General features: G+C 60.7%; 49 protein-coding genes and 5 tRNA genes (1 of these 54 cut by a window edge). 23 read left to right on the top strand and 31 right to left on the bottom strand.

Going from position 1 to position 57671, the window contains the following annotated elements:
* Positions 1–384 precede the first annotated feature (384 nt).
* A complete protein-coding gene (locus BSZ35_RS03815; RefSeq protein WP_105011207.1) occupies positions 385–1047 on the top strand; it encodes an energy transducer TonB in 663 nt (220 codons plus the stop codon).
* Here BSZ35_RS03815 and BSZ35_RS03820 read toward each other — a convergent pair.
* The 3 genes from BSZ35_RS03820 to BSZ35_RS03830 all read right to left on the bottom strand — a co-directional run bounded on the left by BSZ35_RS03820 (position 1044) and on the right by BSZ35_RS03830 (position 4945).
* On the bottom strand, positions 1044–1295 hold the full coding sequence (locus tag BSZ35_RS03820) for a hypothetical protein (RefSeq protein ID WP_105011208.1): 252 nt from the start codon (positions 1293–1295) through the stop codon (positions 1044–1046). The genes BSZ35_RS03815 and BSZ35_RS03820 overlap by 4 nt on opposite strands.
* Before the next feature lie 228 nt (positions 1296–1523).
* Entirely contained in the window at positions 1524–2051 is a 528-nt protein-coding gene (folK, locus tag BSZ35_RS03825) for a 2-amino-4-hydroxy-6-hydroxymethyldihydropteridine diphosphokinase (RefSeq protein WP_105011209.1), read from the bottom strand.
* 77 nt (positions 2052–2128) lie between these two features.
* The gene (locus tag BSZ35_RS03830; protein ID WP_105011210.1) at positions 2129–4945 is read right to left on the bottom strand and encodes a trypsin-like peptidase domain-containing protein; all 2817 of its coding nucleotides are present in this window, start codon (positions 4943–4945) and stop codon (positions 2129–2131) included.
* Positions 4946–5278: 333 nt separating this feature from the next.
* Between BSZ35_RS03830 and BSZ35_RS03835 the strand changes: the two genes are divergently transcribed.
* Together BSZ35_RS03835 and BSZ35_RS03840 are read left to right on the top strand one after the other, a co-directional pair.
* The gene (locus BSZ35_RS03835; protein WP_105011211.1) at positions 5279–6280 is read left to right on the top strand and encodes an aldo/keto reductase; all 1002 of its coding nucleotides are present in this window, start codon (positions 5279–5281) and stop codon (positions 6278–6280) included.
* 16 nt (positions 6281–6296) lie between these two features.
* Complete coding sequence (locus BSZ35_RS03840; RefSeq protein WP_105011212.1) at positions 6297–6815, top strand: hypothetical protein; 519 nt, start codon at positions 6297–6299, stop codon at positions 6813–6815.
* A 157-nt stretch (positions 6816–6972) separates the two neighbouring features.
* On the opposite strand, the gene BSZ35_RS03845 is transcribed toward BSZ35_RS03840, so the two are convergent.
* Complete coding sequence (locus BSZ35_RS03845) at positions 6973–7413, bottom strand: fasciclin domain-containing protein (protein WP_105011213.1); 441 nt, start codon at positions 7411–7413, stop codon at positions 6973–6975.
* A 364-nt stretch (positions 7414–7777) separates the two neighbouring features.
* On the opposite strand from BSZ35_RS03845, the gene msrA reads away from it, so the two are divergent.
* The gene (gene msrA, locus BSZ35_RS03850; RefSeq protein ID WP_105011214.1) at positions 7778–8464 is read left to right on the top strand and encodes a peptide-methionine (S)-S-oxide reductase MsrA; all 687 of its coding nucleotides are present in this window, start codon (positions 7778–7780) and stop codon (positions 8462–8464) included.
* Between the two features lie 6 nt (positions 8465–8470).
* On the opposite strand, the gene BSZ35_RS03855 is transcribed toward msrA, so the two are convergent.
* The 6 genes from BSZ35_RS03855 to BSZ35_RS03880 all read right to left on the bottom strand — a co-directional run bounded on the left by BSZ35_RS03855 (position 8471) and on the right by BSZ35_RS03880 (position 11428).
* A complete protein-coding gene (locus tag BSZ35_RS03855; protein WP_105011215.1) occupies positions 8471–9265 on the bottom strand; it encodes an SDR family NAD(P)-dependent oxidoreductase in 795 nt (264 codons plus the stop codon).
* Positions 9266–9472: 207 nt separating this feature from the next.
* Positions 9473–10663: an elongation factor Tu gene (tuf, locus tag BSZ35_RS03860; protein ID WP_105010686.1), complete on the bottom strand. Its 1191-nt coding sequence runs from the start codon at positions 10661–10663 to the stop codon at positions 9473–9475.
* 120 nt (positions 10664–10783) lie between these two features.
* Positions 10784–10855, bottom strand: a tRNA-Thr gene (locus BSZ35_RS03865).
* Between the two features lie 82 nt (positions 10856–10937).
* Positions 10938–11009, bottom strand: a tRNA-Gly gene (locus BSZ35_RS03870).
* An 89-nt stretch (positions 11010–11098) separates the two neighbouring features.
* A tRNA-Tyr gene (locus BSZ35_RS03875) sits at positions 11099–11180 on the bottom strand.
* A gap of 175 nt (positions 11181–11355) precedes the next feature.
* A tRNA-Thr gene (locus tag BSZ35_RS03880) sits at positions 11356–11428 on the bottom strand.
* Between the two features lie 186 nt (positions 11429–11614).
* On the opposite strand from BSZ35_RS03880, the gene BSZ35_RS03885 reads away from it, so the two are divergent.
* Positions 11615–11893 carry a hypothetical protein gene (locus BSZ35_RS03885; RefSeq protein WP_146109993.1) on the top strand — a complete coding sequence of 93 codons (279 nt, stop codon included), beginning with the start codon at positions 11615–11617 and terminating at the stop codon, positions 11891–11893.
* Positions 11894–11993: 100 nt separating this feature from the next.
* On the opposite strand, the gene BSZ35_RS03890 is transcribed toward BSZ35_RS03885, so the two are convergent.
* Positions 11994–12066 (bottom strand) — tRNA-Ala (locus BSZ35_RS03890).
* Between the two features lie 236 nt (positions 12067–12302).
* Between BSZ35_RS03890 and BSZ35_RS20110 the strand changes: the two genes are divergently transcribed.
* The 3 genes from BSZ35_RS20110 to BSZ35_RS03905 all read left to right on the top strand — a co-directional run bounded on the left by BSZ35_RS20110 (position 12303) and on the right by BSZ35_RS03905 (position 15514).
* Positions 12303–12467 (top strand): DUF2256 domain-containing protein, encoded by a 165-nt coding sequence (locus BSZ35_RS20110; RefSeq protein WP_105011217.1) that lies wholly within the window; start codon positions 12303–12305, stop codon positions 12465–12467.
* Positions 12468–12548: 81 nt separating this feature from the next.
* Positions 12549–14006 carry a DASH family cryptochrome gene (locus BSZ35_RS03900; protein WP_105011218.1) on the top strand — a complete coding sequence of 486 codons (1458 nt, stop codon included), beginning with the start codon at positions 12549–12551 and terminating at the stop codon, positions 14004–14006.
* A gap of 146 nt (positions 14007–14152) precedes the next feature.
* The gene (locus BSZ35_RS03905) at positions 14153–15514 is read left to right on the top strand and encodes a gluconate transporter (protein ID WP_105011219.1); all 1362 of its coding nucleotides are present in this window, start codon (positions 14153–14155) and stop codon (positions 15512–15514) included.
* Positions 15515–15541: 27 nt separating this feature from the next.
* Here the strand turns inward: BSZ35_RS03905 and BSZ35_RS03910 are convergent, their stop codons facing one another.
* Positions 15542–16705, bottom strand: a complete 1164-nt coding sequence (locus BSZ35_RS03910) for an MFS transporter (protein WP_181149167.1) — start codon at positions 16703–16705, stop codon at positions 15542–15544.
* 276 nt (positions 16706–16981) lie between these two features.
* Between BSZ35_RS03910 and BSZ35_RS19455 the strand changes: the two genes are divergently transcribed.
* A complete protein-coding gene (locus BSZ35_RS19455) occupies positions 16982–17239 on the top strand; it encodes a hypothetical protein (RefSeq protein ID WP_181149168.1) in 258 nt (85 codons plus the stop codon).
* Between the two features lie 36 nt (positions 17240–17275).
* Here BSZ35_RS19455 and BSZ35_RS03915 read toward each other — a convergent pair whose 3' ends face one another.
* The 3 genes from BSZ35_RS03915 to BSZ35_RS03925 form a co-directional block, all read right to left on the bottom strand.
* On the bottom strand, positions 17276–17905 hold the full coding sequence (locus BSZ35_RS03915) for a class I SAM-dependent methyltransferase (RefSeq protein WP_105011221.1): 630 nt from the start codon (positions 17903–17905) through the stop codon (positions 17276–17278).
* Positions 17906–18020: 115 nt separating this feature from the next.
* Positions 18021–19106 (bottom strand): alkaline phosphatase D family protein, encoded by a 1086-nt coding sequence (locus BSZ35_RS03920; protein WP_105011222.1) that lies wholly within the window; start codon positions 19104–19106, stop codon positions 18021–18023.
* A 37-nt stretch (positions 19107–19143) separates the two neighbouring features.
* A complete protein-coding gene (locus BSZ35_RS03925) occupies positions 19144–20643 on the bottom strand; it encodes a calcineurin-like phosphoesterase family protein (RefSeq protein ID WP_105011223.1) in 1500 nt (499 codons plus the stop codon).
* A gap of 788 nt (positions 20644–21431) precedes the next feature.
* Between BSZ35_RS03925 and recG the strand changes: the two genes are divergently transcribed.
* The 4 genes from recG to era all read left to right on the top strand — a co-directional run bounded on the left by recG (position 21432) and on the right by era (position 26160).
* Positions 21432–23534 carry an ATP-dependent DNA helicase RecG gene (gene recG / locus BSZ35_RS03930; RefSeq protein ID WP_105011224.1) on the top strand — a complete coding sequence of 701 codons (2103 nt, stop codon included), beginning with the start codon at positions 21432–21434 and terminating at the stop codon, positions 23532–23534.
* Positions 23535–23687: 153 nt separating this feature from the next.
* Complete coding sequence (locus BSZ35_RS03935) at positions 23688–24209, top strand: hypothetical protein (RefSeq protein WP_105011225.1); 522 nt, start codon at positions 23688–23690, stop codon at positions 24207–24209.
* Positions 24210–24378: 169 nt separating this feature from the next.
* Positions 24379–25104: a pyridoxine 5'-phosphate synthase gene (locus BSZ35_RS03940; protein ID WP_105011226.1), complete on the top strand. Its 726-nt coding sequence runs from the start codon at positions 24379–24381 to the stop codon at positions 25102–25104.
* Positions 25105–25245: 141 nt separating this feature from the next.
* Positions 25246–26160, top strand: a complete 915-nt coding sequence (era, locus tag BSZ35_RS03945) for a GTPase Era (protein ID WP_105011227.1) — start codon at positions 25246–25248, stop codon at positions 26158–26160.
* A gap of 239 nt (positions 26161–26399) precedes the next feature.
* Here the strand turns inward: era and BSZ35_RS03950 are convergent, their stop codons facing one another.
* Complete coding sequence (locus BSZ35_RS03950) at positions 26400–27578, bottom strand: 4-phosphoerythronate dehydrogenase (protein WP_105011228.1); 1179 nt, start codon at positions 27576–27578, stop codon at positions 26400–26402.
* Positions 27579–27891: 313 nt separating this feature from the next.
* On the opposite strand from BSZ35_RS03950, the gene BSZ35_RS03955 reads away from it, so the two are divergent.
* The gene (locus BSZ35_RS03955) at positions 27892–28557 is read left to right on the top strand and encodes a cell wall hydrolase (RefSeq protein WP_105011229.1); all 666 of its coding nucleotides are present in this window, start codon (positions 27892–27894) and stop codon (positions 28555–28557) included.
* A 343-nt stretch (positions 28558–28900) separates the two neighbouring features.
* On the opposite strand, the gene BSZ35_RS03960 is transcribed toward BSZ35_RS03955, so the two are convergent.
* Complete coding sequence (locus tag BSZ35_RS03960; RefSeq protein WP_105011230.1) at positions 28901–29551, bottom strand: outer membrane beta-barrel protein; 651 nt, start codon at positions 29549–29551, stop codon at positions 28901–28903.
* Positions 29552–29898: 347 nt separating this feature from the next.
* On the opposite strand from BSZ35_RS03960, the gene bshA reads away from it, so the two are divergent.
* Positions 29899–31056 carry an N-acetyl-alpha-D-glucosaminyl L-malate synthase BshA gene (bshA, locus tag BSZ35_RS03965; protein WP_105011231.1) on the top strand — a complete coding sequence of 386 codons (1158 nt, stop codon included), beginning with the start codon at positions 29899–29901 and terminating at the stop codon, positions 31054–31056.
* Between the two features lie 227 nt (positions 31057–31283).
* On the opposite strand, the gene BSZ35_RS03970 is transcribed toward bshA, so the two are convergent.
* Positions 31284–31979, bottom strand: coding sequence for an MBL fold metallo-hydrolase (locus tag BSZ35_RS03970; protein ID WP_105011232.1), 696 nt, complete (start codon positions 31977–31979; stop codon positions 31284–31286).
* A gap of 233 nt (positions 31980–32212) precedes the next feature.
* On the opposite strand from BSZ35_RS03970, the gene BSZ35_RS03975 reads away from it, so the two are divergent.
* From BSZ35_RS03975 to BSZ35_RS03990, 4 genes are all read left to right on the top strand, one after another.
* Positions 32213–33652, top strand: coding sequence for an LptF/LptG family permease (locus tag BSZ35_RS03975; RefSeq protein WP_105011233.1), 1440 nt, complete (start codon positions 32213–32215; stop codon positions 33650–33652).
* 52 nt (positions 33653–33704) lie between these two features.
* Complete coding sequence (gene rsmI / locus BSZ35_RS03980; protein ID WP_105011234.1) at positions 33705–34373, top strand: 16S rRNA (cytidine(1402)-2'-O)-methyltransferase; 669 nt, start codon at positions 33705–33707, stop codon at positions 34371–34373.
* A gap of 69 nt (positions 34374–34442) precedes the next feature.
* Positions 34443–35066, top strand: a complete 624-nt coding sequence (locus tag BSZ35_RS03985) for a thioredoxin family protein (RefSeq protein WP_258096062.1) — start codon at positions 34443–34445, stop codon at positions 35064–35066.
* Positions 35067–35270: 204 nt separating this feature from the next.
* The gene (locus tag BSZ35_RS03990; RefSeq protein WP_105011235.1) at positions 35271–38243 is read left to right on the top strand and encodes a DUF2723 domain-containing protein; all 2973 of its coding nucleotides are present in this window, start codon (positions 35271–35273) and stop codon (positions 38241–38243) included.
* Between the two features lie 242 nt (positions 38244–38485).
* Here BSZ35_RS03990 and BSZ35_RS03995 read toward each other — a convergent pair whose 3' ends face one another.
* The 4 genes from BSZ35_RS03995 to BSZ35_RS04005 form a co-directional block, all read right to left on the bottom strand.
* Positions 38486–38920 carry a hypothetical protein gene (locus BSZ35_RS03995; protein WP_105011236.1) on the bottom strand — a complete coding sequence of 145 codons (435 nt, stop codon included), beginning with the start codon at positions 38918–38920 and terminating at the stop codon, positions 38486–38488.
* Positions 38921–39003: 83 nt separating this feature from the next.
* Complete coding sequence (locus BSZ35_RS04000) at positions 39004–39363, bottom strand: chorismate mutase (protein ID WP_105011237.1); 360 nt, start codon at positions 39361–39363, stop codon at positions 39004–39006.
* A gap of 147 nt (positions 39364–39510) precedes the next feature.
* On the bottom strand, positions 39511–39651 hold the full coding sequence (locus BSZ35_RS19460; RefSeq protein WP_181149169.1) for a hypothetical protein: 141 nt from the start codon (positions 39649–39651) through the stop codon (positions 39511–39513).
* Positions 39652–39758: 107 nt separating this feature from the next.
* Positions 39759–40121, bottom strand: coding sequence for a cupin domain-containing protein (locus BSZ35_RS04005; protein WP_105011238.1), 363 nt, complete (start codon positions 40119–40121; stop codon positions 39759–39761).
* Positions 40122–40433: 312 nt separating this feature from the next.
* On the opposite strand from BSZ35_RS04005, the gene BSZ35_RS04010 reads away from it, so the two are divergent.
* Both BSZ35_RS04010 and BSZ35_RS04015 read left to right on the top strand, forming a co-directional pair.
* Entirely contained in the window at positions 40434–41648 is a 1215-nt protein-coding gene (locus BSZ35_RS04010) for a CNNM domain-containing protein (protein WP_105011239.1), read from the top strand.
* A gap of 39 nt (positions 41649–41687) precedes the next feature.
* Positions 41688–43178 (top strand): Mur ligase family protein, encoded by a 1491-nt coding sequence (locus BSZ35_RS04015; protein WP_105011240.1) that lies wholly within the window; start codon positions 41688–41690, stop codon positions 43176–43178.
* 87 nt (positions 43179–43265) lie between these two features.
* Here BSZ35_RS04015 and BSZ35_RS04020 read toward each other — a convergent pair whose 3' ends face one another.
* Positions 43266–45962: an Npt1/Npt2 family nucleotide transporter gene (locus BSZ35_RS04020; RefSeq protein ID WP_105011241.1), complete on the bottom strand. Its 2697-nt coding sequence runs from the start codon at positions 45960–45962 to the stop codon at positions 43266–43268.
* Between the two features lie 602 nt (positions 45963–46564).
* Here BSZ35_RS04020 and BSZ35_RS04025 point away from each other — a divergent pair.
* Positions 46565–47278, top strand: a complete 714-nt coding sequence (locus tag BSZ35_RS04025) for a phosphatase PAP2 family protein (protein ID WP_181149170.1) — start codon at positions 46565–46567, stop codon at positions 47276–47278.
* 3 nt (positions 47279–47281) lie between these two features.
* Here BSZ35_RS04025 and BSZ35_RS04030 read toward each other — a convergent pair whose 3' ends face one another.
* The 6 genes from BSZ35_RS04030 to BSZ35_RS04055 all read right to left on the bottom strand — a co-directional run bounded on the left by BSZ35_RS04030 (position 47282) and on the right by BSZ35_RS04055 (position 54490).
* Complete coding sequence (locus tag BSZ35_RS04030) at positions 47282–48082, bottom strand: glucose 1-dehydrogenase (RefSeq protein WP_181149171.1); 801 nt, start codon at positions 48080–48082, stop codon at positions 47282–47284.
* Positions 48083–48246: 164 nt separating this feature from the next.
* Positions 48247–49104 (bottom strand): mechanosensitive ion channel family protein, encoded by an 858-nt coding sequence (locus BSZ35_RS04035; protein ID WP_105013713.1) that lies wholly within the window; start codon positions 49102–49104, stop codon positions 48247–48249.
* Positions 49105–49230: 126 nt separating this feature from the next.
* Positions 49231–51057 carry a hypothetical protein gene (locus BSZ35_RS04040; RefSeq protein WP_105011244.1) on the bottom strand — a complete coding sequence of 609 codons (1827 nt, stop codon included), beginning with the start codon at positions 51055–51057 and terminating at the stop codon, positions 49231–49233.
* Between the two features lie 69 nt (positions 51058–51126).
* Positions 51127–51882 (bottom strand): protein phosphatase 2C domain-containing protein, encoded by a 756-nt coding sequence (locus BSZ35_RS04045; RefSeq protein ID WP_105011245.1) that lies wholly within the window; start codon positions 51880–51882, stop codon positions 51127–51129.
* 156 nt (positions 51883–52038) lie between these two features.
* The gene (locus BSZ35_RS04050; RefSeq protein ID WP_105011246.1) at positions 52039–53019 is read right to left on the bottom strand and encodes an aldo/keto reductase; all 981 of its coding nucleotides are present in this window, start codon (positions 53017–53019) and stop codon (positions 52039–52041) included.
* Positions 53020–53239: 220 nt separating this feature from the next.
* Entirely contained in the window at positions 53240–54490 is a 1251-nt protein-coding gene (locus tag BSZ35_RS04055; RefSeq protein ID WP_258096063.1) for an IS256 family transposase, read from the bottom strand.
* Positions 54491–54779: 289 nt separating this feature from the next.
* On the opposite strand from BSZ35_RS04055, the gene BSZ35_RS04060 reads away from it, so the two are divergent.
* Positions 54780–55817: an IS110 family transposase gene (locus BSZ35_RS04060; RefSeq protein ID WP_105013714.1), complete on the top strand. Its 1038-nt coding sequence runs from the start codon at positions 54780–54782 to the stop codon at positions 55815–55817.
* 234 nt (positions 55818–56051) lie between these two features.
* Here BSZ35_RS04060 and BSZ35_RS04065 read toward each other — a convergent pair whose 3' ends face one another.
* Positions 56052–56870, bottom strand: coding sequence for an SUMF1/EgtB/PvdO family nonheme iron enzyme (locus tag BSZ35_RS04065; RefSeq protein WP_105011247.1), 819 nt, complete (start codon positions 56868–56870; stop codon positions 56052–56054).
* A gap of 180 nt (positions 56871–57050) precedes the next feature.
* Positions 57051–57671: the 3' portion of a hypothetical protein gene (locus BSZ35_RS04070; protein ID WP_105011248.1), read on the bottom strand. The gene runs 1167 nt beyond the window's last position; the window shows 621 of its 1788 coding nt (coding positions 1168–1788); its start codon lies off the right edge, out of view — the gene reads right to left on this strand; the stop codon is at positions 57051–57053.

A 57671-nucleotide genomic window follows, 5' to 3' on the forward strand; every position in this document is an offset into this window, starting at 1 on the left:
TCAGGGCGCACTCCAAAAGCACTTCTTCCCTTCGGTCAGGGCGCCGATGGCGTCCAATGATGACGCGACGAAGAGGAAAGAAAAGGCCCGGCGCCACCGGGTGGGGACCCCGCAATTCAACCCACAATTTTATGAGATGTCCAGAAGCGACGGTCGTGTTTATTTTCCCGTTGGTGGAGCTATTCCATGCTGATGCAACCGTCCCCGTTTTAAAACGCTCTCTTCGAAGCCAAGCGGCTGGAGCCCGCCTCGAGACTCTTTTTTCATTCCGAAACTCTCTCCTCGAAATGCACCCCCACCCTCGCGATCTGGTATAAGCCCGGGAACGAACACCACCTGCGATGAAGAGTCGCGGTCCGAACCCGTTCGTCGTGCCCCGACGTCATGTCTCTCTCTTCCCTCACATACTATCAGCGCGTGATGGGGGCGATGGTAATCGTCCTGGGCGTGCTCGTGACGCTGGTTCGCTGGTGGCCGGCCGGAACAGGATCGGATGCCTCTGCTCCTTTCCGGGACCGCCCTACCTCCCCGGTCCAGCTGCACGAGATTCAACCCACCAGCCAGACCCAGGAAAAAACGCCCCCTCCGCCGGCCCCACTTCCTCCCATCGTAGTCCCGAATGAGGTACTGATAACAGAAGACATCACGTTTGGAGATGGAGAAATCGACGTCCGAATGCCCGAAGACGATGACAAACTCCAGCAGGGCACGGCAAAAACGACGGCGGCTCAGCAACCCGACATGGGCGCTCGCCTTCTCAAAAACGTCCAGCCCAACTATCCGTCGTCTGCCCGCAAGGACGAGGTGCGGGCCCGGATTACAGTCGAAGTCCAGGTGAGTGAGACCGGAACGGTTCGCAGCGCGTCCGTTACGGGACGCTGGCGTGTCTACGAGGATGGATCGGTGCGCCCCGTTGCGGAGCTGGGGTACGGCCTGGAGGAAGCCGCCCTCACCGCCGCCCAACGCTCGCTCTTTCGTCCAGCACAGGCCCAGGGCCGTCCCGTCGCGACCCGAACGACACTCACGTTCACCTTCGGCCCTCGCTAGCCGCGCCGTGAGCCGTCGTCCTCTCCGACCTCATGCCAAGTCGCTTCGTCGACGTCCTCCCCCCAAAATGTGGGATGATCTGTGACGCCTTCCATGTGCTGGCGCGGGGACGGCCCCTTCCAGTTATGCACAGGAGTGGAGGAGGATGAGGAGTTGCGCTGCCCCCCTCCTCCTCGCAGAATATAGACGAGATTGCCCGCCGTCTGGAGGATAAAATAGAGAATGACTGCGCTGACCAGATACTCCATACGTAACTGCGTCCCAGCGGGATCGGTGCAGAAAGCGTCTCACTCGAAAAGGGGCGACGACGGTCCAACTGCAAGAAGGAGACCGGACGGTTCAGTACGCGGGCCGTCGCCTCTACGTTCACGAGAAGCTGTTCGGTTTCGTCCTTCCCCCCGGAAGAACGCATGGATTCTTCCTCCGGTCTCCCCTCCGCGTCCATTGCCCCCACCATGGACGCTCAGTTCAGGCGTCTAGTCAACCTCCGTCGAAAGTGGATTTCCCACCGAGCGGATGGGGGTGGAATCGGGACAGTCCTGCAGGAGGGCCTCGACCGTTTCCTCGAACGGGAACGGCACGACAAATGCAGGAGCGAGGTCGGCCCAGGGACGAAGCACAAAGCGACGCTCGGAGAGTCGGGGATGGGGGAGCGTCAAGCGCTCGGTCTGACGAACCACATCGTTCACCGCCAGCAGATCCACATCGAGTGATCGGGGAGCCCACTGTTCCTGTTCTGCCCTCCTCCGTCCCGCTTCTCGCTCAAGGGCGTGAGCAATCTGGAGGAGGTGTTCGCCCCCCCCATCCACTTCGATCTGCACAACGGCATTTAAAAAGTCGGGCTGCGACTCTGATGGAGACATCGTGTGCGCCTCCGTCTCGTATACCGGAGATACGGCAACGACCCGGACATCGTCGTGCCCCTGAAGTCCCTTTACTGCCCCCCGAAGATGTGCGAGCCGGTCGCCCAAATTCGATCCCAGCCCCAAATACGCTGTTTGCATTGTGAGACGAGTCTTACCTGCCAAAGTGTCGACCTCCGTACGGCCGGAATGGCCAGTGCCCCGTTCTCGCCGATGCTTTATCGAACAACCGTGACCTTCCGGGTGTGCACCTTCCCCCTGGCGGTCTGAAGACGCAGCACGTAGAGCCCGTTGGAAAGCCCCTCCAGTGTCACCATACGTTTGTGCCGCCCCCTTGGCACTTCTCCGTGCTCGATCCTTCGCACCCGCCGTCCCAACACATCGAAGAGTCCGAGCGCGATGTCCTGAGAGGTGGGCAATGCGTAGCGAATCGTCATCCGCCGTCGCGCCGGATTCGGTGCCGGACCGTGGAACTGCACGCTGGGGACCCCACGCTCGACGGTAATTGATTTCGAGTTGTGAACAGTGCCATCGACATCCATCTGCTGGAGCCGATACGTCACAGCGTCGACCTCATACGGTAGATCCGCGTCGGTAAATCGGTATGTTTGTGCCTGTGCAGTGGTGCCGCTCCCGTCGACCACTCCTACGGTCCGCCATCGCGCCTCCTCAGAAGCACCAGGTCCCCGAGCTGGTTCTGTCATTCCTCTCGTACGCTGAATGCGAAACCGCGCGTTGTTTCTCTCAGAAGCCGTTGCCCACCTCAGACGTACTGCACTACCATCGAAGCGTCCTGTAAACCCGTGCAGTGCAACGGGAAGCGGGGACGGCTCCGCCGCCAATACGGCATTTTCAAAGCAACATGTTCGGCTGCCATTCACAGCAGCGAGAGCCCCCTCCGAAAAGGAAATGTCCGCTTCGCTTCGAAAAACAGGACGATACTCTCCGGTCGCACTCGACGCCAGCTCCAGCGTGACAAACAAGTACGTACTATCGGTGGGTACCGACAGGTTCAGGTCCTGAAAAACCGCAGGGGCGGCAGTCGAGGTCGTCGCCAGACGGGTGTCCGTCTTCGCATCGAACGTCCGGTCGGTAGAGCGCCAGAGTCTAGCGGCCGTTACCCCCTCAAATCCGGACGCCTCGTTGGCCACGGAAAGGGTCGTAAGAGCAGCTCCTGACCGGTCGGCCACGAGCACAAAACGTCCCACCGCATTGTAATCGGTCCCTGGCTCCGGAACGGGGGCGCTGTACGAGTGCCCGTCAACGAGGTGCACCCCGGGCCCCTCGATGCGAGCACGAGTCTCGGCCGAGAACGAACTTTCGGCGTTCGACGCGTCCACAGCCGACACCCGGTAGTGATAGGTCGTGTCGGGCAAGAGGGTCGTGTCCACCACCGCCGTCGTGCCGGCTCCAACCGTGATCACAGGGGCTGCCAATGCCTGGGCCACAGGCATAGAGTCGATCGGGGCCGGACGTCGGTACACCCGGTATTTGGTCACGCGCTCAGAGGGGACCCCCGCCCAGCCGAGGCGAATGCTGTCCCCATCCGTAGTCGCCGTAACGGTGCTCGGCGGAGGAAGTCGTTCCCGGCTATCTTGTGAGCGGCCCTCGAGTCTCGTTCGTCCCGCATTGATTGGATCCAGCCAGTCGGCGAGAGTGGCCGGTTGCGAGAACCCACTCGGAGTGTAGTCGCCAGTACTGAAGCCGGGCGCGATGCGCCCGTACCAGTCGGGTTCGTCGTTGTCTTCAGCACTTCCGGCCAGACATCCTGCGAGACCGCCCGAAAGCACACCGACGACGCGCCGGTCAGAGTCGTAGAGAGGAGACCCGGACGAACCGCCCTCCGTTGTGCCTCGATCCCACTGCCCTACGCGCAAGTGCGTAGTGCCACTCCCCTCGCCCCCTCCATAGGCGGTCTGATCCGTCGGCTCCCGATCGAAGCTAATGCGCTTGCCGTGACCAGAGGGATGATGAACAGTCGCGGCCGCCACGGTACCCGTTCCCGCCCGACTCCATCCATTGAAATACAGGTCGTAGCTCGTCGGGATGTCGTCGTCTACCTCCACGAGCGCAAGATCCGGCTTCCCACTGATAGTCCCATCCTGATGAGTACCGCCGTAGCGAAAGCGGAGAAGGGCCCCAGTGGAGATCTGCGCGTCTCTATCGTCGGCCGTTACCGTTCCATTGTCGTTGGTGCCCGGCGTGCGACAGGTGGAATTCTGATAGTTCCAGTAGAACACCATTGTTTGCGCCACCGAAGGTGACGAGACACAATGCTCCGCGGTCAAAAAGAAGGGACGTCCATTCTGCGCCGTCGTGTTCATGAGCGAGCCCGTGCAGACGTACGCACTCCCATTCTGCTCAAAACTGTACAGAGCCACCGAGCGCTCCTGCTGTCGCCACGGGTCGGCAGCGTCGCAGGCCACATCAAGATTGCAACTTCCCGACTTGGCCCGAATGCGGGATCGGTTTCCCGGAAAGACGGCCCGGTCGGCGTGCACCAGATCGCTCAGCACAAGATGAACATCCTGGCGACGATCAGGGGGAGCGAGAAGCTCAACGATCACCTCCTCTCCCTGAACGAGCGGGGTCCAGTGCGCCCCACCGGTCGCATCACGTCCGGTGTACGGTCCCCGGATCGTCTGCCCATCGCCGTCGTGGACGAACAAGCGACTTCCTGCCGGCAGATCAAACGGGGAGAAGCCGAGACTGAGAGAACGCGCCCCTGTGGACTGTACCCGTACGCGCCAAAGCCAGTGCCCCGAGGGCAAACGCTCCCATCTCCCGTGCTCCTGAGGGGTGAGCCGGGTCTCGATCACTGTTCCGTAGCGAAACGGACCAATCCCACTGTGTCCCTCCCCAACCGGACGCTCCGCGGTGTCGACAGCTGTGATCTGTTGTACCGGAAGGGCATCCGCCGCGACGGCGGCATGCTCGGACGGAAGTGTGGGCCGTGGCTGCGCCTGAACTCCTCCTAGAACGCTCCCGCCCAAAAATGCGAGGAAAATGCAGCGTAAAACGGCAGCCGTTGACATGGACAATGGGAAGACGTTCACGAGACGGACATGAGCACCGCCGGTTCAGGCGTCAAGCGTAGCCCATAGTGGGTCCTCCTGTTCCAGAGTTGCAATTCTCCTGCCATGATGGCACGGCAATCGCATCTACGCCTGGTACCAGACGACCCTGAAGAACGATCTTCCACATGCCATCCTCACCTATTCACGGGAGTGCTCGGTTCAATACGCACCAGGCGCGCCCCTCGTCCGGCCCGAAATTGCCCCACGGTCGCCCCCACCACGTTGACCCTCGCCCGCTCGTCTCGTATCATCACAACATCACTGTGATAGTCCGCACAACGAGAGGTGTTTATGCCTGACCTCCAATACCGTTACTTGGGCAATACCGGCGTCAAGATCTCCCCCCTTTGCCTGGGTACGATGTCGTTCGGGGAAGACGCCGACCCCGATACCGCTGCTGCCATGTTTTCTCGCTGCCGGGACGCAGGAATCAACGCGTTCGACTGTGCCAACGTCTACGCAGACGGCCGCTCCGAAGAGATCCTCGGGGACCTTATCACAGAGTGCCGGGAGGAGGTTGTACTCACGTCGAAGGCCTACTTCCCCACCGGCGACGGACCCAATGATCGGGGCAGTAGTCGCTATCATCTCGTACAGGCCGTCGAGAACAGTCTGCGCCGGCTCGGCACCGACCGGCTTGACGTACTCTTCCTGCACCGCTTCGACCCAAAAACGGCCCTCCACGAAACCCTTCGCGCCCTCGACGACCTTGTGCGACAGGGAAAAGTACTCTACCTTGGCGCCTCCAACTTTGCCGCCTGGCAGGTTATGAAGGCCCTCGGCCGTCAGCGTCGGGAGGGCTGGACGCCGTTCCACGTCCTGCAGCCCATGTATAACTTGGCCAAACGGCAGGCCGAAGTGGAGCTTCTGCCCATGGCCCAAAGCGAAAATCTTGGCGTACTGTCCTACAGTCCCCTTGGGGGCGGCCTACTCACCGGGAAGTACGGCCTGGAGACCCGTCCGGACGAAGGTCGGCTCGTCGAGAATCCGATGTATCAAACCCGCTACGGCGCCGAGGTTCACTACCAAGTGGCTGAGCGCTTTACCGATTTTGCCAATACGCACGGGTACGATCCGGTCCCCCTCGCCGTGGCCTGGGTCCAACATCATCCGGCCGTCACGGCTCCCATCATCGGAGGGCGGAATCTGGACCAATTGGAAGACTCCCTTGCGGCACTGGAGATTGACATGACGTCGGATCTACGTGCGGCCATCAGCGATCTTTCGCCCACGCCCCCACCCGCGACCGACCGCGTCGAGGAGCGATCGCAGCACACGTATGGCACTCGATAACAATCCCCCTTTGTACATGAACGCGTTCACTCGCACAGATGACCACTGGACCGCAACCGAATCCGTTGCCGACAACGGAACCGGGGTTCAGGTGCAGGCAGCAGATCCGACCGTTGCACCCGAGGTGCAATTTTGGGCAGACGGAACTGCGTTTTTTCACCTCACGGGCACAGAGCCCCGCCCGGACACGGACACCACTCATACGGTGGCGATCGTCGACCCCGATACCGCAACCGGACATGTTCTCTTTGCCGTGCACGCCGATGGCACCGACCTCGTCTTCGAAGATTGTCGCTCTACCTCGGAAATGGCGGTCAACGAGGAGACGCTCGATCATGCCCGATCGGCCCTGACCGAAATCATGATTCCGGTCTACATCGACGATGTGGTTAGTGACGTCAGTGAGGAAATCCCGGCGTGGGCCGCCCTCCACACGGTTCAGTACGACGACGCCCGCTCCTCCTGGACGTATTTCCGGACCTCTCTCTTTGACGACGGCACGCTCGGAATCGAGGACGAATACGGAGAGATCTGATCCCGAACCTTTTCGTTCTGAGTACTCCGAAGCAACATGCACAGTCCCCCTTCCCAAGTCGTATCTCCTTGCCGGCCCCCTCGTGGGATTAATCAAAAAAAGCGCCGGGCATCTCCTACGCCCGGCGCTTTGTTTTTTCAAATATGGTGGACCGGCGTTAGTCCTCTTCGCTTGGCATCAACACACTGTCGATAGCGTGAACGACCCCGTTATTCGCCTCTAGGTTCGTCCGGCGGATGGACGCGTCCCCAACCGACACGACATTTCCTTTCTTTCGGATGGGCACCGTCTCTCCACTCATCATTGTCAGCGACGACATTCCGGCCACATCGGCCGCCATCTTTCGGCCCTGGACCACGTGATGTTTCAGAATGTTCTGGAGTTGCGACTTGTTGGTTGCCTTGAAAAGAGATTTCACTGTGCCTTTCGGCAGCTTCTCAAATGCGGCATTGGTGGGGGCAAAGACCGTAAACGGTCCGTTTCCTTTCAGCGTACCTATAAGATCCGCTGATTTGATCGCCTCGACGAGGGTCGTGAAACTGCTATCCTCTGTTGCCAAGTCTACGATACTGTTGGGTTTCTGCTTGACCTTAGCCATGACTGGTTCTTATGAGAATGGGAAAGGGTACGTGTGGTGAGATGGTACGCGGTCTCCACGGCGCCGCCCACCACTTCTCCCATCCACCCATCGTACGCCAATGGCGAAAGGTCACTACCACCCACGTCCCCCACCGTGCGCCCTCTTCTCCCTCGCACTGAGGTCCACCACGGACGCCGGCAGGCGTGCGCCGCCCCAAGCGACGGCTCGGTCGGGATATCGAGCCGGGGCAAAGGCGTGTCCGTAACAATGGTGAGACGACCTACACGTATGACATTGGCACGGCACTGATGCCCGTGCCCGTCGTTTGGACCTAGTCCTCCTCGCTCATCCTCATTTGCAACCTGCCTGTCCTCTGCTCGCCATGCAACCGACCTCCGTCCTCCGGGTCCCTCTCGCCGCACTCGCCGCTCTCTTTGTCGGCAGTCTCCTTTTTGCCTGCACGCCGTCGTCCGACGCTGAGAGCGCAGCCGTGCCGTCCGACTCGCTGCTTCCAGCCGCCGTGGCCGATACCGCCACATTTGCCGGCGGCTGCTTCTGGTGCATGGAGCCGCCCTACGATAAGATCGACGGGGTCGTATCCACAATTTCGGGCTTTGCCGGCGGCGAAATAGCCAATCCCTCGTATCGCCAGGTGGCCGGGGGAGAAACCAAACATACCGAAACGGTACAGGTGGTCTACGACTCGACGAAGGTGGACTACGAGCGTCTGCTGCGGATCTACTGGCACAACGTAGACCCCTTCGATGGCAGCGGTCAGTTTTGTGACCGCGGCTCGCAGTATCGCCCGGCCATCTTCGTACACGACGCCCGCCAACGACGACTTGCCGAGCAGTCCTTGGAGACGGTGTCGGCTCGTTTTGACCAGTCGATCGCGGTTCGAATTCACGACCTGAACGCCTTCTACGCAGCCGAGCAGTACCACCAGAACTTCTACCAGAAGAACTCGGCGCGCTACAAAAGCTATCGTCGCGGCTGTGGCCGCGACGCCCGTCTTCGAGAGATTTGGGGCAGCGCGGCTGGGTCTGATGCCGCCCTCACGTCGAAGTAGCCCTCTCTAAAATCCCGACACGTAGCGCATGAGAAGCCGTACGACGGGGGCGGGGAGCACATCCGAGAGGCGGTAGATCCAGCGAAATTGCTTGCCGACGGGCCAGTGGATGCGGTCCCCACTGAGAGCTTCTACCACGACGTCGGCCACGTCCTCAGGAGAAAGATTGGGGGCAAGCCGGCGCTGTGGTCGTACGGGCACCGAGCCGTCCTCGTCTGGTGACGCGGGCGGCGCATCCACGTAGGGCGGCACCACGTCGCACACGTGAATGTTGTGATGCGCCCACTCCAGGTTTAGCGCCTGGGTTAAAGAGCGAACTCCGGCCTTTGCGGCGGAATAACTCGCCAGGTCCGGCGTCCCGTACATGCTTGAGGCTGAGGCAATGCTCACAACACGAGCCTCCTCCGCCTCTCGCAAGAGCGGAAAGGCCGCGTGCGTTACGGCCAGCATGGCCCACAGATTGCCGTCGATGAGGGTGCGATGCGCTTCAAGATCCAGCTGTTCGAAGCGCCCCGCCTGCATAACTCCGGCAGCATTTACCAGCACGTGGAGACGTCCCCCCATGTCCTCACCGATGTCCGCAACGGTCTGCTGCACCTCCTCTTCGTCAGTAAGGTCGAGGGCACGAGCAATCACAGCCGAGGCCCCTTCCAGTTGCTCTGTGAGGCCGTGGAGGCCGGCGGCGTCGCCATCAAGAAGCCCAATGGACCACCCCTGCCGGGCAAAGCGATGGGCGACACTTCGCCCAATATCGGAGGTCGCACCGGTAACGAGAAGGGTCGAGGCGTCGGACGAAGCCATAGCCGGCGATCAGATTGGTGAAAGGGGATAGAGCACGCGAAGGAATGCAAACAACGGACCGCACGAGATCTTTCCCAAAACAAAAAAGGTCCCTCTCACAGTTCGGAGAGGGACCCGGACAAAACCGTCCTCCTAATATCGTCAAAGTGCGCGGACGAGCGCCGAATCGATTCATTCGACACTCGCCCTTCGCAACTCGTCTCGCGTCTAGTCCAGAATCTTGCTCACCACTCCCGCACCCACGGTCTGTCCTCCCTCCCGAATCGCAAACCGAAGGCCCTCCTCCAACGCCACCGGCTGTATCAACTTCGCCTTGAACGTCGCGTTGTCCCCCGGCATCACCATCTCTACCCCCTCCTCCAGCTCAATCGATCCGGTCACATCGGTCGTCCGGAAGTAAAACTGCGGCTGGTATCCGTCGAAAAACGGCGTGTGGCGACCGCCCTCCTCCTTCGAAAGCACGTATACCTCACACTCAAACTCCTTGTGCGGCGTCACCGTCCCCGGCTCCGCCAACACCATTCCCCGGCTGACCTCCTCCTTCTCAATCCCCCGGAGCAGAATGCCGGCGTTGTCTCCCGCCTCCCCCTCCTCCAGAGTCTTGTTGAACATCTCAATGCCGGTCACCACCGACTCCATCTTCTCCTCCTGCATCCCGACAATGTCTACCTCGTCTTGCAGCTGCACCTTCCCCCGCTCAATCCGACCGGTCACAACCGTCCCCCGACCCGTGATCGAAAAGATGTCCTCCACCGGCATCAAGAACGGCTTCTCCACGTCCCGCTCCGGCGTCGGAATGTACTCGTCGACCGCCTCCATGAGCTCCATGATCTTGTCCTCGTGCTCCTCCTCGCTCTCGAGGGCCTTAAGGGCCGACCCCCGCACCATCGGCACCTCGTCTCCCGGAAACTCATACTCGGTCAAAAGCTCCCGAACCTCCATCTCCACAAGCTCCAGCAGCTCCGCGTCGTCGACCAGGTCGGTCTTGTTCATGAACACCACCAGGTACGGAACCCCCACCTGCCGCGCAAGCAAAATGTGCTCTCGAGTCTGCGGCATCGGGCCGTCGGTGGCCGCAACCACCAAAATCGCCCCGTCCATCTGCGCCGCCCCCGTCACCATGTTCTTCACGTAGTCCGCGTGCCCCGGACAGTCGACGTGCGCATAGTGCCGGTTCTCCGTCTCGTACTCCACGTGGGACGTCGCAATCGTAATCCCGCGCTCTCGCTCCTCCGGCGCGTTGTCAATCGACTCGAACGTCTTGGCCGCCGCCCCTCCCACACGCTCGGCCAATACCTTCGTGATCGCGGCCGTGAGCGTCGTCTTCCCGTGGTCAACGTGCCCGATCGTTCCGACATTTACGTGCGGCTTCCCTCGGTCAAAGGCTTCTTTCGCCATGGCGTATCAAGAATAGATCTGTTCGTGGAGCAAATGTAGCGAAACGGAGCGGGCGCTGGCCACGACAGAAAAGCCGTCTCCAGAACGCGATGCCCGGCGTCCGAAACGCGTGGAAAAAGGAGCCGCCTCCCGGATTCGAACCGGGGACCCCTTCCTTACCATGGAAGTGCTCTACCCCTGAGCTAAGGCGGCAAGGTGCAATGTCGAATTGCGAATATCGAGTTGCGTCCCTCTCGGTCTCGCCTTTCCAACTCGATATTCGCAACTGTACCTGAGCGGGAGACGGGATTCGAACCCGCGACTTTCACCTTGGAAGGGTGATGCTCTACCCCTGAGCTACTCCCGCATAACAAGTTTGAAATGTGGAATGAGAAGTGGGGAATTGACTCGGGCCAAATCCGCGTTCCCAATTCCGAATTCCACACTCAGTGATCGTGGGCCGGGAAGGATTTGAACCTTCGAAGGCAGAGCCGCCAGATTTACAGTCTGGTGCGTTTGACCACTTCGCTACCGACCCGAATGTCAAGAAAAGCTCCCAAGACAACGCCGGCCGTCCCCCGACTTGTCTTGCGGTTGCTCTTCAAAACTTACAGTGCGGAAAAGTTGCCCGGATAGGGGTCGAATTTCAAATGAAGAGCCCTTATCCTCAAGCTGTTACGGACAACTCCTGTCCGAGCATCCTCTCCAACCGGAGCTGACGAGCGGACTTGAACCGCCAACCTGCGCATTACAAGTGCGCTGCTCTACCAATTGAGCTACGTCAGCGTACAATGGGCTGAGGCGTCCCCTCAGCGGGCAGGAATTCACGCTCCTGCCTCCAAATTGTTCGGGGATCTGCCCGTTCCCCTTCGCGTCTCATCGTCTCTTCCCAATTCTACCGAAGCCCCGATGCTGCAGGCAGCCCCTCAGCTCGGCTGGCAATCGGTCGGAGCTCATAACGTCCCCCCCTCTATGAAACGCTGCCCCAACTGCGATGCTCATCGTGAAGACGACGACGATTACTGCCCCGTCTGCGGGGAAACGTTTCCCGCTCCCCATATCTCGGAGCCGTCCGGCCCGCCGTGGTATACCCGCACCGGATATATGATCGTCTACGTATTTCTCCTCTGGCCCGTCGCGCTTTACGGCCTGTACCGGCGCGACGCGTGGGACCAAAACGCCGACCAGTGGATGCTTGCCGGATGCCTCATAATGGCAGGCCTCTGGAGCGCCCTTCTCCGTATGCTGTAGGACGCTTCGTCGTCCCCTCAAGGGGTACAATCACAACAGAAAACCCCGCTCAGTCACCCTCTCAGGTGTTAAAGCGGGGAAACCACCTTGTCAGGCGGAGTGGAGCTACGGGGATTCGAACCCCGGACCTCTGGAGTGCGATTCCAGCGCTCTACCAGCTGAGCTATAGCCCCAGTGGAGGTATGTGCAGGCCGTGAGCCTGCGTGTGCTCTGTTAAGTCACCGGCTGCAACGGTCCGGTTCGAGACGCTGTTCCAGTTGAAAAAGGCCCTCGGTCCTGTCTCCCCGTGAGAACCCTGCAAAGATACGGGCGTGACGAGGATGTAAGAACTTCTTCCCCATTGGCACACGGATGGCTGGCTGCGGCGTACAGCAGAGTGTCGTCCTCTCTAATTGAGCCTAGCCGTTCAATGTCTCACCAGAACCGTCCAACCAAGACGTGCCCGGTCTGCAATCGCGAGTTCGAGTGGCGAAAGAAATGGGCCGGCGACTGGGAGAACGTGAAGTACTGCAGCGAACGGTGCCGCCGCCACAAAGATCGCGATCACGTCCCCTGGGCAAAGAAGGACGGATGACTGAGCACCGACCGGCCCGGAAGTCCTCGCTTCCCCCCCCTTTCTTGCCCTTCACTTCACAGCCACAGATCGTCCGTCCCCGTGTCCTCTACTGCAATTGTCTGGTTTCGCAACGATCTCCGCATTCGCGATCACGAGCCGCTCCGCTCCGCCGCCACGCACTATGACCGCGTGGTTCCCATCTACTGCTTCGACCCCCGTCACTTCGGCAAAACGATGTTTGACCTGCCGAAGACGGGTCCCATCCGTGCCCGCTTCTTGCGGGAGTGCGTAGAGGATCTGCGTGGGTCGCTTCAGGCACTCGGGACGAATCTCCTGGTGCGGCAGGGCCGACCGGAAGACGTGCTCCCGTCACTCGTCTCTAGCACCGACGCCTCGGCGGTGTTCCACTTTCAGGAAGTCGGCCCTGAAGAAAACGCAGTGGAGCAGGCCGTAGCAGACGCCCTGTCCGACACCAACGCCCAGCCCGGCTACTTCTGGGGAAAGACGCTCTACCACGTCAACGACCTTCCGTTTGATGGCGCGGCCGACATCCCGAACGTCTACACGAACTTCCGAAAGGGCGTGGAAAAGAAAAGTCGGATCCGCTCCACGATCGCTCCCCCCGAGGCCCTCTCGCCCCTCCCCGACGACCTAGACCCAGGGATCCTTCCCTCCCTCGAAGATCTCGGCGTCGAGGGAGACGGATCCGTCGATGAGCGGAGTGTGCTTCCGTTTCAGGGCGGGGAGACGCGCGGTCTCGACCGGATCGATGAGTACATCTGGCGCGAGGATTGCCTCCGCAAGTACAAGGCGACCCGCAACGGCCTCCTGGGGGCCAACTATTCGTCAAAGTTCAGCCCCTGGCTCGCCCACGGCTGCATTACGCCCCGGCAAATCTACGAGGAGGTGCAACGCTACGAGCAGGAACGCACCTCCAACAAGTCGACGTACTGGATGACGTTCGAACTCATCTGGCGCGACTTTCACACCTTTGCCGCAGGCAAGGCCGGCTCTCAGCTCTTCGCTGCCGGGGGACCGGCGGGCAAATCCCCCAGCTGGCGCGACGATGACGACGCTTTCGAGCGGTGGGCCCAGGGAACCACTGGCATTCCATTCGTGGATGCCAACATGCACGAGCTCAACGAGACCGGCTTTATGTCCAATCGGGGCCGTCAAAACGTGGCCAGCATGCTCTCGATGAGCCTGAAACAGGACTGGCGGAAAGGTGCTGCCTATTTTGAGTCGCGCCTAGTGGATTATGACGTGTGCAGCAACTGGGGAAATTGGGCCTACAACAGTGGGGTCGGGCATGACCCGCGCGACCGGTATTTCAATATCGTGAAGCAGGCCAATCGCTACGACGGCGACGGAGACTACGTGCGTTATTGGCTCCCGGAGCTGCGTGGGGTTCCGGACGAGTACATTCACGAGCCCCACCGGATGAGTCAAGAGGAGCAGGAGGCAGCCGACTGCATCATCGGCGCCGATTATCCTTCCCCGATCGTGGATCTCGACCAAACGTACCAGCGCATTCAGCGCGAACGTCAGTCGGGGTGATTTTGGATGCTCAATTTTGGATGTTGGAGAGCCTGCACTCCGCCCCTGTAGGAAACGGTGAGTTGGAATGAGCCTGCCATCCGCCTGCACCCTCGGAGTGCAGACTGCTCTCCTCTCTCCTATCGGCCCTCCCGGGGACCCTCGCCATGGGTAGCTCTCCTCTCGTTCCGTTCCTTTTCGGCCTCGTCGCGGTAGTCGTCTTCCTCGTCGTTCTGCGGCTTCCCGCCTTCCTGGGCCTGACCCTCGCAACGATCGTTGTGGGTCTGTCTACCCCAGAAGTCTCTTTTGCCAACGTTCCTCCAGAAATGGCCACCGCGTTCGGGGACGTGATGGAAGCCATCGGCATCCCGATTCTTATGGCCGCCATCATCGGAAAAAGTCTGATGGACAGTGGCGCGGCGGAACGCATCGTCCGGACGTTCCTGGCTCAGACCGGCGATGAACGATCGGAGGTGGCCTTACTGGGCAGCAGTTACGTGCTCTCGATTCCGGTCTTCGTCGACAACGTCTTCTACCTTCTGGCCCCCCTGGGCCGGTCGATGTACGCCCGAACTGGCACCAAATACCCCCTGTACGTCGCGGTGCTGTCCGCAGGAGCCCTCGCGACGCACATGCTGGTGCCGCCGACGCCGGGCCCCTTGGCAATGGCCGACACCCTGAACGTAGACCTGGGGATTGCTATGCTCGTGGGCGCGCTTGTGGCCTTGCCCGTCTCTATGACGGCCGGCCTTGTGTATGGTCGCTGGATCGACCAACGCCTCACCATCCCCCTCCGGGAAGCAATGGGGTCGACCGCGGAAGTGCTCGAAGCCAACGCGTCGACCTCCCTCAACAAGCTCCCCGGATTGGGCGAGGCGCTTCTCCCTATCGCGCTCCCCGTCGCGTTGATCGGGACCAATACGGTAATGGATGCGGTCTCGTCAAACGGCAGCGCACTGGCGTCTGCAACCGACTTCCTTGGGTCGCCGACCATCGCCCTGACACTTGCCGCCCTCGTCGCAGCGGCTACGTTCTATCGAACAAGCGACCTGAATGCGTCGGCCTTCGGAGAGGCCCTGACAGATGCCCTCAAGAGTGGCGGAAATATCATTGCGATCACGGCAGCGGGCGGCGCCTTCGGAGCACTGCTCCGTACAGCCGGCGTCGGAGAATACATCGCAAACGCCCTCACGGCGGCGGGCATTCCCCTTCTCATCACTGGGTGGCTCATCGGCGGCGTCATTCGCATTGCGCAAGGCTCCGGCACCGTCGCGGTGCTGACGGGCGCGTCCATGATGGCCCCGCTCACGCCCGGCCTCGACGCCCACCCGGTGTACATGATGATGGCAGTGGGAACAGGTGCCCTTCTCTTCTCCTGGTACAACGACAGCGGGTTCTGGATCGTGAATGAGGTGGCCGGCCTCACACAGGAAGAAACCCTTAAGACGTGGTCGGCCGTCAACACGGTCATGGCCGTCACCGGCCTGCTGGTCGTACTGCTGCTTTCGACGCTCCTCCCACTGGCGTAGCGCCGGGCGACGACAGTCCGGTACGCCCTATGACGACACGGAGGGCCGCTGGAGAATCGGGCCGGCCGCAAGGGACACCATCCCCGCAAGAATCGCCACGACGCCCATGGCGGCGGAGAGGCCCAGCGTGTCCGCCACCAAGCCAAGCAGGGGAGGGCCAGAGGCAATCCCTACGTAGCCGGCGCTGGCCACAGCCGCTAGGCTCGCCCCCGGTGCCAGTCCCGGCGTCCGGGCGGCCGTACGGTACAGCACCGGAACGAGAACAGCAAACCCAAGCCCCTGCACGAAAAACCCGGCAATGCCGGACACCGGATGTGCGATTAGCACCCCCATGCCAAGTCCCATCGCCCCAAGTGCAGCGCCCGCCTGCATGACTCGACGCGTCTCAAATCGCTCCAAAATCCGGTCTCCGTACAGCCGGCCTACGGCCATCGCTCCCGAAAATGCGGCGTAGCCGAGCCCGGCCACCCCGGCACTGGCCCCCAGTCCCTTGCGCAAATACACTGCACTCCAGTTCGACACGGCCCCTTCCGCAAAAAGGACACAGAAGAGCAGAGCCGCAATCCCGGCAAGTGCCGGTGGCGGAACGGCAAATATGCGACCCGCCTCTCGCGTCGTAGGCCCGCCGAGGAATGCCGCCCGGTGGAAAAGAACGACCGCAGCGCCCACGCCTACGAGCACGACGAAGTGCCACGCAAACGAGAGAGATATGCTTGCCGCCGCACTCCCAACCCCCGCCCCAATCATGCCGCCAATGCTGTAAAATCCATGGCACGTAGACATAATGGGGACGTTGCGCCCTTCCTCTACGGCATTGGCCCGAGCGTTCATGGAGACATTGAGCGTACCGTTCAGCGCCCCAACCCCCAGCAGAATCCCGGCCAAGTGGAGGGGGCGGTCCGTGAAGGGCAACAGAAGAAACGGAAGTCCCTGCGCGAGTCCAGTACCGAATGTGACCGGCCCTGCCCCCCACCGCGGCACAATCCAGGCGGACACGGGCGTCACCAGAAGCGTCCCCAACGGCATAGCCAGAAGTACGAGCCCGAGAGTGGCCTCTGACAATTCGAGGGTCGTCTGCACCTCCGGAATTCGAGCAAACCAGCTTCCCACGAACACATTCACCAGCCCAAAGGTGAGAGCGACGGCCCGGCTCGGGCCGTGTGTCCAAACGGTGCGAAGCGCTGTGATCATGCCGGCTCTCGGAAGCTCTCGGTGCGAAGTCAGAGAGTCAATGGACCGCTGAGCGAACGGATACCGGCATTTTCTCCGATGTCGAACGCTCTCTCGTCGACGCACTCCCCCCCCCGAACGGATCGGTGCCCCAGTGTGCCCCCGAGGCGCATCCGCACCGCACACTGATCTTCGCCCCTCCTCCCCCTTGTCTCTCTCCATATCTCCAGGCAGAACCGAGACTCCGGTGGTTCTTTCCAGGGAGACCTCTCCTCCTCCTATACAGTGCCACCGCTCGTGACTGCTCCCCTTCCGCTCATCACCATTACAGAGGACGGCGAAGCCATAGGGACCCTTCAGCAGTTTGCCGCTGCCCTCCACCTTTCGCCGTCCCATCTCCGAAGGGTCTTGGAAACCGATGGTCGCCATTGTGTGATCTTCTCCGAAGGCTGGGGGCCGGATCGCCTCCTCATCCTTGACGTGTGCGGAATTCTCGCCCTACCGCTTCCCGACGGCGCCCCCGACGCTGCAGTGGATGAAACCGGATCGGCGTGAAAAAGCGATCCCCGATTCCGTCTCGCCAATGGGAACCTACTCTCCTACACGTCCGCCCGCGACAAAAAAGTCGTCCTGCCGCCAGGCACAATCGACGTCGGTAAAGCCTGCGCGCTCCATCGCCTTGAGCTGAGCAAAGAGCGGCAGCGTTCCGACGTGGTCCCCGATAATGCAGTGCCCCCCCGGACGCAAAGGTTCTTTGATGCTGCGGAAGAGCAGTTCGTACCGCGACTCGGCCTCGGCCGCGTCCACATCGTGCCCCACGATGGCGTGCAGCGCAAGAGAGGCAACCACGAGATCGTACGGCCCACCGGGAAGCGGCTCCCCGTCCGTCGGAACCGAAACGCGAAGGGGCTCCACCTCTCGGGTCATGCGTTGGATCTTTTCGTGGGCAATGGACAACAGATCCGGATCTTCGTCGAGCAGCACCAACTGGATTTGAGGGTAGGCATCGAGGACCGTCGCGGCGGCGTTGCCGGTTCCACAGGCCAGATCGCCCACGACCGTTCCGGGCGGAAGCGGGGGAAGAGCCATCGCCAGCTCTTCCAACATCGGAATGGCCTGGGGCATGCGCCGCTCCAGGTGAATATCGTACCAGCGCCCATCGTCCCAGTTGCCGCCCTCACGACTCAGATTGGACATCCAGCTCGGCAGGTCATCGTTCATCCGTCGTAGAAAAGGTTGCGTGACAGAAAACGTCGGCACTCCGTACCAAAACGGTGGTCGGGGCCCTGGTTCCCGGCGGTCGTCTGCAAATGCTGTGCGCAGGGCCGTTTGGTCTCTACCGCTCCCCGCTCGCAGATAGGGCCGACAGTTGGAGGGTGTGGTCGAAATGAGACGTATTCTCTTCCCCTCGAATTTGGAGTTGGAGCGTGACGGGATCCGCCTCCCAGTCAATCGTAATGAGGCCAAAATTTAGCACATTGACCTTCTCGCCGATGCGGTGGCGGTTGAGTTCCGGCCCGGCCGGGGCAACGTGGGTAAGCCCACTGGACGTTAGGTCGTAGAGAGGATACCCGAGCGCCTCGTCGTGACGGGAAAGCTCGGCGTGATGCCGATCACCGCTCAAAAGCACGACGCCGGGCGCGTCGGTCTGCCGGATCGTCTCGAAGAGACGCTGGCGCGCCTTGGGAAAATTCGCCCATTTCTCCCAGGGATGCTGAGAGGAAACGGCCTGAATGCTGGAAGCAATAAAATGAATCTGCGCCTCACTTGCCCGCAACTCTCGCTCCAGCCACGCCCACTGCTCCTCCCCCAGAATGTCGCCCTGCTTGTTCGGGTAGTACGACTGCTCGGAATTGGGATCGGGCGTGATGGGCGACCGGTGATACCGGGTATCGAGAAGAATAATTTTGACCTGCTGCCCCGGGGGGCCAAACGTGTGAGCACTGTACACGCCCTCTCGTTGCCGGCGCGGATCGGTATCCGGCACCCCCATAAAGTCAAGGAAGAGGGCCTGGCTGCTGTCCCGTTTCGGATAGGAGCGGCCGACGTCGTTCGCCCCGTAGTCGTGGTCATCCCAGGTCCCAAGAATGCGTGCCTCCTGGCGAAGGGCCTGGTAGCCCGGCACACGCTGCTGCCGAGCATACATCGAATCCATTGCCGCCATGCGTTCGGTATCGGCGTAGATGTTGTCGCCAAGCCAAACCCAGAGATCAGGGTTCGAAGCCCGGATGGGCGTCCAAAGGGGCTGGTCGGCGGACTGATCGTTGCAGGAGCCGAAGGCGATGCGGGTAAGGATCGAATCGGAATGGGACGCCGTCGCTCCCCTTTCGACGGGCCGGTCCGAACTCGCACAGCCGACGCTGAGGCCCGCAAGAATCAGTACGAGGGACGAAAAACGAAGGAGCACAGAAGAAGAATACATCGGAGAAAGCAACGTCGACCCGTCTTCCTGAAGGGGGCTATAGTGCTGCAGTGTAGGTACGACCGAAGCGGTCCGTAGCCTCCACGCGGACGCGGTTCGCGTCGGGATTGAATGGTGCAGAGAAAAGATGATCTGTGGGCACCGGTTCCACCCAGGGATGCTTCTCCGGCTGCTTCTCTCCAGCATACAGGGCGGTTGCCTTTGGATCGACGCCTCGCTGCTGCTCCATGCTCCCGGTTTGTACCCCGTCCTCGTACCAGGTCACCGTCCACTCATCGTCGGCGCCCCACACGTTGGCGAGAAGGCGATCCTCCCCTTCCTCCTGCACGCGAGTGAGCCGCATTTGGTGGTCGGCATCGTGACCGATACTCTTGTACCGCCACCGGACGGACTCGCCATTCACTTCGTAGACAGCATAGCCACGGGGCGTCCCGTCGTAGCAGATGGGCCCGGTCCACCACGCCCCACAGGTCGTCCCTACCACGTGCTCGTGCGGCCCCGCCTCGTACCGGTGCTCATTCTCATGCACGTGCCCGGTAATGATGTGGGCCTCAAACGGATCAAGCAGTTCGTACAACGCGTCGCGGTTCACGATCATGCCGCGGACCGAGGGGCTCGACTCTCCGTTCCGGGCGTAGGCCGTGCTCAGTGGAGGGATGTGTGCGAGAACCACGACCGGACGCCCGTCCTCGACCATAGCAAGGTCCTGCTCCAACCACCGCAACTGGGTCGCGTCAATGTGACCAAGGTAGTCGTCGGTGTCATTCCCGAAGCCGTCACTTCCCGGCCAGTACACATCGTCGAGGACGACATAGTGGACGGCCCCGCGGTCGAACGAGTAGTACTCCGGGCCGAAGTGCTGTCGGAAGGTGGCCGTAGAACCGGGATCCCCTGGCGCGTCGAAGTTGAGATCGTGGTTGCCCACCACCTGCACGAAGGGCATCCCCATCTGCCGAACCGCCTCCTCGTAGCCGGAAAAGAGCGAGAGGTCGTCGAACACGAGATCGCCGCCCCCCACCCCGAAGGCTGGGCGGTCCTTCATCGCCTTCACGGTCTGCCGTACATCCGGCACCGTCTCGGCCTGAAAGGTTTCCATCTCCGCTGCGGTCTGCGTCTGCGGATCGGCGAGAAAGGTGAATGCGTGCCGCTCGTCGCTCTGGGGGAGCGATTGGAGCTCAAATTCCACCTCTGCCGTCCCGCTTCCGGCCTTAATCGGGCGATAGAACCGAGCCGTTCCCGTCTCGTGCGTCGGCAGCTGGTAGCCGGCGGGCACCGACACGTAGACAAAGGGCTGCCGGGCTGATGCCTCCAACCGGAAACGGCCGTCATCGTCCGTCCGCGTAACGGTGACGCCATCGGTCACGGACACGCCGGACAAGCCGCCGTCTGAATCCGTGACTCGGCCCGTGACCTGAACGGAACGAGAAGTATGGGCCGAGGGAGACGTCCCCGTCGCAGCCCAGGGTACACTGAGAGCGGTGGCGGTGGCGCCGGCAAAGCCGAGGTGCTTGAGAAAATCGCGGCGGGTGGGTGCCATGGCGGGTCGAACACTTGATTGTAAATATTCTTCGAGCGAAGGCGGCCTCCCCTGATTGTCGCGACATTCGTTACAGCATGGGCGAAGGAGGAGTGGGTGCACGCCCCCAACGTCTCGTCCACAGAGTGGGTGCCTTCGTAATGAAGCAATGACCGCAGGGGTGAGGATGAGAATCAGGCCGTGATACTGACCCCAGCCGGTACTGTCGGTATGCTGCAGAAGATGCTGTCTCCGAATAAAATGAGTTTCTACTAAACATTCCACCCTAAAGGCTGAACGTTCGAAGGGCACGCAACAGACCTCCTTTCTACCCGAGCAGACCCTACGAGCTGGGAACGGTGTAAAGAAAGATGCGAATGCGCGGCGGAGAACATCATCACCTCAGGATTATGATCCCTACCCGTCAGTTTTCCTCGTCCTGAAGATACGGAATGTCGCGCGCTACCATCCACCGAATCGCAATGTCCTCGTACGCCTGATCGCGATCCGCATAGCAGTCCTCAGTGGGGCCAGCCGATCACAGGGGTCCCCACAGTAGCGAAATGCCTCCTTCCCGCCAATGGCCCGGAGCAGTCGCTCTCTTTGGTCAACGACCTCGCCGAAAGAGACAGAGAGGGGCATGGGAAAGCGGGCCTCATCCCTCCTCCGGACGAGCACTCTGTGGAATCCACGCGAGACTCGCAAGCACAGGACCGCGGAACGCTGTTCTCCCGTTGATGTGAGATGAGAGACGGGAACAGGCACACATCCTCTACACATGCACCCCCACTTCCAACCATAACACGGGCATGAGTGACGACTTTCTCGAACAGGACGTCCGCTATGTGAAAGGGGTTGGCGAAAAGCGGGCCAACGTGTGGGCCGACGCTCATGGCGTGCGCACCGTCCGCGACCTCCTCCACTTCTACCCCCGCCGGTACCTCGACCGCTCGACCATCACCCCGGTGGAGCGACTCCAGGAAAGCCCGGACCCAGTCACGGTGGTGGGCACCGTGCAGTCGACGAACATTGTACCGGGAAAGAGCCAGAAACGGTTTGAACTCATCTTGCAGGGCGAGCGGGGCGGGCGCATGAAGTGCACCTGGTTCCAGGGCATCTGGTGGGTGCGCAAGGCGTTCGAAAAAGGCGACCAACTGGCCGTACACGGCAAAGTAGAACAGTACGGCCGCTGGTTTTCGATGACGCACCCGGACTTCGACAAGCTCAACGACGAAGGGGCAATCCTCGACACCGGCCGCATCGTCCCCCTCTACCCCGGGGGCGAGGCAATGGAAAAGGTCGGCCTTACGAGCCGGTCCATCCGCCGCATCCTGTACAACCTCTTCAAGGAGCATGGGCTTAAGCTGCAAGAGACGCTCCCGGAGCGCATCGTCGAGCATTGCGACCTGATGGAGGGGCGCGTGGCGCTGCGGGCCATCCACTTTCCCAAGAGTCAGTCCGAACGGGCCCAGGCGGAGCAGCGCCTCAAGTTTGAAGAACTTTTCCTCATCCAGCTCATGCTCGCCCAGATGCGGCAGCAGCAGGACGAGGTGGCCGGTCCTGCGTTCGATGCGCCGGGCGAACACACGAAGGAGTTCGTCCATGACGTGCTCCCCTTTGAGCTCACCGGCGCCCAAAAGCGTTCCCTGCGCGAGGTCATCGAGGATACGCAGACGGGCGTGCAGATGAATCGGCTCGTTCAGGGCGATGTGGGCAGCGGAAAGACTGTGGTTGCCGTGGCGGCCATGATGCACGCCTACGACAGCGGCTACCAGAGCGCCTTCATGGCCCCGACGGAGCTCCTGGCCGAGCAGCACTACCAAAACCTCCTTGAGTACTTGCAGCCCCTGGGCCTGGAGCCGCGCCTGCTGACCGGCAGTCAGACCAAACGTGAGCGCGAAGAAGCCCTGCGCGCCCTCCGCAGCGGCGAAAGCCCCGTCGCCGTCGGTACGCACGCCATCATTCAAGAGGAAGTAGAATTCGATAGCCTGGGCCTCGCCGTTGTCGACGAGCAGCACCGGTTCGGCGTCGCGCAGCGGGCGGAGATGTTCGAGAAGGGCCAACAGCCGCACATGCTGCTGATGACGGCCACTCCCATCCCCCGCTCCCTTGCCATGACGCTCTACGGCGACCTCGACGTGTCGAAGATCGACGAGATGCCGCCGGGACGCAAGCCGGTGGAGACGCAACTCCGGTCCGAGAAGCGGCGAGGCGAGGTGTACGCGTTCCTGCGCGACAAGCTGGAGCAGGGCCAGCAGGCCTACGTCGTGTACCCGCTCGTGGAGGAGAGCGAGAAAATGGACCTGAAAGACGCGGAGAACGGCTACGAAAACCTAAAAAAGCAATTCCCCGACTACACCGTCGGCCTCGTCCACGGCCAGATGAAGTCCGACCAGAAGGAAAATGCGATGGCACGGTTCAAGGACGGCACCATCGATATCCTAGTGTCCACCACCGTCATCGAGGTGGGAGTCGACGTGCCGAACGCGACGATTATGCTCGTGGAGCACGCCGAGCGGTTCGGCCTCAGCCAACTGCACCAGCTGCGCGGACGGGTGGGCCGGAGCGACCAACAGAGCTACTGCATCCTGATGGCCGGGTACAAGCGCAGCAACGAGGCCAAGCAGCGACTGGAGGCGATGGTGCGCACAAACGACGGCTTCGAAATCAGCGAGACCGATCTCAAAATTCGGGGCGCGGGCGATTTTTTCGGGACGCGCCAGAGCGGCATGCCCGACCTCAAGATCGCCGACATCACGGAGGACACTGACATTCTAGAGGAGGCTCGTGAAGCCGCCTTTTCGTTGGTGGAACGCGATCCACACCTTCGGTCCGAGGAGCACCAGCGGCTCCGGCGGCGCTTCGAGGAAACGTATGCGGCAGAGGGCCTGGGCTTTGCACGGGTCGGATAAAACTACACAATATATTTTACTTGATATAAATATATTTTAACTCTACCGACTGTTTACTCCGTCTCTGTGAGGGGTTTGTTCGATGAGCATGGTCAGCACACATGCTGGCATGCCATCGTTTCTTTCGTTTTCTCATGATTCCTGTTTTCTACCATGAGATCCTTCCGCCTCCTCACCACGGGTTGCCTTCTTGTCTTTGGTCTCTTGACCGGATGCGACTCTTTTCCCGGCGTTGAACAGCACGGTACAGAGATCGACCTAAGCAACGCAACCAGTACAACCGTCAATGGGCTTGGCATTCATCTCTTCGCCCCCGATACGGTGGCCGTCGCCGACTCGTTCGCAGTCCAAGTGGCCGTGAGCAATCCGAGCAACAGGGACCGTACTGTGACGACGCCGAGTGCTTGTCTCATGCGTCCCAGCGTCTTCTCCGCAACCGAACGGGTGCCCCTGAAAGGCTCTATGCTCCTTTGTGCCGCCGCCGTCACGACCCACCATATTCCAGCAGGTGAGCTGGTGAAGCGCCGCTTCGACCTGGAGGCCGTGCTCGACACGTCTGAGGGAGAGCTCCCGGCATCGCCCGGTCCCTATACCGTCCGGGCAACCCTCCACTGGACACTCGATGGGAGGTCCATTGAGCGCTCGGTACAAAAGAAGATCGTACTCCACCAGTAGCTCCCACTTTCTCGGGCGCCCCCACCCGAAGGCCGATAGGTAGAATGGACGATCCTGTATCGTACGTGGATTCGCGCTGCGCGGAATTGTCAAAAACAAAGCTCCCCCTTCGAGGGTTGAGTTCGACGGTCTTTTGACGTCATTGCCACGAATCCAGCTTCGGCCTTCTATGATGAACCTGCTGATCAACGTCGATCACGTGGGCACTCTCCGAAACGCCCGCGAAGAGTCGTTTCCGGATCCCGTCCGCGCGGCGGCCCGCTGCGAGCAGGCCGGGGCCGATGGCATCGTCTTCCACCTGCGGGAAGACCGCCGTCACATCCGAGAACGAGACGTGCACCTTCTCAACCAGACGGTAGAGGGCAAGTTAGACTTCGAACTCTCGACCGACGAGGAGGTCGTGTCGATTTGCTGCGACGTGGCGCCGGACCTTGCAACCCTGGTTCCGGAACGCCGCGAAGAGGTCACCACCGAGGGCGGCCTCGACGTGGTGTCGGATCCCGATCGCCTGAAAAACGCCATCGCCCAACTGTACGACGCCGGCGTGGAGCAGGTCAGCCTCTTCGTGGACCCGGTGCAAGAACAGATCGAGGCCGCGGCCCAAACGAAGGCCAACTGCGTGGAACTTCACACGGGGGACTATGCGGATGCCCCCACGGAAGAAGCGCGGATGCAAGAAATCGAGCGCCTCGCTCACGCTGCCTCCGTGGCCCACGAGGCTGGTCTTCGCGTGCACGCCGGCCACGGCCTCGATTATAATAACGTTCCCCTCTTCCGCGAACGCGTCCCTCATGTGGCCGAGGTCTCGATCGGCTTCGCCGTGATGGCCCGTGCCATGCTCGTGGGCATGGACCCGGCGGTGCGTGACATGCGTGCAACGGTGAAAGGCTATTAAGTGCGTTGAGGGTTGTGGCGTTCAGCGTCGAGCGTTCCCTGCGCGGCTTCCGCTGCTCTCCTCATTTCCTCCGCGCTGCATGTTCTTTTCGAAAATGATCCTATTCCCCAAACCCTCAACCCTGAACGCTTAAACGAACCTATGGAAGAACCACCTCCCTTTTTCGAAGATGTCCCGGACGACCACAAGAGCGGATACGTTGCCATTGTGGGCAAGCCCAACGTGGGCAAGAGCACGCTCATGAATGCAATGCTGGGCGAAAAACTATCCATCGTGACGCGCAAGCCGCAAACCACGCGGCACCGCGTCATCGGCATCCACTCCGCCCCCGAGCACCAGGTCATCTTCCTCGACACGCCCGGCATCATCGACCCGCGCTACGGCCTTCACGACGCCATGATGGGCCAGGTGAAGGGCGCGATCCGGGACGCCGACCTGCTGCTCTTCCTCCACGAGGCCACGCAGGAGGAGCCCGACACGCAAAGCCTCCAGCAGATCGGCGACACGCCGGCCTTCCTCGTGCTCACGAAGATGGACCTGATTCCGCAGGACCAGGCCATTCCGCTCGTGGAGTCGTACACCGAGATGCGGGCGTTCGACGAGGTGGTGCCCACCTCCGCCCTCGACGGACAAAACATCGAGACGCTGGTCGACCTCGTGGTGGACACACTGCCGGAGGGACCCCCCTTCTACCCGAAGGACATGATCAGCGAGCACCCGGAGCGCTTCTTCGTCGCCGAGATCGTGCGGGAAAAGGCGTTCCAGCACTACCACCAGGAGCTCCCGTACTCCATCCAGGTCAACATCGTGGAGTATGAGGAGCGGGAGGGCACGCAGAAGGACTACATCGACGCCGAGATCGTGGTGATGAGCGAGTCGCACAAGGGCATCGTGATCGGCGAGGGCGGGCGCGCCATCAAGAAGGTGGGGATGGAGGCACGAAACGACATCGAGTCCTTCCTGCGCACGCCGGTCTACCTCAACCTCCACGTGAAGGTGAAGGAGGACTGGCGCGACCGCGAGCAGCTCCTCCGCTCGTACGGCTACCGCTCGTGAGGAGCGGTACTGCGGAAGACTCAGAACTCCACTCTCGTACGGCAGGCGTCTCCTCCGTACCACATTTCAGACAGGGCGGCCGGGCCGACCGAGACGTGTTCTCGGGCCCCGGCCGTTTTGTGTTGATGGGAGCTCGTCTCCTTGCCCCTCCCGTGCAGGACGATTCTTTGTTCTAACGTCCCGCTTCCGGGTTCTGTAGAACGGTTGATTGTTCTTCCACTCGCCCTTTCGCCCCTCTCTCACCGCCACTGCATGGTAAGCCCCTCCTCCACGAGTGCCCGACGATCCTCGGGGACCGCTGCTTTCGGGACGGTGTGCTTCTGCATTTCGCGGCGGATCGGGTAGGTCGCCCGGAGGTGACTGAAGTAGGTTCCCTGTTCGGACGGCGGCCGATCCAGAATCTGACGCATCCGCTCGTCGTCGGCACGGAGGTCGTACGCCTGCCGGGCGAGATGGTGGAGCCAGTCCGGGCGCGGGAGACGGGCGTCCGGGGCCTGACACCGGAGCGTCCCCGGCTCTTCGGGTTCGAGCACCGTCGCCGGGTCCCATTCAGGGTGAATGTCCAGGTGTTCGCAGAGGGCGGTGTAGAGCATCGTCGTGCCGCGCACCTTGCCGTCGTACGCATAGCCCGCAATGTGGGGCGTCGCCACGTCCACCGCCTCTACGAGCGCAGGATCGGGCGTGGGCTCATTCTCCCACACGTCCAGCACCGCAGCGCCCACAGATCCACTCTCGATCGCCTGAAGCAACGCCGCATTGTCCACCACCGGGCCGCGTGCGGTGTTCAGGAGCCACGCGCCCGGCTGCAGTTGATCAAGCGCCGCCTCGTCGATGAGATGATGCGTTGGATCCGGGCCATCCGTGGTAAGGGGCACGTGCGTCGTAACGATGTCCGACTCGTCAAGCACGGCATCGAGCGACACGTACCCGTGCGAGCGGCCGTCGGCCTCCGCGGCCCGGGCGAGGGGCGGATCGTTGGGAAGCACGGAAAGCCCGAGGGCCGAAAGCCGACGAGCGGCCCGACTCCCCACATTTCCGCACCCGACCACGCCCACGGTCTGCCCCTCAAGCCGCACCTCGTGTTGACGAGCAAGGCGGAGGAGCGCCGCCGTCACGTAATCGGCCACCGAATCGGCGTTGGAGGCCGGAGCATGGGCAAACGCGATGCCCTGCTCCTCCAGATATGGCCGATCGACGTGATCCACCCCAATGGTGGCAGAACCAACGAAGCGAACGGAACTGTCGCCCAGCAATGACGGCCCTACGGGGGTTACACTCCGCACCAAGAGCACGTCGGCGGTCGCCACGGTCGCGGGACCGATGTCGCGCCCCTGAAATCGCTCGATCGTCCCCAGATGTCCGAAAGCCGCATCCACACAGGGAATATTGGCATCAGCAACAATGTGAAGGTCCGGCACAGCGAATTTGTTACAGATGAATCATAAAAGCGCTTCCCATATCCCCCATACAAAAATCTACACGAAAAAGGGTACAGAGAAGGGATCAAGGGAGTATAAACCATTAGTCAATACAGAAGTAAACCAACGTGAATAAATCACGATTGGCTGTTAACCCTCTGATTTCCAGGCCTTTACACGAAATAGAGATCTGGAAACTAATCATCGCCACCGGGAGTAGAGCGGGGGCAGTCATCCGATATGGCACTGAACATCTAAATCTCACTTCTTTCCTGTGCCTTTTCGCTGTTCTACGAATAACAGCTAAACCAACATGAGCAAGCGTGCTCTCATTCTTTGGGTATGTTTTGGGATTTTACTTTTGTCTGCCGCTCGGGTCACAACGGTTCTGCGTCCGGAGGCCTCGGAGGCCCCTCCTCTTAACATCGACACAGAAGCCCCGGCGGTTTCCTCACAGGAGCAGCAATTCAGGCTTCTGAGTGCAACCTACGGCCCGACTGCTCCCGCGGTGGAAGAGCCAACCCTCATGCCCGCAATCGTCGAGGAGAGCACGCTTTGGCTCGCCCGTGCCATTTACTCGGAAACGAAGCTCCCGCACGAGCAGGAGTTGGTGGCGTGGGTCATCCGAAACCGCGTCGAAACTGGCTATCGGGGCCAGACGACCTACAAGGAAGTTGTCTTAGACCCCTATCAGTTTAGCGCGTTTAATCCGGGGGATTCCAAACGATCCTTTTTTCTCAGTCTTACCCCGGAGGTCCAATTGCCCGCCTGGCAACAGGCCCTGTGGATTGCCCATTACGTCCGGCATGCCGATCCCGCATATCGACCCTTTTCAATTGAAACGCGCCACTTCTATAGCGAACGGTCCATGGAAGGACGCCGGCATCCCTACTGGGTGAAGCGGCAGCAGTTCGTATCGCCTGGGTGGGACTACCGAGTGAATGAGCGTCGCTTCCGGTTCTACAAGGAAATCTCCTGACGGCACATCGCCATCGCGAGCAGTTGGTGCAGTTGTTTTCCCTTTGCCCTCCGGTTCGCCCCGACCTGGAAGAGAGACTCGTCCGTACAAACGGCCCCCGAAGACTCTATCTTGAGTTACCACGACGGCATTTCAAGCAGAGCGGAACGACCGCAGATCGCTGAGGCCCCATCGGCAAAAGGATCTCCACACAGGAGACGAGCACTCAGGCACGCCCCCTCTCGTGTGTGAAACCGACGATCAGCCACACCGAACGTGCTCTCTGTAGAATTAAAAAAACGCCCGCCGCTCATTATCGGAGCGACGGGCGCGACTGTTTTCTAGCAGTGAGCAGTAATAGTCCCTAGAAGAGGAGGTTCAGTCGCAAAGCAAAGGTGCTGAACTTGGGACTTTCCTGTGGATCAAAGGTTATACTGGTATCTCCGAGCTCAACCTCTTTATCCTCGTCGACGAAGCTCGTGGCCCCAAACTCGTACCGAAGCTCGGGCTGGAGTCGGACCGAGGAACCGGGCAAAGAGATTTGCGCCCCGATTCCCACGTTGAAGGTGTAGGAGACTCCGGACATGACATCATCAAACTCGTCTTCCCCCCGGGGAATCGTCGCCTTCGGTCCCCCCAAGATGTACGGCGACACGAGCGGGGCAGACAACAGAGTCACCCGTAGGTCCACCGGTACCTCCCAAGCCGACACGGTGTACCGCGGATTCCGCAACTGGTCCGAAATGTTGGAAAACTCAAAGTCGCCGACTCGACGGTAGAAGAAGCCCGGTCGCACATTCAAGGGTCCTAGCGAGAGCTCATATACCAGCCCCACGTGGTAGCCTGTCGAATTATCCAGAGTGGCCTCGGTATTTGTCGCCTGAATATCATCGGTCGACTCAAAGTTGAGCCCTCCACTGACCCCGAGCTGGGCCTGGGCAGGAGCAGCTGTTCCCAGAAAAAGGACCGCTGCGAAGAGCGTTGACAAAAAGAGACGCGTCTGATTGGAGTACATGTCGTGGTAAAGTGTGGTGAGGGAAAAACGGTGAAACGGCCTTCCGTGTCGAGACCGAAACTCAGGAATTTGACACGGTAGGGAGGGCGCACCCACCTGTCGAAAAGTAACGGGAGTCCCTACCCGCATCAATGCACGGATGTAACGTTGCCTCCATCCGGCCTCCCCGACCGCCCGGTTCCCGAAGCATGCGGGAGTCCTTTCGAGGTCGTTACTGTTTGCAGGTCAAAGCCCCTTCAATCGATTGTCGGTCCTGCAACCTCCGTTCCCTTGAGAAGTTGTTCTGAATGGTTTTCCCCGGTTCAGAATCGCCCTGTCCGCTCTTCTCCACTCGTTGCCCGTTCCCTATGAAAATCGGCATCACCTGCTATCCCACCTACGGCGGGAGCGGTGTCGTCGCCACGGAGCTTGGAAAAAACCTGGCCCAGCGCGACCATGAAATCCACTTCATCTCGTCCTCCCTCCCGTTCCGTCTCTCGCACGTCGCCGGAAACATCTTCTTCCACGAGGTGAACGTGCAAAGCTATCCGCTTTTCGACTACCCGCCGTACACGCTGTCGCTCACCAGCAAAATGGTGGACATCGCCAAGCACGCGGGGCTGGACGTATTGCACGTCCACTACGCCATCCCGCATGCGACCAGCGCCGTGATGGCCCGCCAGATTCTCGCCGGGGAGGGGCTCTCGGTCCCCATCGTCACCACCCTGCACGGAACCGACATCACCCTCATCGGGCAGGACCCCTCGTTTGCTCCCGTCGTCACGTGGTCGATCAACGAATCCGACGGCGTAACGGCGGTCTCCAACTACCTGCGCCAGGAGACCTATGACCACTTCGAGGTGAGCAACGGCATCGAGGTGATTCCGAATTTCATCGACACCGACCGCTTCTACCGGCAAGACAAAGAGCACTTTAAGCAGGCGTTGTGCCCGAACGGGGAAAAAGTCATCGTCCACGTCTCCAACTTCCGACCGGTCAAAAACACCAAGCAGGTGGTCGAAATTTTTGCCCGGGTGCGCAACGAACACTCGGACGTAAAGCTTCTGCTCGTGGGCGACGGCCCAGAGCGCGTGCCCACTGAGCGTAAGGCGCGCGACCTAGGAGTCTACGACGACATCCGTTTTCTGGGCAAGCAGGACCCCATCGAGGAGATCCTCTCGATTGCCGATGTGTTTCTCATGCCGAGCGAGTCGGAAACCTTCGGGCTCGCCGCATTGGAAGCGATGGCGTGCAACGTGCCCACGGTCGTGAGCGACGTGGGCGGCCTCCCCGAGCTCGTAGAGGACGGGGAGACCGGCTACCTCTGCCCCGTGAACGACGTGGAGGCGTTCACTGACCGCGTACAGGCCCTACTCGGCGACGACGACCTGCACGGCCGTATGGCCGAGGCTGCCCGGGACCGTGCCGTCGAGACGTTCGACATCGACCGCGTGGTCCCGATGTATGAGCGCTACTACAAACAGGTGCAGGAAAAGGACCCCGAGGTGACGCAGATGAGTGAGTAATACCAACTCACTGTACGAGTGGCTCCGTATCTGACGGAGGTGCGTTTTCTATCGGGGACGATCCCGTTATCGGAGGCGGGATGGTCCGGAAGCAAAAAGAGGCACCTTCGTCGTGCGAACGCCCCCGGTAGCTGCACAATGATCTTCGGCAAGCGGAATGACGCCTGCCCGCTCCTGTCGTCCCCTCCCCCGTCTCTCTTTACATCGGTGGGGAACGTCGTGGCTGATCACGATCGCCCCGACATCGATCCGCGCCACCCGACGTCCTCACTCGTCCCCCCAAGTGCTTCCTTGACGAACGGATTCTGTTGCCGCTCTCGTCCGATCGTGGTCTCGGGCCCGTGTCCAGGATAGATCGTCATCTCGTCGCCAAGAGGCAGAAGCTTCTCGGTGATGGCGTCAAGCAGCTGCGAGCGTGAGGTCTCTGGCAGTCCCTGCGTGCGCCCGATCGAGTTTTGAAACAGTACGTCGCCTGTGAGTGCCTGCTGACTGTCCGCATCAATGAACGAGATGGAATCGGGCGAGTGGCCGGGCGTATGAAGTACGTCGAGCGTTACCGAGCCAAACGAGACGGTGTCGCCCTCCGCGAGAAACGTGGTGGGCACCGTCGGGGGCTCCACCTCCACACCGAAGGCCTTCGCCTGCTCGTCCGCCCGTTCAATGAACGGCACGGCGGCCTCGTGGGCCTTGAACGTTGCGTCGAAGTGCTCCTCGAAGAATCGGCAGCCAAAGATGTGATCGACGTGGGCGTGCGTGAGCAAGAGGTGACGGACGTTCAGGTCGTGTTCCTCAACGACGCGGAGTACTTCCTGCTGCTCCTCCTCCGTCGCACAACTGGCATCCACGAGAACGGCCTCCCCATTGTCGTGGCAGAGATAGCAGTTCGTCATGAAGGAATTGAACGTGAAGGCCTCAACGTGCATGGACACTACGGGATGAGTCCGTAAAGTTAACGATCGGAACGGTGCACTCAATCGCCCCTCTACCGGAAAGATCCACGAACATGCGATTTGCGAGCGGCGTTAAGCAGATCCTCTGATGAGACCAGGGGATGCCCAGGCCACAGCCGGTCCGCATTGCGATCTTCAAAACGGATCTGCCGAAGCGGCCTACGCCCCTTCCCCTCACGCTCCCCTATCGACACGTCAGGCTCGGTATGCTCCGTCGCCTCCACTGGCTCCTTCTGCGTCGGCTGCCCGGCCCGTTCTTTGGCTGGCTGGGCATTCTCATGTTTTTGCTGCTGATGCAGTTTCTGATCCGGTGGCTGCCGGAAATTGCAGGCAAGGGGATCCCGGTCCTCGTGATCATGGAGCTCATTACGTACAACCTGGCGTACATGATGGTGCTGGCAGTGCCGATGTCGGTCCTGCTGGCCGCTCTGATGGCATTCGGGGGACTGGCCGAATCGAAGTACTACACCGTCATCAAAAGCACGGGCATCTCCTTCAGCGAAATTGTGTGGCCGGCCCTGCTGTGTGCACTTCTCGTCGGCAGTGGGCTGCTTTACTTCAACAATGTTCTGCTCCCGGAGGCCAACTACCGCGCCCGCCAGCTCTGGACCGACATCCGCAACAAGCGTCCGGGGTTTGAGCTTCAGCCCGGCGTGTTTTACGACGAAATGGAAAACTACAGCATTCTCGTGGGGGACCGTCCCGCCGGCTCCAACCGGCTGATCGACGTCACCATCTACGACTACACCCAAGGGCGCGAGGAGCAGGCCGTGATGAAGGCGGAACGAGGGCGTATTCGGTCGAGCCAAGGCGGTGCCCGGCTCACCCTCGTCCTCAAGGACGGAGAAATGCACCGCCCCCTTCCCCCCTCGTCTCACTCCATCGAGCGCCGCTACGAAACGCTGGAGTTTAACCGCCACGTCATCCACTTCAACCTGTCGGATGCCGTCTTCCGACGATCGACCGAGGAGGAGGCCGCCCGCTCCACCCGCACGATGCCCCTTCCGGGCCTCCTTGAAACCACCGACTCGCTACGTGCAAACCTCGAATCCGACTACAACGATCTCTACTCGAAGATCGAATCTTCGCTCTTTCCGTCGCCTTCGGCCGACTCGTCTGCCCCTCCCGATTCGGCTACGACCCTCCTAGCGGATGCTCCCGCCCGCCCCCGTCTGCATCCCCTCACCTCACTGGATAGCGTCTCTCAGAGGACGGCAGTCACCATTGCCTCTCAAAAAGCTCGCTCGGTGCAGTCCCGGATTGAAAACGCCGGACGGGAAATCAGATGGAAGGATCGGCGGCTTCGAAGCTACGAAGTCGAGATCCATAAGAAATTTTCGATTGCCGTTGCCTGCATCATTTTCATGGTAATCGGGGCTCCACTCGGCCTGGCGCTTCAACGGAGCGGCCTGGCAACGATCGGGGGCGTCGCACTCGGAATCTTCATGTTTTACTGGATCACGCTCGTGCAGGGAGAAAAGCTCTCTGAACGCGGATTCTTCCCACCATGGATCGGGATGTGGATCGCCAACCTTCTCATGTCTGGCGTCGGGTTCTGGCTTCTCGTATACATTCTCTTGGACCTGGGCGCCACGCCTCCTCTCCGCACCCGCCTGTGGAAGTGGCTCACCTCGGATCCGTCTTAACAGCAGCCTGTGTCGTCCGCCTCGCTCCTCTCCCACACGCTCACGCTCTCACGTGCTCTACCTCGTTCCCACCCCCATCGGCAATCTCGACGACATGACCTACCGCGCCGTGCAGGTGCTGCGGGAGGTCGACCTGATCGCCTGCGAAGACACGCGCACGTCGGGCGTTCTGCTGAATCACTACGACATCGACGCTGCCACGACGGCGTACCACGAGCACAATGAGCACGACAAAACGCCGCGCCTCATCAAACGACTGCGGGCGGGGCACGACATCGCGCTGGTGACCGACGCAGGCAGCCCCGGCATCTCTGATCCCGGCTTCTATCTCACACGGGCCTGCTGGGAAAACGACATCGAGGTGCAAGCCCTTCCCGGCCCCACCGCTCTCATCCCGGCCCTCACCGCCAGCGGCCTGCCCTCCGATCGCTTCGTCTTCGAAGGATTTTTGCCTAAGAAAAAAGGACGCCAGACACGCCTCGACGAGCTGGCTTCCGAGCCGCGCACCATTGTGCTCTACGAGTCGCCCCACCGTCTCCTCCGCACGCTGGATGACCTCATCGAGCATTTTGGGGCCGACCGTCTCGCAGCGGTCGCCCGAGAACTCACGAAAAAGTACGAGGAGATCGAGCGTGGAACGCTCACTGAGGTGCGGGCGTATTTTGCCGAGTACGAAAAACTGCGGGGAGAGTGCGTCGTCATTCTCCACGGCGCGGACTGAAAATGCCGCCGCCTCCCCGTCGTCGTTATCTGCTCGCCCGACTGGATCACTCACAGGCCCTTCGTCTCCGTGAAGCTGCTTCGGCCTCTGCTCTTCGGCCTCTGCCTGTTCGTTGTTCTCCCGGCGCATGCCCAGCAATCGAGCGAAAACTGTCAGGCCTCGGCCACCCTTAGCCTGAATACCGACGCTGACGCGGACTCCGCAAGCACCACGCTCACGAAACAGACGGCGGTCACGAACCCGAAGCCGGCGGTCTCGGTGTCGCCGACAACCGAGGCGGAGGCCTACGTGCAAAACGTCATCCAAAACGACGGCCTTCACGTGGTGCACTTCTGGGCGCCCTGGTGCTCCAACTCGAAGCGGGAGCTCAAGAACGGCTGGGCCTCCCTCGTGGCCAATAACCCAGACGTCACCTTCACGTTCGTCACGGTATGGAACGACGGCGAGAGCGGTGCCTCCATGCTCGATAACAACAATCTGCCCGACCGGGTGACGGAGGTCACCCAACCCGACCTCGGGTCCAGCAATACGGAATCGAATCGGCGCCGGTCGTTCCTCACGCATCCCGTGACCTGGGTGCCCTCCACATGGATTTTCCACAATAATGGGGAGCTCGCGTTCGCTATGAACTACGGCGAGATGAAAATGCGTACGATTCAGTCGCTGTTGGACGCTACTCGGAAGAACTGGTAGCTCAGACGGGAACCGTTCCGTCGTCCGTTTCTAGTGCTCAGTCAAACCAAGTCGTCGCGTAATCGAGTCATCGATTCGGGACTCTACGGGAGCCCCGCCGGAGCAATCTGAGGCGCAACGGGCTCTTCCCGGCATGAGAACCGCGACACAGCACTACGGGCGGACCCTTACACTCTCTGACGAACCGCACGAACACATCACAGCATGAACCGGAAGTGGATTGACCGCCTCACGGCTGGGGCTGTATTTCTCTGGGCCCTGATTCTGTACGTCTCGACGATGGCCCCCACGGTCTCGTTCTGGGATCCTGGAGAACGTATTGCGAGTGCCTTCAAGCTGCAGGTGATGCACCCTCCGGGGGCTCCGTTCTACCTGCTGCTGGGACGCCTCTTTTCCATGTTGGCCCCGTCGGAGGAAACGGTTGCACTGGCCGTAAACACGATCTCGGTCCTGGCCAGTGCCGGAACGGTGATGCTCGCGCACCTCATTATCGTGCGGCTCGTGCGACGCTGGCAGGGCGACCTTGAGGACGTGACGACCGGCCAGTACGTCATTGCCCTCGTGAGTGGCGTGATCGGGGCTCTTACCTACGCCGCCACCGATTCGTTTTGGTTCAATGCAGGCATCGCGGAGGTCTACGCCCTCTCCACGTTCTTCACCGCTCTCGTCGTGTGGCTCGTGTTGCGCTGGAGCAGCGCCGCCCGGCGAGAAGAGGAAATGCTAAAGGGCCAAGGCAGCCACCTCTTCCAACTCGATGCGAATCGGTATCTTGTCCTCATCGCCGCCCTCTTCGGAATGGCGATTGGAGTCCACCTGCTGAGCCTCCTCGCCTTCTTCTTCGTGGCCCTCATCGTCTTCTTTACCGAGTTTGAGAAGGACTCGTGGACCCAGCAGCAGCTCTGGGGCCGCCTCGTGCTGGCAGGCCTGGCCTCGTCGGCCATTTTCCTCGCCATCTATCCCGGCATCGTAAAGGGCCTGCCGAAGGTATTCGACGCCACGGGAGCTCCCTTTATCTCGGCCATCGGCATTATCGGCCTCGTGACCTACGGCGTCTATGCGACCCACAAGCGGCGGATGCCCCGGGCCAATCTCGCGCTCCTCTGCCTGGCGGTCATTCTCATCGGATACGGGTCCTATGCGCTCGTCTTCGTACGAAGCGCCACCGAGCCGTCCATCGACATGAACGACCCGGACAACATCGAGCGCTTCATCGACTACATGGAGCGGGAGCAGTACGGCGCCACTCCGCTCCTGAGCGGGGTCTCCTACAACGACCAGTCGGGCCGCGTGCCGCGCGACGGCGAATCGAAGCTGTTCCCCCGCCGCCACTCGCCCAACTCGCAACACTGGAGCGTCTACGACCGCTACGATTCCGACCTGGGCTTCTTCCTGGACTACCAGGTCGGCTACATGTACGTGCGGTACTTCCTCTGGAACTTTGCCGGTCGGGCCAGCGACGTACAGGGCGCAACCTGGATGACGGGCATCCCGATGCTCGACCAACACGTCAACAATACCCAGCTGAAACAAACGCCGAGTCAAAAGGAGGCGCGCAACATGTACTTTGCCCTCCCCCTCCTCCTCGGCCTCTTTGGGGCGTTCTATCACTTCAACCGCGACTGGCGACGGGCCTTCAGTGTCTTCGTTCTGTTCTTCGTCACGGGCATCGGCATCATCATCTACCTCAACCAGACGCCGATGCAACCGCGCGAGCGGGATTACTCGTACGTCGGTAGCTTCCTGGCCTTTAGCTTATGGATCGGGATCGGGGCCGGGGGCCTCTTGCAAATGGTGTACGAGTCTATCAAGGACACCATGTCGTCCATGGCCCAGCTGGGCCCGCTTCTGGGGGCGGGACTACTCGTCTTCCTGACGGTGCCGGGCTGGATGACCGTGGAAAATTACGGCGACCACGACCGCTCGGAAAACTATGTGGCGCGGGACTACGCTCATAACATGCTGAGTAGCGTGGCCGAAGACGGCATTGTCTTTACGAATGGGGACAACGACACCTATCCCCTCTGGTACATGCAGGAGGTAGAGGGCTTCCGAACCGACGTGCGCGTTGTGAATCTCTCGCTCCTCAACACCCCCTGGTACATCCGGCAACTGAAGCAGCACGACACGTACGAGTCGGAGGCGCTGCCCATCTCGATGTCGAATGACCAGATTCAAGACATTCGCCCCCGGCGGTGGAAGCCACGGCAGGTGACCCTCCCGGTGCAGACGCAGGCCCTCTCGTCTCGCTTTTCCGAGTACATGCCGGATGCGTCAAACGACACCACAATGCTGGAGAGCCCCATGACGTGGCGACTGAAAGGGCGCTCCTTCGGCCAAAAACAGCGCCTGCTGCAGGCCGCCGACCTCGCGGTCTACAACATGCTCCGCACCAACGCCCAGAACCAGTGGAAGCGGCCCATCTACTTCGCCGTCACTGTGGCGCGCTCGGGGCAGTTGAACCTGTCGAACTACTTCCAACTGGAAGGACAGGCCTACCGCGTGTTCCCAATCAAGCACAAACAGCCCCTTGGGCGGGTCATCCCCGGCCTCACCGACGATAGAATGTCGGAGTTCCGGTTCACTAACCTCGCCGACTCCTCGGCCTACTACAACGAGAATGCGCGACGCATGGTGGATGGCTATCGCCTCCACTTCTCCCACACGTCCGAACGGCTCGCCAAGCAGGGCCACACCGAACGAAGCCGCCAGTTGATGACCAACTTCACGGAGGAGGTGCCCTTCTCGACCATCCCCGGCGACGTAAACACGCTGATGTTCACGGCGCGCGCCTTCCGGGCGATCGGCGACACGGAAAAGCTTGCCGGTGTCCTCCAGGAGGCCCAGCCGGTCGTCTTCAACGAGTTGCAGACGGCTAGCTCGCAGCGGCAGTTCAGCCAGGCCCTCTTCTATGCCGGGCGCGTCCGCAAGGCCTTCGTCCAGGCAGACAACCAGGAAGCGCTGAACACCTTCGACGAGAAGCTGGACGCGCAGCTGGCCAAGGCCCCATACAGCGTGCCGGCCCGCATCCGACGAGCCTACGGACTGTCGAGCGACACGTCTGGCGGCGGCCCCCAGGGCATGCCGATGGGAGTGCCGGGCGGAGGTCCCGGAGCTAGCAGTCCCACGCCCGCCCCTTCGGGAAATGCCCCCTCAGGCAACGCTCCCTCGGGGAACTGATCCCCGACCCGCCCTCCGTAGCGCCGTTGGGGTATAGGATTGCGAGATTGTCCACCGGACTGATGGATGCCCTTGTGTAGCGTCGTTGGAGTCCAACGGCGCTACACAGAGAATATTGACCTTTGCAGAAGACGGTAAATCCAGTGCCAGGGTGTGTCGCTCCTGCGGCTAATCTCGCAAAGGCACAGTCCAACGGCGCTACAGTTGGGGTTTTGCCTCCCCTACGCTCTCCACTCCCACGCTCACTCCTTCGGCCAGGCATTCTCCTGGGGCAGATCGGCGTCGGGGGGCTGCAGGACAAGCTCGTCGGGTAGGTCGTTGACCTGATCGTCGGGATTGACGACAGACACGAGGGGCATGGCGAGGGCGGTGAAGAACTTGCCCATCGCCGCGATGAGAAACTCCTGTTGGAGCTCGATCATGTCCTCTTCCAAGCGCCCGTCGTCGCGGACGTGCCCCTCGATGTCGAGATAAAACACGCGGGGCCAGTCCGGAAATTCCTCCTGTGCCTCCGACAACAACTCGAAGACGTCGTGGGCCGCCGTCTCAAAATCGTCTCCCTCCTCCACGATGTGGTACAGGGACACGGTGTTGTCGAAGTTCATGTGGATGCCGGGCGCATTCGGCTTGTCGTACTCCGGAATAAATTCCGGGGGGTCTTCGCTCGGGGGACTCATGAAGCGGCGTCGTTGGTTGAAAAGAATGACGGCGCTTGAATGCACGCTCGGGGCGAGAGATTCCCTCGTCCCGGGACCGCCCCTCATGCATGGTCGCACCCGTTGGAAGACGCCGCCCCGTTGGAGGGAGAGGGCATCCGTTTCTCCGCCTCCGAATGCTCGCGCTGCTCCCGCTGGCGCCGTACCGAATGAGAAAGGATCTTCTCGTAGAGTCGACGGACGAGCTGGGGCGAAAGGTCATTTTCTTCAGCAATCGCCGCCACGTGGTCGAGGAGTTCGGCCTCTCGATCCGGATCCTTCACGTTATCCCCGTCTTCGGCTTTCATCTCGCAAATCTCATCGACGACCGCATAGCGTTCGGCCAGTAGCTCAACGAAGCGACGGTCAATCTTGTCGATGCGATCTCGCGCCTCTTCGATCGGGGAGGAAGTCGTAGTGGACATGGGCGGAATCTCCAGTTCGTGGGTAAGGAGTGTGGAGAAGCGTCCGCCGGAAACAACCCTCTACGGCCCATACGCAAAAACCCGCCGGAGCCGAGAGGCATCGGGCCGGCGGGTCGCAGAAACAAAAGCGTGAGTGCTGAACGCGTCCTACGTATCGCCGGCCGGGAGATAAAAATAAAAATACGCGTAGCCAAAATAGGAAAAGGCAAACGCGTACAGTCCCCCTACGATCTCGATGGACTCATCGAGCAGAGACGGCGCGGCAGATGTAGGGGTGAGTGCGTTCATGACTGATCAGACGGTACGTATCGCCACCGTAGATGTCAACAAATCGAACACTTTACACAGAATGATCACAATTAGTCCAGCAGTCCGGCATGATGGAAGCGCTTTCCCTAATCTAAACCTTTTGATGTTCTTACAACAGGGTCTCCTTCATGCTGATAGGCCTCCCGCATTGGACTGAAGACATCGACGATTTTGCAGTCGGTTCGGGCTCGACCTGAGTGCGGAACGTCCGACGGAATAAGTGCCAAGCGCCCGGGACGCAGCACGTCCGTCTCTCCATCGAGCGTGAGCTCAAATTCCCCCTCGACGACCATAGAGAACTGCTCGTGAGGATGAGAGTGCTCAGGAACCGTTGCCCCGGCCTCCGCCGTCCAATTGACGACAGTCATATTTTCGGAGTGTACAAACGCACCGAGGAACCCCGGCATCTCCTCGGTTCGATCAAGAGCGTCTACGGAAAAGAACGGCATGGGTGTGAAAGAACGATGGGAGAAAATACAGATTGAAGGGCTCCAAATCGTATCGTTCGTGGAGCCCGATCCCACGGAGCGACACTGAACATCCGTTTGCGCCTTGGCAAGATATGCGCACGATTTGGAAAACCCAATCCCTAGACTGCCGTACGTACAGGTCCGGTTTCTTGTATTCAAGGGCTCTGTTACGAAACTGAAGGCCGGGTTGCGCATTCGCTTTCTGACCTTCTCACATCAGGGATAGACGACCGGATGTGAGGCCTCAGGGCCTCCCCGTTCACTGCTTGTTGCCCAGTTGCTTTTTCCCGAATGGGCTTACTCCTCCTCTACGTTGCGCTGGCGCTTGGCGTCTCCTTCATGTGCTCCATCATGGAGGCCGTACTGTTGAGTGTGACGCCGTCGTACGTGGCCGCGCTGGAACGCGAGGGGAACGCGATGGGCGAACGACTCCACCAAATGAAGGACGACATCGATCGCCCCCTCTCCGCCATCCTGAGCCTCAACACAATAGCGCACACGGTGGGAGCAGCCGGAGCCGGGGCGCAGGCGGCTGTAGTCTTCGGAGAAGCGTACACGGGTATCATTGCGGCCATTCTTACCCTGTTGATCCTGGTGGTATCGGAAATCATCCCGAAAACGCTTGGGGCCGTGTATTGGAGAACCATCGCCCCTACTGTCGTGCGCCTTCTGGTGCCCACGATTATAGCGATGTGGCCCCTCGTAAAGCTGTCGCAGGGCCTGACGTACCTGCTGTCGCAGGACGAGGACGAGGCGGCCTTCAGTCGGGAAGAGTTTACCGCGATGGCCGAACTGGGAGAAGAGGAAGGGGTTTTCGAGGAGAAGGAGTCGCGCATCCTGCGCAACCTGTTCCGCTTCAACTCGCTGCGGGTCAAAGACGTGATGACGCCCCGCACGGTGGTCTTCGACCTGCCGGAGGACAAGACAATCGGGCAGGTTGTGGACGAACACGACGAGTTTCGCTTCTCCCGCATCCCGGTATACGAGGACGATCCCGACGACGTAACTGGCTACGTTCTGAAGGACGAAATGCTGCTCCGTGCCGCACAAGAGGAGCACGACATTTACCTCGAAGAAATTGCTCGCGAGATTCTCGTTGTACGTGAGACGCTCCCGCTGCCCGATCTGCTGGAACGGCTTCTCGACCGGCTGGAGCACATTGCTCTGGTCGTAGACGAGTACGGCGGCGTGGCTGGCGTCGTGACGATGGAAGATGTCGTGGAAACCCTGCTTGGCCTCGAAATTGTCGACGAGGCAGACTCGGTCGAAGACATGCAGGCACTGGCCCGGCAGCAGTGGTTCAAACGAGCGCGTGAGCTTGGGATGGTATCGGATGAAGCCTATGAGCGGGTCTCTGCCGCGAAGGACGCTCGGGGCGAAGAAGTGCCCGCCCCGGCCGATCTTCCTGGAGAGGAGGAATTCGCCAGCAAAGAATCAGACGCGTCCATGTCGTCCCCTCCCTCCCCATCGGAGTCCCGATCCGGTCCCTCCGGCGACCCCTCTTGAATCCACGGCTGTTCTTTTCTCGTCCCGTCCGGTCCTCGCATGCCCCTTTCGGTCGACGCCCTCCCCGACGCGCACTTGCGACGGTTTGATCGTCCTTCCGTCCCTGCCCCCGATAGCCTCGAAGATGTCTACCTCATCGGAATCTGCGGGACCGGCATGGGGGCTCTGGCGGGACTCTTTAAGCAGGCCGGCTACGACGTGCGCGGAGCCGACGATGGGGTGTATCCGCCCATGAGCACCCACCTCGCCGAGCAGAATATTCCGGTGCTCGATGGCTACGACCCCGCCCACCTCGATCCACCGCCCGACCTCACAGTCGTGGGCAATGCCTGCACGCCCACACACCCAGAGGCTGCGTACGCACGGGAGCATCGACTCGTCCAGCAGTCCTTTCCGGAAGCACTGGCCCACTGCTTCCTCACCGAACGGCGACATCCGCTCGTCGTGACGGGAACCCACGGGAAAACGACAACGACCGGCCTGCTCATCCACCTGCTCCGTCATGCCGGCATTGACCCTGGATACCTCGTCGGGGGCGTACAACAAGGCGAAGGGGGCAGCTACGCCCTGGGCAGCGATGCCCCATTCGTCCTGGAGGGGGACGAGTACGACAGCGCTTATTTCGACAAGCGGCCGAAGTTCATGCACTATCGGCCGCGGCACGCGATTGTCACGTCCGTCGAGTTCGACCACGCCGACATCTTTGCCGACGAGGACGACTACCGAAGTGCTTTTGAGTCGTTCGTCGGGTTGCTCGATGCGGACGGCCTACTGGCCCTCTGTGGCGACGACCCGGCGGTCCGGGCGCTTGCCCATCATACAAACGCGACGGTTCGCACTTACGGTCTGAATGCAGACAACGATATTCGTGCAACGGACCTTCGGGCCACCCCGGAGGGCCAGACATTTGCCCTCCACCTCGGAGGAAAGCGACGCGACGTGACATTGCCGATGCATGGACGTCACAACGTGCAGAATGCCCTGGCAGCTGCCCTTCTCGCCCATCAAGAGGGCCTCTCCCTTTCCGAAATTACCGACGGTCTTGCGTCGTTTGACGGCATGAAACGACGACAGGAAGTGCGGGGCTGCCCCCACAACATTCTCGTGATCGACGACTTTGCCCACCACCCTACCGCCGTACAGGCGACCCTGGAAGCCGTGCGGGCCGCCCATCCGGAGCGGCGTCTGGTTGCCGCGTTCGAGCCACGCTCCAACTCCAGCCGACGCAAGATCTTCGAGACGGCGTACGGAAACGCCTTCGATTCCGCAGACCGGGTCTTCCTAAAAACCCCCCCGGTGCGCCACAACGACACGGAGGCGAAGATGCTCGATCCAGAAACCGTCGTTCAGATGATCCAGGACCGGGGACCGTCTGCCACAGCGTTCGATGACGTGGATGCTATGCTTCCCGCCCTCGCAGATGCCCTCCAACCCGGCGATGTGGCCCTTCTCATGAGCAACGGCAGCTTCGACGGCCTCCATGAGCGCCTGCTTTCGACACTGGAGGGCATGCCTTCCCCGATCGAATGAGACGGACCCCGTCTCTCCGAACTGCCCCCGCCCCCAACAGGGTCGTCGTCCCTGCCCCGATGCACTTGGGCCTGCGCTGACGTAATCTCAGGGATAGAGACTCGCAGCCGCCCAGACGGAACCGTCAGTCGCTCCCTCACTGGAGGGCTCCCCTTCCGACCCATCGTACCGAGGATCGTCTATGCCCGTGAGATACTCTCGGGCCTGGGCCCAGCTCTGAATGTGCAGATTAAAGAGTTGCCGTCCCACCTGTCCGGCTCCCTGCCCGCTCGAATCATCGAGAAGAGGCAACAGCGCCCGTCGGACTCGGTACTCGACGAGATTATCAACAAACTCCACAGCACTATCGCGGAGCACAGGATTCTCGCTCGTGAGTCCGAGATACGCATCATAAAGATCGCGCTGATCGTATCGCAGCCCCAGTAGGCGAAAGATGGCCTCCAGCGTCTCATCCCGCCAGGCTACCAGTTGCTGCTCGGACACGGGCGTGCCCCCCGACTCAGAGGGAGCAGTCCCGAGCCGGCGCATTTGTTGGAAGGCGGCAAAGCGTTCGATCTCAATCTCAAGGACCGAGTCGATTCGATCCGGATCCACGTCAACGGCTCCGGAGGCCTGCATCGTGCTAAGCGCCCGGATCGTAGCGTGTCGAAGGGGAACGCAGAGTCCCGACAAGCTTCGCACGAGAAGGCGCCCCCCGAGCTGACTTGGACGGGCCGCAAAAATCGGCGGGATGCCCAGGCGCGTGCGAAGAGACAAAGTTTCGTCCCGCAGGTGATCGTAGAGCGTGCCCAGAATGGGGGTCCCGAAAGACGCGAGTGCTTTTTGGGCCGAGGACGCGAACGCGTCATCTCCAAGGCGCCGAACCAGCATGGGTACAAATGCGCGTCGTTGGCCCCGCCCCACTGCCCGAATTGCCGCTCGAACCACGGAGGGCGCCTCGTCGTGCAGAAGGGGATGCAAGAGTTCGTCCCGGTAGGAGCGGTCGAGAACCCCAAGGATGCGAGCCACCTGTGTTCGAATTTCCCGGCCCTGCTCTCCCTCCGTGTTTACGAGGCGACGAAGCAGCGACTCCGATACAAGTCGGTACTCCTCTAAGCCCCCCTCCTCCGCAATAAGGGCCACGGCCGCGGCCTGAATTTGAGGATCGTCGTGGTCGAGGGCCTCTTGGAGACGTTCGAGGTGGTTGTCGGTGAGCTGGCAGTACAGGTATCGCGCCGCTTCCAGCTGCACGTCCGGATCTGGATCCCGAAGGGCCATCGCCACGGATTCGCTAACCTCGGCCACCTCCCGTACCCGGAGGACTCGAATCGTCTGGGCACGAACGGCCGGCGTGGGATGGTCGAGCAGACAGAGCAACGCATCGACGGGAACGGGCCTTGCCCCCTCCTCCAGGAGGTCCAGGGCCCAACGAACCTCTCCCTCCGCCTGACTGCACAATGCCTCCAGCACGTCCTCATCCGTCTCTTGCTCCTCCCATTCGTCATCCGTCTCCTGCTCTTGCTCACGGAGCTTTGTCCGAAACTGATCGACGTAGGTTTGCTGAACGCCGTACGTCAATACGCCCCACACCGCAATGAGTCCCAGCGTCCCGATACTTAGCATTTGGATGCCCATTCCAGCCCCGTATGCCCCCACAAGTAGGATGAGTCCCCCCAGTCCCTGCGCCCCCTGATCGACGAAAAGATCCACGAACACCTTCACGCGCTTCTTCTTCTCCAGCGGCACCGGCACAAACAGAAGCTCCCGCCCCGTCTTGTCGACCGAATGCTTGAAGCTCTGCCCTGCCCCCCGCAGAAAGACTCCCGCCACAAGGCCCGGCATCACGAGCATCCCCACCGTTCCAACCGCAAGAATCGCAGGCAGTACGGACAATGCTCCTTGAATTCCGACCATGCGCATGAGCCGAGGCACAAGAGCAAACTGTACGACGAGTGCCACAATGCTCACCCGCCCGTAAAAGTGCCCCATAAATGTCGTGAGGGCCTCCTCCGACGCAAACGCCCGGGCCGCCACCGTCTTGAACTGGTAGTCGACCAGCGTCGTCACCACAACCATGAGCGTGAGAATCCCGATGATGAACTGGATATGTCGGGAGTTTGATATGATCGAGAGGGCCCCGGATGCCTCCGCTGATGTCTCGGAGGGGTCGGCCGTACGTTGCTCTCCCGCCGTGCGTCCCTGCTCATGGGCGAGCTGCCGGCCCCAAATGCTCACCCCGGTCGCGCCCATCAGAACGCCCCCCGCGCCCAAAAGCAAATTCTCGCTTGCGACGTCAATCACATTTACCAAAAGACCCGTCAACTCGCCTCCCGCAATGGCCCCGAGGATGGCCCCGGCACTGAGCAGCGGAAAGATGCGCTTGGCCTGTGAGGCTGTGAAGATCGCATTGGCCACCAGCCAAAACTGCGAGGTGACGAGAAGCCCGTAGATGCTGACCCAGGCGTAGAGCAGATACGCCACCCACTCTCCCGCCACAGCCATACCCCCACGAAGAGCGACCAGGCTGACCACCAGCAAAAGCGAACCGCCATCCACGAGAGGGCCGATCGTCAGTCGGCGTCCGGCGCGGGTGTGCAGAAATGCAACCGGCATCACCACCACCGTCGTAAGAATAAAAACGAAGGGAAGCTCCGCAGCTCCTCGCATCGAGAGAAAAAGACTATCCCGCACCGGCTTCAGGAGATAAAGCGAGACGAGAAGCAGAAAATGATAAAGGGCCATCAGGATGGCCACGGTACGCTCCTCGGTCCGCAATCCAAAAATGGAGCCCAAAAGCCGTCCCATGTGCAAGAATCTAAGAGACTGGTATGTTGATCTTTGCCCGTAGTACGAGTGGGACGTTTGTACGTCAGCACGGGTGCGCGCCCTCCCTGATTCGCCGGCGCGCCGACGGCCCTTCTTCCCAATAACCGTCACCTGATCGGAATGAAGGCGATCTCTCCCTGCCGTCAAACATTGGGGCGATTCTACCAAATACCGGTCGAGGGGGTCCCCGTCTTTCCGAAGAAGTGCCCTGTCGCAGCCCACTTCGCCCCACCCACACGGCCCTGGAAACGTCAATTGGGGCTCACGGCCCGACACGCATCGCCCTGCACGTATTTGGAGAGCTGGATGCGAATGAACCGAGATCCACTTCCAAGAAAATGGGCATCGATATTGCAGGACTCATTCGTAGGACCTATATTAACGTGGACTTCACCCTTACAGAAAAAGTCGCTCAGTCGATGACGTGCATACTCCATCGATGGATCTGCTGCATTGTGTTCACAGTCCTGGGGGGAACGGTGGTTTGCGCACCTCCCGTCTGTGCCCAAGCCCCCTCTTCCCAGCCTTCGCCCAATGAGCCCCCCAGCGTCTCGGGACGTTGGGTCCCCTCGTTCCGCAGCATGGGCCAAAACGCCCTCGACATTGCGGAGGCCCCATTCGAGCTCTCCACCTCCCAGACTCTCCTTACACTAGGGAGCACGGGCCTGGTATTGAGTGCGGTCTCCACCCTCGACCGGCCCGTCTACGACCAGCTCCACGCCCAGCCCGGGCGTTCCGCCGCCCTGACCGGCCCCCTCGCTGCCCCGGGGCGCTGGTATGATCGTGCCGACCCCGACCGCGTCATCATGGGCACCGCTGGTCTTCTGGCCGCCAGTGGCCTCGTCCTACGCCGCCGAGCCTGGACGCGCACGTCCGTTCGTCTTGTCGAGGCCATCGTGTACACGAAACTGGTCACCGGCCTCGCGAAAAGTGTACTGAACCGCTCTCGTCCCTTTGCAACACCGCATCCATTCGCAGCCACCCCTGGGGCATTCGACAGTGATCACGAACAGCTCTCCATGCCGTCCGGGCACACCGCCCGCGCCTTCGCTGCCGCCTCAGTTTTGGCTCATCAGGCCGGCCGGTGGTACGTATCGGTGCCCGCATACGGCATCGCCACCTCCGTAGCCCTGGAACGGGTCCGCAGTGGCGACCACTGGATGACGGACGTGATGGTGGGGGGCGCACTCGGCTACCTCATCGGCCGCTCCGTCTCTTCCTCTTCCGGTCCCGATGAGGTCACGTACGCCCCGATCCTCGGAACCAAGCGCGTGGGGCTCTCGGTCCGCTTCTAACGGCTACAGGGCTGCAACCGAGCCCCCATCCACTCGGTAGTTCGAACCGGTGACGAAGGACGCGTGCTCCGACGCCAGAAACACCACGAGGCGCCCCACCTCTTCGATGGTGCCCGGCCGCCCAAGCTCAATGTGGGGCCGCTCCTCCTCCAGAAACTGACGGACGACCGTGTCCACAGAAACCCCCTGCTCGTCAGCCATCTGCGTCATCATGTCGTTGACCAGCGGGGTTTCGATAAACGCCGGACTCACGGTGTTCACGAGAATCCCGTCGTCGGCGACTTCTTTCGAGAGCGCCTTGCCAAAGTTGTTGAGGGCCCCCTTTGAGGCGCTGTAGGCCATCATGTCGGGATAGGGCTGCTCGCCATTCTCCGACGAAATGTTGATAATGCGCCCCCACTTCTCTTCGCGCATGTACGGCACCACCATACGGGTGAGTGTAACCACGGCGAAAAGGTTCAACTCAAAGAGCTCGCGCCACTCTTGCGTGGTGTTGTCGTCGAGCCCACCGGGCGCTCCCACGGTACCGGCGTTGTTGACGAGAATATCAATATGGCCGAAGGTCTCAATCGTCTCGTCGACGAGCCGGCCAATGTCTTCGTCGTCGGTCAGGTCGGCCACGACGGGAAGCACTTCGACGTCGTGCTGCCGCAGCTCCTCCGCAGCGGCGTCTAGTTCCTCTTCGTGCCGCGCGCAGATGCTCACCGCACAGCCTTCCTCGGCCAGCGCTTCGGCACACCCGTAGCCAATGCCTTTGCTGCCGCCGGTTACAAGTGCCACTCGATCGTCAAGAGCGAAATCCATACTGATTCGATTGCGTGATTGTGGAGTCGTGCAGCCCTCATTTTCCTTCAAGGGCGCGTACATGAGGCATCGGCTGTGGACGTGCCGTCCATTCTCGAATAATGCCGGACGAGCACCCGGGCGAGTCGTCAGTTGACCGAACGGATCAAGCGTACGCCCCCAGGCTACTCGTGCTCAGAGGTGCCGGCTTCCCCTACCATTCGAACAGGAAAGGGATCGGTCTCCGCTCCCGTGTAAAGCGTTCGGTGCGGAAACGGAATTTCGATGTTGTGCTCATCAAAGGCCTCCTTGATCTCCATTGGGATGCTGTTGCGCACCTCCAAAAAGTTGTCCGTCTGTGCCCAGACAGAAAACTGATGGTTAATGGACGACTCGCCATACCCCTGGAAAATGATCAGAGGGGTCGGTTCCTCCAGACACAACGGATTACGGTCGGCCACCTCCATGAGTACATCCCGCACCTTGCGTAGGTCTTCTTTGTACGCTACCCCGACCTGGAGATCCACCCGCCGAATGGGAAAGCGCCGCAGGTTCGTCACCTCCGATTTGATCATCGTCTCATTTGGAATGCGGACAAAGAGGTTATCAAAGGTGCGAAGCTTGACGGAGAGGAGGTCCACGGACAGCACCTCGCCGGTGGTGCCGTTCACCCGAATGACATCGCCGACAGAAAAAGGGCGTTCTCCGAGAAGAAACAGCCCGCTGATGACGTTGGACGCGGAGGTCTGAGACGCGAAGCCAAGGGCGACCGTCAAGATTCCGGCGGCCCCGAGCAGCACGCTGAGGTCAAACCCAAGCTCCATGAGCGCGGAGGCGATGAACAACCCGGCGATACTGTAGAAGGTGAGCCGGCGGAGGATCATCGTTCGCTGTGCATCGTCGCCCCCAAAGGTACGTGCCAGTGCGTTTCCGGCCACGCGCCCCAGTACGAGCCCAATCGTGATTTTGACGGCGGCCCGCAGGAGGTTCGCAGCCTGCGGGCCAGTGACATATTCGACGGCAAGGGTCCACCACTGCTCAATCATCGGTCTGGGTCGTGCTTATCGTTTGGGGATGTGGCCCCCGATGCTTCCAATCTTGACGTCCCCCCCGACGGCGTGGACGATTGAAAGCGTGGAGGCAATGGAGACTTTTCCGCTCGGCCTCTGCTAGCCCCGCTGCCACCATTCGGCATCGTCGGCAGAGGCTGGTTCGGGAATGGGCTTAGACTCAGAGGACTCTGAGGGGCGTGGAGCCGGCGTCGGTGGGCCCTCGTTTTGCTCCGGTAGGGAGGCAAGACGAACAAGGTAGAGCAGGTAGTGTCCGAAGGAAAGCTCGGGCATGTCGTCGAGCCGATCCTGGACGCGCTCCCGTTCAGCCATCTGTACCTGGATCTTTTCCTTCGTCCGAGAAATGGTCTCGTCCACGTCCTCCACGCGGTGATCGATGTAGCGCCGCAGGCGTCGTTCTTCGGCGGGCGAAAGCTTCTCCGGCACCTCCTCCTCATACTTTCGCACGAGGGCCGCGCGCCACATGTTGATCCGGGCGCGCGCCTCATCACTGATGCGGCGCACCTTCTCCACGGCCTCCGGCGTTGCTTCGTAGGCCGTGCGCACGTTGGCCGCCTTTAAGCGCACCACGTGCTTGTGGATAATGCCCTCTACCTCCCGCACCTCTCCAATGAAGTGATGCTTGAGATGATCGCGCAAGACCTCGTCCTGAACCTCGGCCAGCCGCTCGGCCCGACGTTCGTCAATCGAATCGAGCAGTTCCGTCCGCTTCTCCTCCAGACTCTCCACCTCTCGTTCCAGCCCATGAATGGCCTCGGTAAAGCGGGCCGCCTCCTGCTCTAGCCGCCGACGTCGGCGTACGAGGGAGAGTCGCCGGTATCGTCGTCCGGTCCACACTGCGCCCACGACGCCCCCGCCCCCCACCAGGGCTCCGGCCACGAGCAGCGCTCCGGCCGTTGCCAGTCCCGCAGCAAGGAGCCCCCCTCCCAGAACGACGGGCAAAAAGAACCGCGCAAACGGCCGCCGTGCCTCGTTCCGGCGGTTCTGCTGTCGACGAGCACGCGAGACCGACACCTCCGCCGGGTCGAGCCGCCCCGCCCGCACGTCGGCCAACGGGGGCACGTCGGCAAGCTCCACGTAGCACGCCGTCCGCAACGCTTCCACAAGATCCGCGACTTCTTCGATCGCTGCCAGCTCGTCAAAGAGCGGGGACGCATCCGGATCATAAAAGTCTGCATCGCGGAAGAGGACATTCTCTCCGTTGTCGTACCGTTCCCATAGGCTGGGACGCACCGCAGTGGCACGGAGGGCCGTGTAAAGAACGAGCCCGGGAAATCGGTCGAGGGAGGGACCAAAATCAGCGTCGGTGCGGTCGGGGTGTTGGTAGTTTCGGTGGCCGACCTCCGCACTCTTCCACCCCTCCAGCGCCGGAACGTACATGGTGTCGTAGTCGACGAGGCGAAGCTGAAGGGCATCGTCTTCATTCTGAACGAGAATATTGCCGTGTTGGAGATCCCCGTGGGCAATCTCCTGTTCCTCTAGATTCGCCATCACGTCGGCCCACGTCTCCGCGAGACGGGCCAACGTGTCGGGCGCATCGAGGTGATTCTCGACGAAACGGTTGAGCACCGTTCCGTCCACCCACTCCATCTTCAACAGCGGATAGTCTGCTCCGTCTACTCGAATGCCTTCCGGCTGGTAATCAAATCCCACGAGAGCATCAAGGGCCTCCTCATCCAGGTGTGCCGACACCGCCTCGTATCGGGTCTGCTGCTGGGGCCGCGCCTTCAAGAAGCACTTGGCTGCGTACGTCTTCCCAGGCTCGGTCGTCATCGGAAAGACAGCAGCAAATGCCCCGGTGATGGGTTGCGGCAATCCGAGGACGTTGGTCCGCGGCGTCGCGGCCTGAAGCTCCGGGTCCCGGAAGGCCGAGCCGGGCATTTGCACGGCCTCCTGGTAGTCGCTCGGGGTGGGATAGTCCGGCATGATCGCGTCGAGAGCGCTTCAAGATTGGATGCACGATTCGGCCCAGAAGAGCGTGGGGATGATGGTCTTCTATTCAGGGGAAGGGCCGTTCTTTTTGGGTGAAGAGGGTAGGTCCAGCACAAGGAGTGTGGAATCGTCGTTGCGCAACGTGCCCCGCTCTCGAGCTGCCGCAACACAGTCCCGAAAGGTGTCCGAATCCCACTGTACCATCTCGGCAATCGATTTTCCCGACGCCCGACGCCGCAAGAGCCACGCCGCTACGGCGTCCGTCGCCAGGAAGAGCGCGCCGCCCGCCGTCCAGGAGCCGGACGCCGTACGAGGCGACGGCATAGACGCACCTTGCTGGCTCGAAAGCAGTGCTGGACGATTGGTGAAGGCCTCCGGATGGTCCAAGGGCCAAGTCTGGCGCACCTGCTCCCCGTGTACGTGAAACAGACAGCAGTCCCCCACCGACACGGCCCGCCACGTCCCATCCGAATGTACCGACACACCCAGTAAAGTCGCGTACGCGCCCTCCGCTGCCTTTGCTGTCACGTACCACGGACGTTCGTCCTCCCTCTCTCCGATGGACGTCTGCCACTGGCGTTGGCCCTCCGCAACCACAGCGGGGAAATCCTCTGCCCGAGTCGCATTCGTGTCCACGAGAATGTCGACGAGCGTTTTCGCCCACTGTCGAGCAAAGACCGACTCCGTTGCCCCGTCGGCCACGGCGGCACAGACCGGCCACTCGTCAACCTGAAGGGTAACCGCATCCTCGTAGTCACCCGCCTCTCCTCCTGCACGGGGCACCGCGTGGATGCGATGAACAGTCGAGGGCTCCGACATAGCCGGAAGGGTGCTGTATGAACCTTAAAAACTGCATACTGAGCCACGATCCGGAGGACGCCTCCGCCCCCCTTGTCCCATGCGCCCAAACAGCGCCTCACAACCGCGAGTACACCAGCAGGGGAACGCTCCCGCCCCCCGATCACACAATTCCGTCTACCGGTTCACCGAGCTCATGTCTGGATAGCGATCGCCCGCCGCCACGCCTTCGGGGGCAATCTCATCAAGCCGGTCGAGTTCATTGTCCGTTAGGCTCACGTTGAGGGCCCCAATGTTCTCGTCCAGATGCTCCGGATTCGTCGTTCCAGGAATCGGGACCACGTCCTCGCCCTGATGCAGCACCCAGGCCAGGGCCAGTTGAGCTGGCGTCACCGTTTTCTCTTCGGCCAGTCGCTTCACCTCCTCGACCAGGTTCAAGTTCTTCTGGAAGTTCTCCCCCTGGAATCGAGGATTGTGGCGACGCCAATCGTCCTCGGGTAGGTCGTCGGGAGACTGAAACCGGCCCGTGAGGAAGCCGCGCCCGAGCGGACTGTACGGCACGAGGCTGATCCCAAGGTCGCGACACGTGTCAAAAATCTCGCCTTCCACCTGCCGGGTCCACAGGGAGTACTCCGTTTGGAGGGCCGTGATGGAATGCTCCTCATTGGCGCGGCGAATCGTGTCGGCCGCGGCCTCCGAAAGTCCAAGGAAACGGACTTTCCCTGCCTCCACGAGTCGGCCCATCGCTCCCACCGTGTGTTCGATGGGGACCTCCGGGTCCACGCGATGCAGGTAATAAAGGTCAATGTGATCGGTGTCGAGGCGCTGAAGAGACCGGTTGCAGGCCTTCTTGACATAGCTCGGCCGCCCATTGAGGCCATGATGATTGCCATTCTCGTCGCGCACAATGCCGAACTTCGTGGCAATCGTCACCTCGTGGCGGTGTGGGCCAAGGACACGCCCCACGAGCTTCTCGTTCGTAAACGGGCCGTACATATCGGCGGTGTCGAAGAACGTGATGCCGCGGTCGATGGCCCGCTGAAGCGTCTTGATGGCCCGGTTTTCGTCCGGCGTGCCATAAAACTCGGACATGCCCATGCAGCCGAGCCCAAGAGCCGAAACGGTGAGATCGCTCTCTCCAAGGGTGCGCAGTTTCACAGGGTGGAGTGGGTGTGGATGAACAAACTCATGATAAAGTAGAGGGATTTCCTAACGTCCGTCGCGGTCCGCTGTTGCGGCATGTGGAATTCGAAGCTGGAAAGGTCTCCGTGGGGCTTTTCATGATGTCGGCCTACGGTACCCTACAGCTCAGGAGGTCGGGATACTCGGGGATCAAGTCCCGATCATTGTGTAATTGGCGTTCTGTCAGGATGCAAGGTTAAACCGCCACAGGGACGGTCTCAGTAGTCTCTTCAGCCTTCGGATCTTGGGTCTGGTGTAGCTCCCTCCACTCGAAGAACGCGTCCATGGTCAGGTACCGCCGACCCGTCGACCACTCTTCGTGAGTTTCAGCACATAATGCGCCAACGAGCCTCTCGACAGAGTCGATATTCGGAAAGATTCGGATGACCTTTTCCCGCCTGCGGATCTCCTCGATAAAGCGCTCCAGCATGTTCGTTGTCCGAAGACGGCGTCGATACTTTCCGGGTAGGGCCAGCACCGCAGTGGCGTCGAAGAGGCCGCTCGTAAGCACCTCAAGCGCAGCCGGCGCTTTCTCCTCGATCTCTCCGGAGACTTCCTCAAACCGTCGCTGCATGTCGCTTTGGGAAGAGGCCTCCAGAAGCTGGTCCAGGATCTGGTGCATTCGATCCCGGTAGTCGGAAGGCGTCTGGTCAATCACGTTCCTCCGGAAGTGCGCCTGGCACCGCTGCCAGATAAGACCAGGGAAGGCTTCGCGGAGCGCTTGGACAAGTCCCTCGTGGGCGTCGCTAGTGGCGACCTCAACGCCGGAGAGGCCTCGGCGCTTGAGCTGCCCAATGAACCGGGACCATCCCTCGTTTGTCTCTCCGAAGGCCGTCTCAAGGCCGAGAATCTCCCGCTGACCCGCCTCGTTGATGCCTACCGCCAGCATTACGGTCGTTGATCGTGGCCATCTAGATGGCCTGGCTCCTCGACGCCGAACCTTCAGGTGCATTGCGTCCAGCACCAGAAACGGGTAGCTCTGCTCCTCCAGAGAGCGAGACGACCAGGCCTCGACCTGCTCGTCTAGCTCGCCGGTGAGCCGAGAAACTGTCGACTTACTGAACTCTCGCCCGCAAAGCTCGGTGGTGATCTCCTTCACGCGGCGAGTGGAGACGCCCTGCACGACCATCTGCATCAGAGCCAGAACCAGGGCCTTCTCCGAACGCTGATATCGCTGGAAAAGCGCCGTCTGAAACTCCCCTTCTCGGTCTCGGGGCACCTCCAACTCAATCCTGCCGACACGCGTCGTCAGCTGGCGCTGGTAGCTTCCGTTGCGGTAGCCCTGCCGATCGTTGGTCCGTTCTTCGGGGCCAGCACCAAGGTGATCAGTCATCTCGGCTTGGAGAATCTGGTTCAGGATCGGCTCCAACAAGGCGGCCATGCCTCGGTCCCCGTGGAGCAACTCTTGGATCTTCTCGTCATCGATCGTAATCTCAAAGGTGGCCATCGTCAGTAGGTCAGGGTTGGTTCGTTTGGTCGCGTTTTCAAACCTGACAGAACGCGATGGCTAATATGTTTGGTGTAGTTTGAAATTGATGGTTTATAACTTGCTCCGAGGACGCTCGGAGCTGGAGGGCAGGGCCACCTGTGCGATGGTTCCGGCCTGGGAATTTTCCCATGAGCCCGAGAAAAAGAGCAGTCCCTGCCCTCTCTTCATTGCGTTCGAATCCGAACAGCATCTGAGCGCCTGCGATGCTCTCATCGTCGAGCCTGCATTCATTAGTCTGGATCTCGCAATGACCGCTCCTGATCGTTCGAGTTCGTCTGATTCCGTTCCTCCGACGGCACATCACGTGGGCATTGACGTGAGCAAGGCGTCCCTTGAAATCGCCCTGATTGGATCTGAGGAGGACGTCTTTGCTTCCAAAACTGTGTCGAACACCAAAGACGGATTCGATGAGTTCCTCAGCTGGATCGAGACACAGGCCGATGTCCGGCTGGAGGAAAGTCCGGAGCAGATTCACGTCTGCCTCGAAGCCTCCGGCGACTACCAGCGCCCGGCTGCACGCTTTTTGTACGAGCGCGGGTTGACCGTCTCGATCGTCAACCCACTACGCACAAGCGCCTACGCTGAGAGCCAGCTCAACCGGTCGAAAACCGACAAGGTGGACGCTCGTCTCCTCGCGCGCTTTTGCCAGCGTGAGGAACCAAGTCTATGGGAACCAACACCTTCGGAGCAAAAAAGCTTGAAGGAGATGACCCGCGGTCTTGAGCAACTCAAAAAAGAGCACGACCGTCTGAAAAACCAGATCCGCCAGTCGGAAAACCCGACGGTTACCGGCTCGCTTGAGTCGGTGCTCGAAAGCATAAACGAGCAGATCGACCGGCTTGAAGATCAGATCGACGAGCACGTCGAGAGCACCGATACCCTCGCCCGCAACCGAGACTTGCTGGAAACGATCCCGGGGGTTGGATCGACAACCGCTGCGCTCGTGCTTGCGGAGCTCGGGGATCACGAGCGCTTTGAGTGCGCCCGCCAGGCGGCTGCATATGCCGGCCTGACGCCCTCGCATCACGAATCGGGCAGCTCGGTTCATCGAAAACCTCGGCTTTCAAAAGTTGGGAGTTCTCGGCTCCGAAGAGCACTGTACTTCCCAGCAATTGCAGCCCTTCGGTGCAACGCCGCCGTCGAAGCGCTCGGAGACCGGCTCGCCGAGCGGGGGAAAGAAAAGATGGTGATCATCGGTGCTGCGATGCGGAAGCTCCTCCACATTTGCTACGGCGTGCTGAAGAACCAGTCCTCGTTCGACCCGTCGCTTCACCCTGGAACTTGACGTTTAGCAACACAGCATCTTTTTCTATCTGCCTGCTCAATTACACAAGATTAGGGACTCAACCCCTCCCGAACAATCGTATACTTTTCTCAAATCAGAAGGAGAAGCAGCAGCGATGTAAGAAGTAAAAGAGAGGGGTTTCTAAAAAACCTAATCGGAACCACCCCTACTCCTTCGGCTGAATGGGATCCGAATGATTTGCCACACAGCGAAAACCGTAGAGATCATGATACTTCATGTCCTCGGATTTCCTCGGCATGCGGTTATATAGGCGCGTCCACTGAGGCGTATCCATAGGACTTGCCCCCCCCCGCATGACTCGTTTTTTTCCCTATCTGGTCCCGTAGGATTTTTCCGGGGCGACACCTCGTAGTAGTTCTCGTCGTACCAGTCTCGGGTCCACTCCCGTACGTTGTCGCTCATGTTGTGCAGTCCCAACGGATTCGGCGGATACGTCCCGATCGGCTGCACGTCCATGCGTTCGATCATATTTTCTCCGGGCCGAGGCATCCCGTCGTTGGTTGCCACCGCCACATTCTTGCCACGGCTCCGTGCGGCGTATTCCCACTGTGCCTCCGTCGGCAAATCCATTTCCACCCCGATCTGCTTGCCTGCCCATTCGCAGTATGCCCGCGCATTTTCCCATATCGGCACCGAGACCGGATACCGACCTGATCGCTCTCTGTGTCCGAGCGCTTTCTTCTTCACTGTGTCGCGTCCCGTCGCGTTCGTGAACAGGTCGTACTCCCAGTAGGTGACCTCGTACTTCTGGATCGAGTAGCTGCTCAACGTAACCTTGTGAGCTGGCTCCGTGTCGGCGCTCGACGTCCACGCCCCTCCGCCCAGGGAATCGGGCATCCCCACGTCTCCCATCATGAACGTCCCGCCCTCGACGAATACCAGACTCTTTCGCGTCCATTCGCGGAACCACTCTAGATTCTCCTCCGTCGGCGTCGGCATCTGATAGCTCTCGGGCTGCCCATTTCCCTCCTCGCCACACCCGAAAAGGAAAAGCACGCCCAGGACCACTAGGCCCACTCTTTGAAAATGCATAGGCAAACGAACGGGCAACTAAGACAAATTAGATTCGGTAGTCGGTGTGCTCAATTCGGTCTCGGATCGGATCTCCGGGACTGTACTCAAGCGAGTTGGAGCCCCAGTACAGAGAAATCAAGTGCCGCAAAGCGCCGGTCCACTCATCTCCATCCAGTCGAAAACAGACAATCGTGAAGCCTAGCCAGGCCGGAATCTTCGTCCGCCCATCCCCCCGCCCGCACCCATTTTCCCGCTTCCAGCCGTGGGTCCACCTGGCGGACGTGCAGGTCCCCCCGGATGTGCGCCAGCAGCACCTCCTATCTGTACATCCACTCCGCCATCGGTCATCGGCGGTCTGCCATCATCTTCGTCGTGAGATCCATCCTCTCCCTCGTCAAAAACATCTTCCAATACCATGCTCTCACAGACCTCCCATAGCTCGCGCGGACTCTGAACCCACCGGAGCACATGTAAAATTGCCTCTTCACGGTCTCCCGCTCCATCTTCTAATTCCTCATAAGCTTCTTCGAGAATATCGCCCATGAATACCCCAAAGGGAAGAAGTCCAAAAACCTCCTCTCCCCCTTCCTTGAGAATAGACAGTACGTCTCGCTCCAACAGGGACCTTGAGTCACTGAGAATTGCCAGCAAACGCCCCTTCGCTTCAGGCGTGGTTGTTCTTAAAGAAAATTGCCTCGGATCCTTCAAAATCTTCCTTGCCAGTCCTTTAGCAGCTTCAGTACGTTTTGACTTTTCAGCAAGACGGTGCTTCTGTCTCTGCCACCAATCTTCTGTTTTGTCTATAGCTTCTTTGCTCGC

Source organism: Salinibacter sp. 10B (assembly GCF_002954405.1).
Lineage (GTDB): Bacteria > Bacteroidota > Rhodothermia > Rhodothermales > Salinibacteraceae > Salinibacter.

Bases quoted from the DNA above. Each gene is read 5' to 3' on its own strand.
- BSZ35_RS03815 (WP_105011207.1), top strand. From the start codon at position 385: ATGTCTCTCTCTTCCCTCACATACTATCAGCGCGTGATGGGGGCGATG.
- BSZ35_RS03820 (WP_105011208.1), bottom strand. From the start codon at position 1,295: ATGGAGTATCTGGTCAGCGCAGTCATTCTCTATTTTATCCTCCAGACG.
- folK (WP_105011209.1), bottom strand. From the start codon at position 2,051: ATGCAAACAGCGTATTTGGGGCTGGGATCGAATTTGGGCGACCGGCTC.
- BSZ35_RS03830 (WP_105011210.1), bottom strand. From the start codon at position 4,945: ATGTCAACGGCTGCCGTTTTACGCTGCATTTTCCTCGCATTTTTGGGC.
- BSZ35_RS03835 (WP_105011211.1), top strand. From the start codon at position 5,279: ATGCCTGACCTCCAATACCGTTACTTGGGCAATACCGGCGTCAAGATC.
- BSZ35_RS03840 (WP_105011212.1), top strand. From the start codon at position 6,297: ATGAACGCGTTCACTCGCACAGATGACCACTGGACCGCAACCGAATCC.
- BSZ35_RS03845 (WP_105011213.1), bottom strand. From the start codon at position 7,413: ATGGCTAAGGTCAAGCAGAAACCCAACAGTATCGTAGACTTGGCAACA.
- msrA (WP_105011214.1), top strand. From the start codon at position 7,778: ATGCAACCGACCTCCGTCCTCCGGGTCCCTCTCGCCGCACTCGCCGCT.
- BSZ35_RS03855 (WP_105011215.1), bottom strand. From the start codon at position 9,265: ATGGCTTCGTCCGACGCCTCGACCCTTCTCGTTACCGGTGCGACCTCC.
- tuf (WP_105010686.1), bottom strand. From the start codon at position 10,663: ATGGCGAAAGAAGCCTTTGACCGAGGGAAGCCGCACGTAAATGTCGGA.
- BSZ35_RS03885 (WP_146109993.1), top strand. From the start codon at position 11,615: ATGAAACGCTGCCCCAACTGCGATGCTCATCGTGAAGACGACGACGAT.
- BSZ35_RS20110 (WP_105011217.1), top strand. From the start codon at position 12,303: ATGTCTCACCAGAACCGTCCAACCAAGACGTGCCCGGTCTGCAATCGC.
- BSZ35_RS03905 (WP_105011219.1), top strand. From the start codon at position 14,153: ATGGGTAGCTCTCCTCTCGTTCCGTTCCTTTTCGGCCTCGTCGCGGTA.
- BSZ35_RS03910 (WP_181149167.1), bottom strand. From the start codon at position 16,705: ATGATCACAGCGCTTCGCACCGTTTGGACACACGGCCCGAGCCGGGCC.
- BSZ35_RS03915 (WP_105011221.1), bottom strand. From the start codon at position 17,905: ATGAACGATGACCTGCCGAGCTGGATGTCCAATCTGAGTCGTGAGGGC.
- BSZ35_RS03920 (WP_105011222.1), bottom strand. From the start codon at position 19,106: ATGTATTCTTCTTCTGTGCTCCTTCGTTTTTCGTCCCTCGTACTGATT.
- BSZ35_RS03925 (WP_105011223.1), bottom strand. From the start codon at position 20,643: ATGGCACCCACCCGCCGCGATTTTCTCAAGCACCTCGGCTTTGCCGGC.
- recG (WP_105011224.1), top strand. From the start codon at position 21,432: ATGAGTGACGACTTTCTCGAACAGGACGTCCGCTATGTGAAAGGGGTT.
- BSZ35_RS03935 (WP_105011225.1), top strand. From the start codon at position 23,688: ATGAGATCCTTCCGCCTCCTCACCACGGGTTGCCTTCTTGTCTTTGGT.
- BSZ35_RS03940 (WP_105011226.1), top strand. From the start codon at position 24,379: ATGATGAACCTGCTGATCAACGTCGATCACGTGGGCACTCTCCGAAAC.
- era (WP_105011227.1), top strand. From the start codon at position 25,246: ATGGAAGAACCACCTCCCTTTTTCGAAGATGTCCCGGACGACCACAAG.
- BSZ35_RS03955 (WP_105011229.1), top strand. From the start codon at position 27,892: ATGAGCAAGCGTGCTCTCATTCTTTGGGTATGTTTTGGGATTTTACTT.
- BSZ35_RS03960 (WP_105011230.1), bottom strand. From the start codon at position 29,551: ATGTACTCCAATCAGACGCGTCTCTTTTTGTCAACGCTCTTCGCAGCG.
- bshA (WP_105011231.1), top strand. From the start codon at position 29,899: ATGAAAATCGGCATCACCTGCTATCCCACCTACGGCGGGAGCGGTGTC.
- BSZ35_RS03970 (WP_105011232.1), bottom strand. From the start codon at position 31,979: ATGCACGTTGAGGCCTTCACGTTCAATTCCTTCATGACGAACTGCTAT.
- BSZ35_RS03975 (WP_105011233.1), top strand. From the start codon at position 32,213: ATGCTCCGTCGCCTCCACTGGCTCCTTCTGCGTCGGCTGCCCGGCCCG.
- BSZ35_RS03990 (WP_105011235.1), top strand. From the start codon at position 35,271: ATGAACCGGAAGTGGATTGACCGCCTCACGGCTGGGGCTGTATTTCTC.
- BSZ35_RS03995 (WP_105011236.1), bottom strand. From the start codon at position 38,920: ATGAGTCCCCCGAGCGAAGACCCCCCGGAATTTATTCCGGAGTACGAC.
- BSZ35_RS04000 (WP_105011237.1), bottom strand. From the start codon at position 39,363: ATGTCCACTACGACTTCCTCCCCGATCGAAGAGGCGCGAGATCGCATC.
- BSZ35_RS19460 (WP_181149169.1), bottom strand. From the start codon at position 39,651: ATGAACGCACTCACCCCTACATCTGCCGCGCCGTCTCTGCTCGATGAG.
- BSZ35_RS04005 (WP_105011238.1), bottom strand. From the start codon at position 40,121: ATGCCGTTCTTTTCCGTAGACGCTCTTGATCGAACCGAGGAGATGCCG.
- BSZ35_RS04010 (WP_105011239.1), top strand. From the start codon at position 40,434: ATGGGCTTACTCCTCCTCTACGTTGCGCTGGCGCTTGGCGTCTCCTTC.
- BSZ35_RS04015 (WP_105011240.1), top strand. From the start codon at position 41,688: ATGCCCCTTTCGGTCGACGCCCTCCCCGACGCGCACTTGCGACGGTTT.
- BSZ35_RS04020 (WP_105011241.1), bottom strand. From the start codon at position 45,962: ATGGGACGGCTTTTGGGCTCCATTTTTGGATTGCGGACCGAGGAGCGT.
- BSZ35_RS04025 (WP_181149170.1), top strand. From the start codon at position 46,565: ATGGGCCAAAACGCCCTCGACATTGCGGAGGCCCCATTCGAGCTCTCC.
- BSZ35_RS04030 (WP_181149171.1), bottom strand. From the start codon at position 48,082: ATGGATTTCGCTCTTGACGATCGAGTGGCACTTGTAACCGGCGGCAGC.
- BSZ35_RS04040 (WP_105011244.1), bottom strand. From the start codon at position 51,057: ATGCCGGACTATCCCACCCCGAGCGACTACCAGGAGGCCGTGCAAATG.
- BSZ35_RS04045 (WP_105011245.1), bottom strand. From the start codon at position 51,882: ATGTCGGAGCCCTCGACTGTTCATCGCATCCACGCGGTGCCCCGTGCA.
- BSZ35_RS04055 (WP_258096063.1), bottom strand. From the start codon at position 54,490: ATGGCCACCTTTGAGATTACGATCGATGACGAGAAGATCCAAGAGTTG.
- BSZ35_RS04060 (WP_105013714.1), top strand. From the start codon at position 54,780: ATGACCGCTCCTGATCGTTCGAGTTCGTCTGATTCCGTTCCTCCGACG.
- BSZ35_RS04065 (WP_105011247.1), bottom strand. From the start codon at position 56,870: ATGCATTTTCAAAGAGTGGGCCTAGTGGTCCTGGGCGTGCTTTTCCTT.